Genomic DNA, 57,671 nt, shown 5'->3' on the forward strand with positions numbered 1-57,671 from the left:
TTGGACTTTCAATGCCTTTGAATATTTGGTCATAAAAAACACCCCATAAAAGTTGGATTTTTCATGTCCAACTTTTATGGGGCAGTTCATCGGAATTCAGTCTTTTTTTGTATTTGAATTGAAAGCGGAAGAGTCTTTCTGAAGAGCCTCCGCAATGATTTTATCCCAATCTGCAGCATCACATGCCGTTGTACATGTAGGCTCAATCTCACATGTTGCACATTTTCCACCCTTTGCTTTCTGCGTGTAGCGGTAAAGGGAGAAGGCGGCATATCCAAAGACAACAGATCCGATAAGTAAGTCAAAGAATGGCATGGTGTTCCTCCTTACGCAAATCCGAACAGACGACCGACTTGATAAATGACAAGCGATACCACATAGGCAACCCCTAAGCCATATAAACTGGTGAACCATGTGAGTTTGGCACTCCCGACTTCACGACGTATGACAGCGACCGTCGCTAAACAAGGTACGTATAGCAAGACGAAGACCATGAAACTATACGCGCTGAGTGGCGTGAAGACTGGCAATAACGACTCAGATAAATCAGATTCGCTAACGGCATAGATAATCGCCATAGTGGAAACGACTACTTCCTTTGCTAAGAAGCCGGTAATGAGCGACGCGCCGGCTTGCCAAGTACCGAATCCGAGAGGAATGAGCAGAGTGGCGATTGCCCCACCAATCATAGCTAGAAAACTATCGTTCATGGGCACATCAAAACCGCCCGGGCCTGAATACGCAAGGAGCCAGATAAATACAGAGCCTCCAAAAATAAAAGTACCGGCTTTGCGAACGAATCCTTTGGCTTTTTGCCAAGTGCTGCGCCATAGAGTGAGTCCTTGGGGGACGCGGTATGGGGGTTGCTCTACGATGAATAAGCTCGTCTGATCTTCGGCAGCTAATGCTTTCGTAAATAGTTTTGCAGCAATCAAGGCGAGGAAAATGCCTAGCATATAAAGCGATAACACAACGAGAGCTTGATGAGCTGAGAAGAAACTAGCTGCAAACACAGCGTAAATCGGAAGCCGAGCCGAACATGACATGAATGGTGAGATGAAGATTGTGACGAGGCGTTCTCTCTCCTCTTCGACCGTCCGAGCTGCCATGATTCCAGGAACGTTGCAGCCAAATCCGATAATCATCGGGATAAAACTTTTTCCGTTCAGTCCGACGAGTTGCATGAAACGGTCCATCACGATGGCGACCCGCGCCATATATCCCGAGTCCTCTAAAAATGAGATGAAGAAAAAGAGGACAAAGATTTGTGGGACAAAGACTAATACCCCTCCGACACCTGCGATGACACCGTCTACGAGAAGTGCTTGAATGAATGACGAGGCACCTAAAGCATCCAATATCCAAAAGGTTCCTGATGTGATGGGGCCAGACAACAATCCGTCTAATAAATCGGAAAGGGGTGCGCCAATCCAATTAAACGTCACATGGAATAGCGTATAGAGTACCCCGAAAAAGATGGGCAGACCTAAGATAGGATGTGTCACAACCGCATCGATACGATCCGTCATCGTCACTTCTTGCATACGTTGATTTTCAATGACTTGATGTCGGATTTGTTTCGCCCAATCGCGACGACGTTCGGTGATATGGGCATGTGCAAAACGTCCGAGTGTCGCTTCGAGATCTTTACGGATGGCGACAATGTCTGGAGATGATGCTTCCAAATGGTCAACGACAATCCGGTTACCTGCTAAATATTGAATTGCAATCCATCGATCCGTTCTCGATAGACCTACCTCTCGAAGGATGCGTGCAATCGCTTCTTCGGTCTCTGGCCCATAGTTTAGTTCGAACGGTTGACGTTTTTCCATTTGAATCGATGAGAGTAAGACGTCACAACCATCACCTGTTCGTGCCGTAATCGGAAACACATCTACTTGAAGAAGTGTTTTTAATTTATCGAGATGGACATGCATCCCACGGCTTTCTGCGACGTCGACCATGTTTAAACCGATTTGAAGCGGACGTCCCATCTCTAGAAGTTGCAAAGTAAGTTGTAAGTTGCGTTCTAATTGTGAGGCATCGACAATATTGATCATCCCGTCAAACGGTTCATGCAATAAAAAACGGGAAACAATCGCTTCATCTGCCGAGAGCGGATCTAAATCATAAACCCCAGGCAAATCGATTAATTGTCCGACCTTCCCATGTAACTGACCGATTTTTTGTTCGATTGTAACCCCGGCCCAGTTGCCGACATGTGCGAATGAACCTGTTAATCGATTAAACAATGAAGTTTTACCTGTATTTGGATTGCCAATCAATGCGATACGTTGACTCATGGTACAATCACTCCGATTTTTTCGGCATCTGATCTTCGGATGGCGATAATTTGTTGATGATCTACTTGTTCAATGGTTAGCGGTCCTGAAAAAATAGCTCTGCGCTTCACACGTACCGAGCATCCCTCATAAAAACCAAGAGAAATCATTCGCCGGCACAAGCGATCATCAATTTTAGTCAAATCAGATAGAATGACGGTTTGATTCAACGCGACATGTCGTAATAGACTCATAAGTAACCTTCCCTATCTTTTGATAACGATTCTCATTCGTTATCTTATCATGTTCAAGGTGAAAGTGAAATATTGTTCATATAAAAAGTTATCTTTTATAAATAATAAGATCGAATGAACATAAAAAAGCGTAAACGAGTATCGTTTACGCTTCTTCAATCGTTTCATGATTTTCTTTGGCGCTCTCACGCAAAGCTGACGACATGACGTCGGCAAGGTCACGTTTGCGAAGTACACCGACACCTCGATCGGTCGGTCCGCCTGGGGCAGCCACGTCGGCAATCAATTCATTTGTCTCACGTGTTTCGTGTGACAGTAACTCTGCAGAACCTTTCATCGCCTGAGCGACAATTTGTCGCGCCGTCTGTTTATCGTATCCGACATCCGTCAAGACAGGGGTCATCGCACCGACGATTTCATAGAAGAAGGCTGGACTACAACCTGCAGCGGCCATAAAGGCGGACATCGTCTTCGCATCGGTGACGGCCGTTCGACCGACACGTTCAAAGAGAGAAGTCGCTTTATCGCGGTCGGTATCATCCGTTTCTGGACCAAACCATAGTCCCGTCATCCCGCTACGATACGCGACAGGTGTGTTTGGCATCGCGCATACGGCAGGAAGCCCTGAAGCTTCTTCTAATTGGCTCGGTTCGATGTGTGCCGCGACCGAGACGAGTAGTGGGGTCTTCCATTCTTTCGATTCTACGTACGGAATGACGCCATCTGGTTGCATCGCTAATACAACGATGTCATAGTCGTTGACGTTTTCGTCCTCGACGATTTGAACACCGAGTTCATCTTGTAGGAAGTGCAAACGTTCCCGGTCACTTCGGTTTGTCATTGTGATGTGTGTCGGTTCGACTCCCGATTCGATCCACCCGCGAACGAGCGCCTCACTCATCGATCCTGCACCGACCATTAATAATTGATTCATGATTCGTCACCTCTTCTTTTCGATTCGGTCAATAGTTATGTTGACTATCATAACAAACTTGCTCTCGAATATCGCCTATCTCGCTCATTTGTAAGGAGATGGAAAACAATCTGACACATGAAGCGATGAGCATGACAAACGATTCAAATCGCGCTATGATGGCACTAATTCAAAAGAGTGAGGCGAAATCACGTGAAACGTGTACTAGTTAAAGGAATTCAAGGATACCAGCGTTTTATCTCACCGTTGAAGCCACCGACATGTCGATTTTATCCGAGCTGTTCGCATTACGGAATTGAAGCGATTGAAAAACATGGGGCTGTCAAAGGGAGCTACTTAACAGCACGCCGACTCATCCGATGTCAACCGTTTCATCCGGGTGGGCTTGATTATGTACCGGATACATTTGATTGGAAAGCACCTTTGCAACGAGAGAAACCAGAATCACAGCGAGACGATTAAGTTCGTCTCGCTGTTATATATACAGGGATGTTGTTTATCCGTTGTTTTATCACAATATTTTTGCATTGTTATAAGTATTCTGAAAAAATAGAAGTGTACACTATTTTTTCGGGGAAGGGGATACAGTATGATGGAGCAATCATTTAGTGATTGGGTGAGTACAGCATCCAATTTCGTATGGGGACCACCGCTCTTGATCTTGCTTGTGGGGACAGGCATATACTTGACGGTGCGTTTAGGTGGGATTCAAATCACTAAGTTACCGTATGCATTGAAACTGGCGTTTTCGAAAAATCAAGATCAATCTTCTAAAGGGGATATCAGTCACTTCCAAGCACTCATGACCGCTCTTGCGGCGACCGTCGGTACGGGGAATATCGTTGGTGTCTCGACAGCAGTCGTGTTAGGAGGACCGGGCGCCATTGTTTGGATGTGGGTATCTGGATTCTTTGGAATGGCGACAAAGTACGCAGAAGCAGTACTTGCCGTCAAATACAGGGTGACCGATGAACGCGGTCAGATGGCCGGTGGGCCGATGTATTATCTTGAACGAGGATTGAATCAACGTTGGTTAGCGGTGGCGTTTGCAGCATTCGCTTCGATTGCGGCGTTCGGGATTGGAAACGGGGTCCAGACGAACTCGGTTGCGTTGGCACTAAAAACAACATTCGATGTACCACTCTACATATCAGGAATTCTCATTATGATTTTTACAGGTGCGGTCATTCTCGGGGGCGTACGTTCAATCGGGAAAGTTGTGAGTTATTTTGTTCCTGTCATGATTGTATTTTACTTAGGCAGCGGATTATTGATCATGTTCATGAACTACTCGCTTATTCCGGATGCGCTCGCACTCATTTTTAGCAGTACGTTCAGTGCGGAAGCAATCGGTGGGGGAGCTATCGGGGCGGCCATTCGATATGGTGTCGCGCGTGGTGTCTTCTCGAACGAAGCGGGTCTCGGTTCTGCTCCGATCGCAGCGGCTGCGGCGAAGACGGATATGCCGGGTCGTCAGGCGCTCGTCTCAATGACGCAAGTCTTCTTAGACACGCTTGTTGTCTGTTCGGTGACCGGTTTGACGCTCGTCATGGGTGGGCAAATCGGGACAGGACTTGAAGGGGTCGAATTGACTTCCGCTACATTTGAATTGTTCCTCGGTCCGGCGGGTGGCTACATTGTCACGATCGGACTCGTCTTATTCGCCTATTCGACCGTGCTCGGTTGGTCGTATTACGGAGAACGTTCCATCCACTACTTGTTTGGGCAAAAGTCGATTCTTCCATATCGGATTGCTTTCGTCCTCGTCGCCGGACTCGGTGCGATGACGACCAACTTGAACTTGGTTGGTATGGGCGTTATCCGACGTCTTTAACGGCTTGATGGCCATCCCGAACTTAATTGGCCTCTTGTTCTTGTCGGGCGTCGTCATCGCCGAGACGAAGCGATTTAATCAACAGCTTGAGATTGAAAATCGAAAAGTGTCCTAGACATATAGACGCCATCCTCACGGATCAGAGGGTGGCGTCTTTTGTTTTGCTTCTATTTCATCGATTCTCGCTTTTTGTAGGTGATCGAATACTCTTGTGATGAATCCGACCATAATACCAACGCCGGTGATCACATAACCAATCGTGAATATTTTTCCAATATCGGTCTGCAGGGCAAAATCACCGTATCCGATGGTTGTCAAGGTGATGACACTGAAGTAAAGTGCATCCAACCAACGCATCGCCTCGAAGCGGGTGTAAAAAAGTGTACCAGATAGGACTGTGAGGAAGGCGAGACTGAACAGGACCTGAAACTCAGGATCGCGAAGCCCGCGCCAAATTCCGCGAACAATTCGGCGTAGTGTCAGTAAGAATGGTAACATGTCACTCGCTCCTTTCGATATTAGGTTTGTTCGCTAACAACACGGGAACATCCTTTATAGTTCAAAAAAAGAGAAAGGGTGAGTTGAATGGGGAAAGTCATACCGAAACAGGAAGGGATTGACCACAGTGTCGATTTTTTACGAGAGGGATATTTGTTCGTCGCCAATCGACGCAAAAGTTTTCAATCAGACATCTTTGAGACTCGTTTACTCGGGGAACGTGTGATTTGTGTTGGGGGTAAAGAGGCTGCAGAGGTGTTTTATGATGCCGACAAATTTATGCGTCAAGACGCGGCGCCAAAACGTCTCCTTAAAACGTTATTTGGGGAAGATGGTGTCCAAACATTAGATGGAGCGGCGCATACGCATCGAAAACACATGTTCATGTCACTGATGACGAAAGAGAATATTGATCGATTGCTCCGATTGACGCATCGCGAGTGGAAACAAATCGAACAAAACGAAGAGGAAGTCGTCTTATATGATGTGTCTCAACAGGTGTTGATGAAGGCAGTATGTGAGTGGGCTGGGGTTCCGCTTGCGCCAGAAGAAGTAGTAAGACGAACAGACGAGATGAGATTATTATTCGAATCCGGCACGTCCCTTGGGCCAACGTATTTGCAAGGGCGCAAAGCGAGGGCTTCGGCTGAATCTTGGATTCGTCAAATGGTAAAAGAAGTACGGACGAACCGATTACTGCCGAACGAACAGACGGCGCTTTATGAGTTTTCGTGGCATCGAGACGAGTCAGGCGAATTGTTACCTGAAGAAGTCGTGGCTGTTGAAGTGTTAAATATTCTACGCCCGACTGTCGCAATCTCTGTCTATATTCTCTTTACTGTCCTGGCATTACATCAGTTCCCGAACGAGACGGAACAAGTGAGGCAAGGTATGCTTACAAAAACCGAGTTCGTCCAAGAAGTGAGACGGTTCTATCCATTCTTCCCTGTAGCGGCAGCTCGTGTCAAATCGGACTTTGAATGGAACGGATATACGTTTTCCGAAGGCACGCTCACGCTATTAGACTTGTATGGAACGAACCATGACTCATCCATTTGGACGGAGCCTGATCGGTTTGATCCCTATCGCTTTAAGGACTGGAAAGAGAGTCCGTTCAACTTTATCCCACAAGGAGGGGGAAATGTGGACTTTGGACATCGTTGTGCTGGAGAACATGTAACGATTGCAGTACTAGAACAAGTCATCGAACTGTTTACAGAGGAGTTTTCCTACACGGTTCCTCCTCAAGACTTGAGTTATAGCTTTGTGGATATGCCGAGTCTTCCGAAAAGTAAACTGCGATTGGCCGATGTGAAACGAATCTAATTAAGAACCCGTCTACTCTTGATCATCGAGCAGGCGGGTTTTGTCGTATAGGATTCATTTGGTTTGCAGATTCAAGCGTTTTGAAATCGGACGAATGGATACAGATGAATCAATCATCCGATTGTCTCGTTTCGGTTCATCTGTACTTTCGATTTGCCAATCCGCATCGTGAAGTTCTTTTAACCCTACCGCAATGTCGTACAAGGAATAGTTTGCGTTGCCGTTTAATTGATAGATTCCAGGACTACGTTTTGTCAAAATTTCGAATAAAGCGTCTGCTGTATCCGGTAAAAATGAGCAAGACGGATACCAATGCTCACTCGCTTGAATGACACCTCGTTGTTTCATCTCGTTTGTAAAGTAGTCCATCATATTATTCGATCCGGCCTCTTCTCCGATTTGCCATCCGAGACGGACGATTTGTGCACCTGGATTGACGCGAACAATCGCACGTTCACAATCACGCTTATACCGCCCATAGTCATCTTCCGCATCTGGTGAGGTGTCCGGTGTAATTGGTCCGGTTACATCGTCTGAAAAAATGGAGACGGTACTCGTGAACAGAAACGGAATATTTTTCTCTGCACATAATCGAGCGAGTGTCTCGGCCCATTCCACTGCACCCATACCGATATGTAAAAAATAATCAGGACGGATACTATCGATAAATCGTCGCATCTCCTCTTCATTCGTCGTTGACACACGTTCACGGTCCCACGCAACTCCTTCAATTCCATGGCGCTGTAACGTATCGGCGACGACTGGTGCTACAGTACCGTTCATTCCAGTAATGATTGCTTTCATTTTGATTCGCTCCTTTCACTCTATATGATGCCACAAAACGAGTGTGGACAAACAATCGATGTGTGCGGCTATGCTAGACTAGAGGGTGGAGGGATCAATCATGAATATTCGACAAGCAACGAAACAAGACAGTAAACAGATTGCGCCACTCATGTATCAAGCAATTCATGAGATTGCGTACACGTTAACAGCGTCAAAAAATACAAGTGAAGTCTTGGAAGGTCTTGCGGGTTGGGTGGAGCATCCGAAAAATCGCTTGAGTCACAAAAATATTTGGGTGGCCGATGTGGAAGGTGAAGTGGCCGGGATAATCATTTCGTACCGTGGAGACGAAGCAGAGGAGCTAGATCGTCCGATTCGAGAATGGTTGAAGGCACGTGGAAGTGAGGAAGAGTTGGACGTTGAAACGGAAGGGCACGTTCAGTACATCGACTCACTCGCTGTCGCAGAGGCGTTTGGAGGACAAGGAATTGGGACGAAGTTAATCGAACATATTTGTACAGTCGCGGAAGAGCATCGTGTTCCGGCGGTCACATTAAATGTGGACCAAGAAAATGTTGCGGCGCATCGCTTATATACACGTCTCGGATTCCAAAAAGAAAAAGAAATCAATATTTCCGGGGCGAAATTTGACTATATGAAAAAAGAAATCAACTCGCCTCCTTTCTCAGTCTAAAAGCGGATGCGTAAACCGTTCTTCTCGACTATACTAAGTGCTTGAGGAAAGATATACGCAAAGGAGATACGTTATGGAGTGGAAAAATATTTGGCGAGGGATGGCCATGGGAACAAGTGATTTGATTCCAGGTGTCAGTGGCGGCACCATCGCAGTCATTTTAGGTATCTACGATCAACTCATCGAAGCAATCAGCGGCGTGTTTAGCCGATATTGGAAGAAATATATCGGGTTCTTAATTCCATTGGCAGTTGGAATGGGGACAGCCATTATCGTCCTAAGTCGAATCATCGAATACTTATTACTTGAGTATTATGCACCGACACAGTTTTTCTTTATCGGACTGATTTTAGGGATTATTCCATTGTTATTCATGGAATTCAAATCGCGCGCATCGATTCGCCCGATTCATGTCATCGCAATGACGTTGGCAATGTTACTCGTGGCTAGTATGGCATTTCTTAATCCGGTTGATTCATCAATCATTACCGACATGACGTTCGGGACAGTGCTTCTATTATTCTTATCTGGATGGTTAGGCAGTATGGCTATGCTGCTTCCCGGTATTAGTGGTTCATTCGTCTTGTTGCTGATTGGGGTGTATCCAACGGTTATCAGCGCCATTTCAAACTTTAACCTGTTGATTATCGGGATTGTTGGTGCAGGAGTGGCAGTCGGCTTTATTGTGAGTAGTAAAGTCATCCGCTACTTGCTAGCGAATTTCCCTGGAATGACGTTTTCAGTCATTATCGGATTAGTGATTGGTTCGCTCGCCGTCGTGTTTCCAGGAGTTCCGGCTTCCGGTCTTATATGGGTACTTAGTATCGTCGCGTTTATCGCAGGTGTTATTGTCGTCCGATTACTCAGTAGATATTCTGCTTAAATAGTCAAGGAGTCCGGTTCATTTTCCGGACTCCTTTTTTAATAGATAAAGGGGAATAAACGTTTGCGTGACTTCGACCAAGTACGGTAGGCTTGCCCAAAGTGACGAATCAGCATTCCTTCTTCGATGTGAATCCGGTATAGTAACGCCAGTGATGTTATACCCGCACCGATTAATGCGATGACCCAATGGAGAAAATATAGAGAAAATCCGAACGTGATCAGTAACAAGCCTGTATACAACGGATGACGCAAATAGCGATACGGTCCTGAGCTGACGAGCTCATCTTCAGGTCGAACGACGACGTGTCGAGTAAATTGGTGACGGAGGTGTAAAATTCCCCAATATCGTAAGGACACACCGGCTATGTAAAATGTAAGTCCAATCATTTGTTGAGTGATTGATGGAGGCGTTTCAAAAACAACAGAAGATATGATGGATAACGAAAAGACAGCAATCATCGTTGCTGCTACGAAATAAAAGCTTTTCCGCTCGACCGATCCATCTGTTGCCTCTTTCCGATTACGAAATCGCCATACTTCCACAATCCAAAAACAGGACACGATGATCAATATGATATCCATCCATTCCATAGTACACACCCTTCCCTCTAATTCATCTTTCATTACCCGACCTTCGCATAAGAAAAACCAAATGAGCATCACCGACTTACGAAAATGATTTGTCAAAGGGAGGAAAACGAGTTATCATCTAATGAGAATGATTATCATTTTTACATATAGAGAGAGGAAGGGTGCGACGATGAACGAGGAAGTATTCGACGTGACGATTATCGGTGGGGGACCTGCCGGATTATATGCCGCTTTTTACAGCGGTTTACGAGGCATGAAGACGAAAATCATCGAATTTCAACCTTTTTTAGGCGGAAAAGTGCACGTGTATCCGGAAAAGATGGTCTGGGATGTAGGTGGACTCCTTCCGACAACAGGTGCGAATCTGATTGATCAGCTAGTCGAGCAAGGCCTCACATTTTCTCCAACGGTTCATCTTGGCGAGAAAGTAGAGTCGATTTCGAAACACCAAGACGGATTGTTTAGAATCGATACGACGAATGGGCATCACGTATCGAAAACCGTCATCGTCGCAACCGGAAGCGGGATTCTCAAGCCTCATAAAATCGAAGTGAGCGGAGCGGAACGATTCGAATTGTCAAATCTTCATTATACGGTCAAATCGCTTGAACGCTTCAAAGGGAAGCGCGTCTTAATTTCCGGTGGAGGCAATAGTGCTGTTGATTGGGCCGATGCCCTTGAGCCGATTGCAGAACAGGTCGTACTGACGTATCGAAAAGAAGAACTCGGTGGACATGAGGCACAAGTCGAGAAGATTAAACAGAGTCGGGTTGATTGTTGCCCACAATCTAAAGTGACGGATTTGATTTCTCACGATGGGAGATCGATTCAGCAAGTATGTTTGACACATGTAGAAACAGGTAAGTCGCGTGTGATCGATGTGGATGAAGTAGTGATTAATCACGGGTACGAGCAAGATACGGAGTTGCTTCGTCACAGTGATTTACAGGTAGAAATGAAGGATGGATTTTATGTAAAAGGCAATTCAGGTAGCGAGTCATCCGTATCGGGATTATACGCTGCCGGTGACATCCTCACACATGAAGGGAAAGTACATCTTATCGCGGGAGCGTTTCAAGATGCTGCGAATGCGGTAAACCGGGCCAAAACATACATTGACCCGAATGCGACCGCAACGGCAATGGTGTCCTCTCATAACGAACGATTAAAAGAAAAGAACTGTCAACTGATAGAAGAAACCATGATGAAGCGGTAAGAGGGACACTCTTACTGCTTTTCTGTAGGATAATCACAAAGTTCGGTGATCACGCCACCTGAATGACGCGGATCCATATAGATTAATCGTCGACCTTTAGCGGTCGTACGAAGCGTATCCTCTAAAAACGTGATTCCGTTTTGCATGTGTTTGGTAATGGCTTGATCTAAATCGTCCACGCGGTAAGCGATGTGATGGACCCCTTTCCCTCGAGCTTTCATAAACCGGGCAATCGGACTCGTATTACTTGTCGGACGTAGTAATTCGATAACATCTTCCCCGATGTGGATAACGGCTAACTCGGTTTCGACCCCGGTAGCCGTATTTGTATAGCGATCCATGAGTTCTCCGCCTAACACGGTCGTATAAAAGGTGATCGCCTCGTCTAAATCTCGAACGGCGATTCCTGTATGGTCGATTTGCATAAACATTCCTCCTCACTCTTCAGTTTGCCTAAAGTTGAACAAAATGTCACTTCACAACGTTTCAAGCATATCCGATATAATAGGAGAGGGAGGGACAGCGAAATGAACGGAAAAATCACTACGGGTTTGCTGGGCACTTTCGCCTTGGTATCATTTGTGTTTGGACTCTCACTTGCGACATTTGTCGACTATCGCATCAATGAAGAACAGGTTGTCCTTGAACGGTTAACTACCCATAAACAGATTGGTCCGACGGAGTTGCTGTCTACCGAAGTCGACTTTCATTTGAATGGATCAAATTATGCGATTCGTTTCAAAGATGAGCCAAACATCACGTATTGGTTCAATGTTGTCGACCGCAAAATCAAATTCGATCGGATTGAATCGCTCGATTTGAGAGACACGGGACTTCGGACAGAACTGTTTGAAGAGATGCCACCTTTAGCGATGGAGTCGACAACCGCTGCAGAATGAAAGACGTTGAACGAACAACTTTTTCCTGTGAGAAAGAGTTGATTTGCTCGACGTCTTTTAGCGTTTTATGAATAGAGCGGGGTCGGCGGCACCTGTTGCGTGTAAGTTAATCCGCTGACAGAAGATGCTTGAGCACCGTGTTTTTGGAGCGCAAAGGTCAAGTCGGTTTGCAAATTGGTCGTGGAAATGTGAGCCTCTTCGATATATCGAAGATTATAGAAAAACTTTTGTTGCAGAAACGAAATGGCTTCCCGTACAAACGGTTCGTCACATTCTAAGTGGATTTCTTGTACGAACACATGGTACATTCGTAATCTTACTTTCATAATCCCAATTGGGCGGTGACACCAACGTAACATATAGAACAATGTATGCTGGCGCATTTCATTCGTAAACTGTTGGTCTGTCATAGGGACCGCTTCCGGAAGAACATAATAAGATGTATTTCGAAATTCGATCCATTCGTTTCTTCTGGAATAATCAATCAAATCTAGCGTCCAATATGTATGTGATCCTTTCTCGCATGGGAGTAATGGCAAATGATACGTAGTCGTTTGATGATACTTTTGGAATCCGGATGCCTCATATATTCGAAGTTTATCTTGATTGTGATAGTCGTTTTCGTGTAAATAGTAAGTTATCATGTGCTTTGTTTCCCGACTTCTCTCATATAAAATTCGATCGAGTAATCCGCGGAAAACATGACGATCATCGTATGCCGATTTTGAAAGTTGAATGATTTGAAATTCTTCAAGATGTTCGTCGTTTGCGACGACGGAGGCTAGTGGGGTATGTTCGTTTAATGCGACATAGACGTGGTGATGAGAAGGCGGGGAGAGAAGTAAAGGTGCCTGGCTAAATGGATATAATGACTGAATGGAAGTGCGTTCATGCAACGGTAATTGTCTACATTCCACAAAACGTAGCGCTCGTTTCACAAAGAATCCTTCTTTCTATATTGGATGGTACGTACACCTAAATTGTAAGCGCTTCCTTATATTATCGTGTGTGGCATTGTGATGACATCTAACTTAAGAAAAAATCAAACCTTCTAGAAAAAGGTTTGAGTAAAATAGAAGATATACGTTTAATACAGTAAAATATGATTCACCTGAGCGCTGATGTGTGAGTTTCATCAAAAGTCATCCGTAACGAACCGATGAAACATGCTATACTTAATCACAATGAAACCATATATTAGGAGTATAAAATGAAATACGTTTATTACATGATACTGGCTTTTGTACTTTTGATGACAGGCACACCATCTCCAGCGCTAGCTGAAAAAGAACCAGTGGTCATTCATGAAAATATCATTATCGAAGAAGACGTAGAAATTCATGAGGGATTTCAATCACCAAATGAAATGATTTATTTGTTCGTACTCATCGTATTATTATCAGTCATCGGACTTGGGATAATGAATACGATTGAATAACGTGAAAACGTTCACAAAAATGCAATAAGTAGTTTGGTAACGTTTACAATCATTCGCTTATACTTGTACGTGTAGGAAGGAAGTTCTGCACCAACTTTCTGTCCTCCTTTCAAATGAACACCCCTCGTTCATATCATGTATTGGAGTCAATCGATCTCATCGATTGACTCCCTTTTTCTATAAACGAATTCGCTTTTCTTTTGCTAACCGCTTTAACCGTTTTGTCTCGTCTGTATGTCCGTGACTTTCTAGAAAGTCGACATATACTTGAAATGGTTCGGAGCGATGAGAAAAGAACGGAATATATTCTGAAAACAGTTTTTGTTCCGCTTCTTTTAATTTCCCTTCAGAGACAAGAAGGCGAAGCTCTAACATTTTGAGTGCCTGGTAGTTTTCCAGTTCGGTATCTTCTATCTGAGACTTCTCTAAAGTACGGTCACAAAGTTTTAGGAGACGGGAGTGGAGGATTTTTCTTGAGTTGGTGTGACTATGTTCGATGGACAACGTTGAAAGTAAATCAATTCTTGTGGAATCGACATCTTTTGGGACATGAAGAGCAGTGTATAAGGCGCGGTCAATCCAGACGGTATCAATCGGAGCATCTAGTTGATAGTAATGAATGAGTTTTTGAAGCATGGTGACTTGTGAAATTTTTAAAAGGCGGAATGGGTCGCTCGTTGAAAAGAGCGGTTCTTCTCCGGCCGACGTAGACAGAAGGTAAAACATTTCTTCATACATCATACGCGCTTCTGTATACTCTTCTGCGTAGTGGGATAAATCACGAATGATTTTTTTGGCGTGGATGTACCAATTTTTTTGGTCACGCTCTGACATCACCTGATTCGGGCGAATATATAAATATTCATATGCGGAGTCAACAAAGCGTTCAGCCAGCGTAATCGTTTGCGAGAGCGAATGCCGTTCTTCCGAATGCTTTTTTTCTTTATAGCGTGTGAACTGGCTAATCATGAAATCAAAATCTTGATCATCAATCACATCTTTAGGAGTATGACGATACATTTCGACGAGTAAATCGCGTAACGTCGTCTCACCGTATTGCTCCAATAACATGCGTAATTTTCCGACACGCATCAGCTCTCCTCCTTTCGGTCATTTCTTATTACACCGTTTCTTGATTTGGGCAAACACCAATTATTATTCCTTTCCCGGTTTTCATCTGAAACAATCATTTGGTCTCATGCTTAAGACGGATTTTCATAAGAAACGTTGTCAGATGAAGGCAGGTTCGGGATAATAGAGAAAAATTGATAAAGTTGAGGATTATAATGATGAAAGATGAACAACATTTATCGCGTGTCGAACGTAGAAAACGCGAATTAGAACAACAAGAAATCGAATCGTCTCATGTGGACCGTGGTCAACCGGACGAACTATCTATACATGAACAACGGCGTGAACAGGCGACACGTCAATCCGAACATCCATTTTTAAATGAACATATGAAAGATTCTTCAAAACCGAAAAATGGAACGGTGAAGCCACGTCGGAAACGATCGCCCCGTATCTCATTATTTTCGAAACGGAAATCATCTCGTTCGAAATCACAGCATGCGACGAGACAATCAGAATCATCTACTCCCACAAAACGAGAAATGTCTCATTCTTCTAAACAGCCAACGAAACGGAAGCGTAAATGGAAGGGGAAAGTTGCCCTTTTCCTACTTGTGATTCTACTAGTCGTTGGATATATGGCGACATCTCCCTTCACATTCCTCATCATGGGAAGCGACGCACGGGTTGGTGAGTCACTCTCGGGATCTCGTACGGACTCCTTGCAGTTGATGGAATTCGTACCACGCTCTGGTACTGTTCAGAATGTATCGATTCCACGGGATACGTATACGGCCATCCCATGTGAACCTGAACGGGAAGGTGACAAAATTACGCATGCGTTCGCATTCGGTGGTGTAGAGTGTACGGTTGGTGCCGTGGAAGGACTGACTGATGCCTCGGTCGATGGACAAGTCGTCATCACGTTCGAATCGTTTATGGAATTGATTGATTTGATCGGTGGGGTGAACGTCACGGCAACGCATTCGTTTAGTGAGAAAGGGTTCAACCAAACGTATGAATATACGGAAGGCGTTTCCTATGCGATGGATGGAGACATGGCATTGGCGTATGCGAGACACCGTAAATCTGATACAGATGGGGCTCGTTCGAATCGTCAAACGGAGGTCATGACGGCTGTCGCAGAAAAACTGGCAAGTCCTTCAGGATGGACGAAAATTCCGGCGACATACCGCTTTATGAAAGAAGAGATGGGGCTTAAGATGAACGTCATGCAAATGGCTTCTGTCGGATTGACGATGATTTCGAATCCGGAGGTAAATAAAATGCAAGTCGAAGGTCAGGATGCCTATATCAACAACGTCTATTACTATGAACCGTTAGAAAAGAGTGTCCAGACGATTCGAGATGCTCTTGATTTATCTATTTGGGGTACTGTCAGATAATTTTAAGAAAAGGGTTTGATTCTGACTTGAAAGAGGAATTTTAAACAAATGAACTACTCTTTTGAGGAGGGAAATTTGAATGAAAGTTTTAGTCATTGGAGCAACAGGAAAGATCGGGAAACGTGTATTGAAAAGCCTGGCGAAAACCCATCAAGTGACCGCTTTAATTCGTTATCCTGAACTACAAGCAGAGTATGAAAAAATGGGTGCGCATGTATTGACGGTTGACGTTGAGAAAGAACTCGAGAAAAAAGTGCATGAGGCAACGAGCGGACAAGATGCCGTTATTATTGCGGCAACTGCTGGTGCAGATGGTTCGAGCACTGAAATTGAACTGCTTGACCGAAACGTCGCAATGAACGCAATTGATGCCGCAAAAAAAGAAAGAGTACGTCATGTCGTCTTGCTCAGTGCTTATGGCGCCGATCAACCGAATGCTGCACCGAAAGAACTCTTTAACTTTCTGTCAGCTAATAATGCCGCCGACGAGTATATCGAACATAGCGGTTTGAACTATACGATTATTTGCCCAGTGACCATTGTCGATGAACCGAGTAAAGGTTCCATCGAAGCATCTGAAGATCTGAATGACGCGGATGGTGCGACGATTTCTGAAACTGATGTCGCGACTATCATCGCAGCATCCCTCGATAACCGTAGTTTGTACGGTCGCCGGATTGAAATTAAGTCTGGCAGTACACCAATCAACGAAGCACTTGATTTTGAAGGACGTGGAGAAGTGGCGAATGGAGGAAGAACGACGTTGCGTCGACCACAACGCTCATAATGAGTTGAGGAGAAGATAACATGGAACGGAAGTTATACAAAGACCCAAGTAATCAAATGATTGCCGGAGTATGTTCAGGACTAGGAAACTATTTAGGTGTGGATGTCACGATCATGCGCGTTCTTTTCGTGGCGATGGCTCTTCTCGGAGGACCAGGACTTCTTATTTACATCGTCCTGGCAATTATTATGAAGAAGCCGCCATCAGAGTATGAAGTAGAACAAGAAGATCGCTTTTAATAAAAAATCAATCCGACGTCTCGTCGGATTGATTTTTTATTTCTCTACATATAAAGTGTAACTCGCTTCGAATGTCTCATTTGGTGATAGGAGTTGAATCCCTTCTTTGTTCAGGAAGTTTCTTCGATGCCCTTTATAATCCGCATGTCCAAACCAAGGTTCCAAACAGACGAACGGAGCTTCTTTGTGCGGTGGAGACCAAATACCGAAATGCGTGAAGGACGGACTTTCCATCACGATGGCGGTGTCTGTCGGTTGATGCCGGAGTGCTGCGTAGTCAACGTTCTCAAAGATCAGCGCATCGTCATCGAATAGCGATCTAGTGAGCGGGATATACTGTCGTTCACCGAGTGGTTGATACGCACCTGTCAAATAAGGACCGTCTAAGAGATAGCGATCGCGTGTGCGAACTTCACCAAAGTCAATCGTATAGTCCTCAAACGTCCCACCCATGAATGGAACATTGAATGCGGGGTGGCCTCCGATACTGAATGGTAACACGGTTTCACCGGAGTTATAGACACGATACGACACGATGACTTCTTCGCCAACAATTTGATATGAAACGTTTAGCGTAAACGGGAAAGGATAGTGTTGGCGCGATTCAGGTGTATCGCTCAGTGTGAAACAGACGGACGTGGCAGACGATGAATCGATATCAAAAATAGCATCACGGGCAAAGCCGTGTTGGCTCATCGTATACGTGTGTCCTTCATACAAATATTGATCATCGAGCAACCGACCGACAATCGGAAAAAGAATCGGTGCCTGTCTCCCCCAATACGTGGGGTCCCCTTGCCAAAGAAATTCTTGTCCTTCTACTTTCCAACTAGTCATCTCCGCCCCTTGCGCTTTTAAGCTAATCTGTATTTTTTCATTTTGAAGTTGCACAATACACACGCTCCTTTACAGTTTATGATAAGTTAAGTGTAGAAATCTTAAGGAAAACAAACAAGGGGTAAATGATGCGCTTACAAAAAATCGTAATCGGAACGCTAATCCTTCTATTGATTGTTGGGCTTGCTTATAAAGGTTATGAAGAATATATGTCGACGTTAGAGGGAGATAAAGCGGTTCCGATTGTACAAGATGAATCGGTTTTGGGAGGGTTAGAAGTCGGACAGCAAGCTCCAAACTTCACTTTGAGCACGCTAGAAGGGGAACGTCTTTCCCTTACTCAATATCAAGGAAAGCCGGTCGTGATTAACTTTTGGGCTTCGTGGTGTCCACCATGCCGGGATGAGTTCCCTGAACTCGTGTCTTTTGAAAAAGCGACGAATATTCCGGTTGTTGGAGTAAATGTCACGAAGAATGAACGACGTGGAAAAGAAGACGTGGAAGCATTCTTAGATGAGTATCCCGTCGATTTTCCGATTCTGTTAGATGAAGAGGCAGCTGTCGAGCAACGATATCGTGTTGTCGCATTACCGACAACGTACGTTCTAGATGCAAAAGGAATCATCGTGGCGAAACAGACGGGTCCAGTTGACGAAGCGTGGCTTCAAGGACAGGTTAGTCAATTATCAGAATGACACGTCATTCAAAAGCTGAACGATCTGCCCGGTTTGATTGGGCAGATCGTTCAGCTTTTGTAGTGTTGCTTAACCAACGCATCAAAGTTAGGGGTCATATCTTCTTCAAGATAATAGTGATGATTGTCTCGAATGATTGTATCACCAACACGTGCTTCGGATGGTAGGAATCGTCTAGGGATGAAACTTGAGCCATTATTCCATCTCAATACGGCATATTTTCCCTCGATCCGTACCAATGTACCGTACTTAATCATACCTCTTCCTCCTCGACGAGCAGCTTCTGTCTCTTTTTATCCTTACATCATATATTCCCAAATTACATAAAAGCTACACCTCTTTACACGTGTCCGTCCATAGAAAGGCTGGGCGTTATGTTCGAGACCCGTGGATGTTATTAACAAGAAATGTGAAAAAAGTTTGAAGAAAACGCTTTCTTTTTTGGAGGCGGTCTTCTATAATAAAACCACGGGGTGATTATGACGAAACTGTGAACAATGGGGGGATGGTCATGTTTTCTTCTGCTATGATTGGATTGCTCGCTCTGACGGGAGTAACAATCTATGGGGTTGACCGTATGTTCACGGTCCGCTCAGAACGCATCACAAAGAAATAGGTCTACATAGGGGGATCGCAACGTCTTGGGGAGACGTTGCGATTTTTTTAATAGTCTTGTCGACGAGACCGACGATCGGTCTCTTTTTGTTCCACCATCTTCTGATTTCGTTCATGAACCCGATCGAAAAATGCGTGATCTGGCCAAGATGGAGACCAATGACGTTCTTCAGGAAGAGCTAGAATGTATTCTTCCGCAACGCTCAACCGCTTAATAATTTGACTTCGATTATCACATAAATCACCATGCCCCGGTACGAACCATTGGATTTCATGTTCATAAATGATTGATTGCAACATTTGTAACGTATCGAGATAGGCAGTCGGGTCGTGTTCGATAAATGGGGGCTCGATATTTGATCCGTAATCCCCACAAACGAGTAGATTCATCGATTCGATTAAAATCGACATGTGTGTCGCGTCATGGCCAGGTGTGGAGATGAATGTGACCGGTACTGAACCGAGCAAAAGCGTTTGATCGGGCTTGATCACGAGATCGATGTCGGGTTTTTGGATAGGACGATTGATGTAATGTTGCTCATAAAACTCACGAATCTCATTTAGCTGCTCAGATGAATCTGTCTCTACAAACGCTTGTGAGGCAATGGTTGTAGCATCGGTAAAGCCATAGGCTCCAATGATATGGTCAAAATGATGATGCGTAAAGATGACGTAAAGTGGACGGTCGTTGCGACGCAGCTCGATATCTCGGCGAATCGTGGCGATTTCTTCCGGGAGCCACGTCGGATCAATCAAAATAATAGCATCGGGTGTATCAATGAGAGTCGATGTCGTTCGCATCAACGCACTTTCATATACAGTAAATGATTGCAGTTTCGCTTGAATCAATGGAGTTCCTCCTCATTCGACTAGACTCATTTACTCTTTCCCCAAATTGCTTGAGAGAACAACAAAAAAGCAGAAAGTCGTGTGACTTTCTGCTTTTGCAAGGTCTCAACCGTGCAGTGTATGTGTGCGAGATGTTCTCGCGTATATGTCGATATTGGAGCGGGTGAAGAGAATCGAACTCTCGTCATCAGCTTGGAAGGCTGAGGTTTTACCATTAAACTACACCCGCATGAGTGAAAAAAATATGGAGCGGGTGAAGAGAATCGAACTCTCGTCATCAGCTTGGAAGGCTGAGGTTTTACCATTAAACTACACCCGCAAAACGTTTTAACGTTACTTTGATATAATAGCATATACGATTCTATTTGCAAACCCTTTTTTAAAAAACTTTTTAGGTTGCAGAACCCTATCGACAACGAAGATAATAGAAAAAAGGGGAGAAATCAAATATGAGTGAACGGAAATCATATTTACAACTGATGGGTGAAGGATTTCGAATGTTGAAGCAGTCAAAACAAACGGATACCACGGTGTCTCTCCGGAATTGGACGTTTACGATTCATCACGATCATGAATGGTACATTGTACTACGTACGAGTCGGATCAAGTGGATCGGGTTGCCGACCACAACGTTTCTTATACGTCCTGACACGATTCAAATAGGAGATTTAAAAATCACCCGTCACGAGGAATCGAATGAAGTACGTTTGACAATCGATGAAGAATGGGGATTGGAAAATAAGGTTGTTTGTGACAATCTAGAATGGGAAACATTCGTCGATGCGCTCAAACGAGTGAAGGGGGAGTAAGCGTGAGTGGAGAGAGGTTATATCGGATGGAAGCCGAGGCTCGTGGGAGTGCTTGGCGTGCCCGGGTGCTAACAGGGATTCAACGATTTCGATTTTACAAAGGAGAATTGCTCGCACCGACAAACCGCCCTTATGTCGTGCTGAGTATCTCGCAAGATGAAGGGGCCCTCCCTGACTTAATTGAAACCGATATGGGTGTCCTCTTGATACATGAACGGGTAGGTCCCGTTTTTATGAATGTATGTCCGTATGATGTTCAACTCGTTCGGGTCGAACTTCATACGAGTACGGGAAAAACCGACCGTTATTGCGCACTCAATGTCCTTCGCCGCTTTGAAATCGAATACCTTGAGCATTCGAACGAATATCGTCCATTAAGTGCGGAACGACTCTATTTCCTATCGAATCAAACGGTCCGAATGAATTTATTTGGACATATGATTGCCCAAGACGTAAACAGTCAACGTCTTTACGTGACAGAACGTTTGAAGTATGCGCTTCAAGCCAAGATGGTCACAGGGCTGGCATTTAAGCAAGTAAAGGAGAAAACAGCATGAAAGACTATGAAATTGATGGGTGGTTCCGCCTGACGTATCCGGAACATTATGAATACAGCGAAGAAGAAGACTACGTGAGTTTCTATTCGACAGAAGAGGATGCGCAAGGGACGCTTCAAATCTCGATTTATGAATCAGAAGATTCACAAGAGCCGCAACAATCTGCTTTGGGCGAGTTGAACACGTTCTTAGGAGAGTTTCCGATCGACGTGAAAGTCGCACCGAGTGTGACCGATGAGACGAGTGACATGACGACGGCCTATGCGAGTGGGATTGAAGACGGCATGCATTTAGATGTATGGTCCTTGACCGACGGAACACGGCTCTTATTTTTAACATACGTAGCCGATCAGGTGACCGATGAAAAGATGGAGATTGAGTCCATCATCGATTCAATCGAATGGACATGAAATGAGACACGACGCCAGTTAGGGGCGCGTGTCTCATTTTTTTACTGATATTTTGGTACATCGAAGTTGAGCGTGTAAGCATCAAGAGATTGATAGATGTTATAGATACTAGTCGTCTGTTTCGCAGCCCATCCGATATCGGTTGCATATTGGTGAGTTCCGGGTGAAGACGGGTTGAATCGCATCTTATACAGCGTATTTTGTTTATATGTCGGGTGATTGATATAGCTAGCCCCAATCCAGTAAGCTCCCCCAATGATTGCTTCTTTCGGTGAGAACCATTTTTGTTGGAAGGCGTATTTGGCGCCGTTCCCAAGAGGGTTGCTATCGGTCGCTTGTATTCCGTACATATTATAGACGGTTGCGGCAACAGGACGTTCTGGATAAATCCGATTCCCACTCGAGTTGATCAATGCATTCCCATCTTTATCGACAGGAACCCCTTTTGCGAGAAGCGACGTACCGTGTCCCGTTTCAAGGAGGGCATGCGAGAGAAGATAGACTTCGTTTACGCCGTACATGCTAGCCGCATCTACGAATGCTTGACCTTGTCCACTAAGTGTCCCTTTAGATGTGAGAACTTTGTTGAGCGTGGTCGCTGTTGTCCCAGCGCTCTTTGATAAATCTAAGAATTGATAGAATGAACGAGAGTTCGAATCAATCTGACTTGGATCGACATACGAGATAAGGTCATCTACTGACGCGCGACGCCATGTGTTGTCGAATACTCGAATGTTGTGTCCAGCCGGGCGTTTATACGAAATTGTATAGTATGTCCCCGTCTGACCAGTTATGGTTACAGTCTCACCTGTGTTGATTTGTCCATAGGCGTGAGATGTCAAAATCGGTCGACTTAAAATGTTTGCTGTCCCAACGACTGAACTCGGTGTCACATATCCAGTCATTGTGCCGTATTTCACTTTGTACCAAACTGTTGAACCGGAAGTGTAGCGGTCAACATATTGTATCGACGCCCCGTATGGAATTGTAACGAGTGAAGAAGAACTTGAGGAAGCAGTCATCTTCAGAGCTGTTCCTAAGCCTGAGATGACAGTCATCTCAGGCTTAACAATCGTTCCAGTCGAACCGTTGACGCTAACCCAAGCGCGAGGTAAATATGCTTCATCATATCGATGTGCGTCGGTTTGAGCGAATTGAGCCATTTGACGTTCTGCCATCTGGCGAACCGTCATTGGATAACTTGTATATGAAACTTTTTTCGTGATTCCTGTCGCAGGTGGAGTCGTTGTGACAGGTACGACGTAATCGGTATGAATATAGTTACCACTATACGTTCCGTTCGTGAGAAGAGCCCAGTCTGAGCCGACAATCGGTTTGATGTTGACAATCGTTCCTGTACTTAACGTTCCGACTTTATTTGCTGTCGTTACTTCAGGCGTAGACCGAACGTTGAGCGGTTCGTTCCCATCTACATAGATGCGAACTTGACGTTCTTCTTCGTATTGTTCGTCTGACGGTGCTGTTTTCGAGAAGTAATCTGCCGTCGCATAACCTGTGATTGGGCCGTATTCAATTTTAAAGAATCGTTCCGTGAGGCCAGGTTCAGATACTTGTTGAACTTTCGTACCGAACGGAATGACCGCAATTTTAACCTTTTCAGCATCAGAACGGTTATATAAGACGACATCGCGAGTTGTATAGTAATCTGTTTTCACAATAACCTCTGGATTTTTCAATGAAAAGTGACTAGAGCCTGCATATCCTGTTTTGCCATCATAGCGAATCTTGAACCATGAACTAGATAGACTACTTTGCGAGACTTGTTCCACTTTTGCACCGAATGGAATTGTCGCAATCTTTGTCGCTCCGGCTGCAGAAGAACTATACATCGCCACATTTCGAATCGCAAAGTATGGTGTGATTGTCACTTCTTCAGGTGCCTTCGTTGAAAAATGGCGAGCGGCAGCGAAGCCTGTGACTCCATCATATTCAATTTTGAACCAGGAGTCGGATAGGTTGGCGTCAGAAACCTGTACCACTTTCGTTCCTTCTTTGATCGTGCGAAGACGAGCCGCTCCGGAAGCGGAAGACTCATACAGTACTAGGTCTCGAACCGCATAATATGTTGTTTTGACGACTGATTCAGGTTTTGAGGTCGAGAAGTTACGTGCAGCTGCATAACCGACAGTGTCCCCGTATTGAACTTTATACCAAGATGAACTCAATCCGTTCACGTACACACGCTTCACTTCTGCTCCGAGTGGAATCGTTGCGATTTTTGATGCACCCGTTCCTGAACCGTTGTAGAGTGCAACATTTTTCACTGCGTAATATGTCGTGACCGCTTCTGGAGCAAGGGGAGTCGCTGTGAAATTACGTGCCGGTGCATAACCGACGAGTGAACCGTATTCGATTTTGTACCAAGATCCCGTCGCACCCAATGAATCGAGGTAAGTGACGTGCGCGCCTTCTGGAATCGTTGCGATTTTTGACGCGCCAGTACTGGTCTTGTCATATAGAACGGCTGTCTTAGAAGCGTAAAACGAAGGATTCGTTTCGCTAAAGTATCGTGCGGCCACATATCCAGTATATGTACCGAATTGTACCTTATACCAAGACCCTGTCGCACCGTGAGTAGAAAGATGCGTCACGAGTGATCCTTTCGGGATGACCGTTTCGATTGAAGCAGATGTTGACATCGACGACCGAAGATTGACGTTCATTTCAGCCATATATAATGAAGTGGACGTTGTAGATGCTTTTGTAATGGATGAACCCATCGTCAAATACGTAGAAGAAACGTAACGTTTCTGTCCCTCGAAGCTGATTTGTGCCCATTCATCATTTAAGGCATACACATCTACCGACGTTCCTTCCGTTAACTTGCCGACGATTGAAGACGATGTCGATGAATCAGACCGTACATTTAAAATGGGTGTGTTGACTGTTCCTTCAGATGTTGCTGCGTATGATTGGAGAGGCGCAACGGTGCTCAGAATCGTTCCTGAGACGATGGCGGCTACTCCTAATCGTGAGAGTGTCGATTTCAATATGTTACCCCTTTCGGATGAAAAAACATGATAAAAATGATTGCGGTCTAAGTATAACGTACTTAAAAATTGGAAAGAAGAAGTAAAATTTTAAAAAAGGTAAATGGTTAAAATATCTTTTCCGAAATCAGGTAAATGAAAAACCCCCTTATAAAAGGAGGTTGAGTAAATTAATGGTTTTTGATTTGCTTCATCCAAGCAAGGATATCCAACCAAACTTGTTCACGGTGAGCTTCGCGAAGGATTTCATGTCGGGCACTGTCGTATGTGACGACAGTGAGTTCGATATCCGCTTTACGATATTTTTGAATGATTCCGTTCAACCCCTCGCCGTCATGAGTGACGGGATCGTCCACTCCAGCAACGAATAAAACTGGAAGTGACTTCGGATGTTCGTGAATACGTGCGGATGTCGTGACATCTAATGAGGCGCGGGTCACCTCATGTAAGAAGCCAAGGGATGGTAGTCCACCGCAATTTGGATCTTTAATATAGGAGTCAACCTCATCGGGCACGCTCGAGAGCCAATCACTATTTGTTCGAGCTGGTAAAAATTTTAGGTTGTAGCGTCCGAACAAGAGACGTTCAAAAAATTTAGATTGGTGTGTCGCGCCTTTTCGATTCATCGCAGTAGCAATTAAGCGATGACCGATCTCCCCTGCGACTCCAGGGTGTGGAGGCGGGGCGACGACAATCACACCAGATAAAGCGTGTCCCATGACTTGTCCGAGTCGTCGTGCGAGAAGTGAGCCGAAGCTATGACCTAACAGATACGTCGGACGCTCATCCTCATGCTGGTTAATGAGATACTGGGCATCATCGACGAGTTGCTGAAATCCAGTCTCTGGCGCAAGATGGCCGTAAGTGTTTTGGTCATGGGCGCTAGTGCCCGCACCGCGCAAGTCACATACAAACACATCGTATCCATTATTTGCCATAAAATGCGCGAACTCAATATATCTTTCATGATGTTCGAGCATCCCGTGAAACATGAATATTTTCCCAATTGATTGATCTGCCCGCACGTGCATCACTTCCGTTTGATACCCGTCAGGATACGTCAACTCCGATACGATCATCTGTCATCCCCCTATTAGAAAAGTCCGATTGCTTTTCCGGATTCATCAATTCCCATATTGAGAGCTGCCGGATGTTTTGGCAAGCCTGGCATCGTCAGCACGTTTCCTGTCAAGGCGACGAGGAATCCTGCTCCCACTGATGGTTTCAATTCGCGAACGGTGATCGTGAATCCTTGTTGATAACCGAATTTTGAAGGGTCGTCAGAGAGGGAGAACGGTGTCTTCGCCATACATATTGGGAGGTCGGCCCACCCATTTGTTTCGATGGCTTGAATCTGTTTTTGTGCTTTTGGTGTGAACGTGACATCCGCGGCACCATATACTTCCCGGGCAATCGTCTTGATTTTGTGTTCAATCGAGTCAGTTAATTCATAAAGTGGAGATAGCTTGCTTTCTTTTGATTCCACCGCATCAATGACGGCTTCGGCCAACTGGTGACCACCAAGTCCACCATCCGCCCATACCTCACTCAATGAAGCGCGGATATCATGTGCAGTACACCAATCAAGAACGGCAGCGAGCTCATCTTCTGTATCTGAATTGAAACGATTTAAAGCGACAACAGTCGGAAGTCCGAGCTTTTTCATCGTGTTGATATGTTTGGCGAGTAACTTCATTCCTTGACCGACTGCACCGACATTTTCGATATGAAGCTGATCCTTAGATACACCTCCATGCATTTTTAGAGCACGTACGGTCGCAACGAGAACGACCGCATCGGGATTTAATTCTCCAACTCGAGATTTGATGTGACAGAATTTTTCAGCTCCGAGGTCTGCACCGAAACCGGCTTCCGTCACTACATATTCACCAAGCTTCAAAGCTGTCTTTGTTGCGATTAATGAGTTACATCCGTGCGCAATGTTCGCAAACGGTCCACCGTGGACGAGAGCCGGGGTTTGTTCAAGTGTTTGGACAAGGTTTGGTTTAAATGCCTCTTTTAAAAGTAATGTTGCCGCGCCTGCCGCACCAATTTGTTCGGCGGTGATTGGTTCTTGTTGATGGTCATAAGCGACGACGATTCGCTTGATTCGTTCTTCAAGGTCATTCAAAGAATCGGCGAGACAAAGGATGGCCATAATTTCAGAAGCGACAGTAATATCAAATCCGTCCTCACGCGGTACTCCATGAGCGGTACCCCCAAGTCCGACGGTGACATGACGTAGCGCACGGTCGTTCAAGTCGAGAACGCGTTTCCATACGATTCGGCGAACGTCGATCCCGAGATCATTTCCCTGATGAAGATGATTGTCGATCATGGCACTAATTGTGTTGTGTGCCGACGTAATCGCATGCATGTCTCCTGTGAAATGGAGGTTGATGTCCTCCATCGGGAGAACTTGACTGAAGCCACCACCGGCTGCGCCGCCCTTTAAGCCCATTGTTGGTCCGAGTGAAGGTTCGCGAAGACAAACGATTGCTTGTTTGTCCAACTGATTCAAGGCTTGACCGAGACCGACCGTGACCGTTGATTTTCCTTCTCCGGCTGGCGTTGGATTGATTGCAGTAACGAGTACAAGTTTTCCGTCTTTTCGTGTCTTCACACGTTCGAGGACATCATAAGAAAGTTTGGCTTTATATTTTCCATAAAGATCAAGGTCGTCTTCTTGTAGTCCGATTTTTGCTGCAACTTCTTTGATCGGCAATGTTTTAGCTTGTTGGGCGATGGTTAAGTCGGATAATGGTTTCGTTGTTGTCATGTGAAAGTACCTCCGTTTATCGAACGATGTGTTTTAATATATTGAATAATATTCGTGATTAACGTCATAAAAAACAGAACAGATAGTTTGGAGTACAATCCGTTCGTATTGTCATTGATTTTATCATAACTCATCATTCCTTGAATTTCATTCATTCCGTTCAATATTTTCCACCCTTTCTGTCAAATGTATCCGTTTTCATAAAGAGCTCTTCACGATACATTGATAGTGGAGGCGATACACATGACTGAGACTGCAAAACGGACGAAACGAAGACGAAATTGGAAGAAACCTGCGAGTTTTATAGCATTTGTCGGACCCGCTTTTTTGGCTTTTGTCGCCATTGTACTGATCCCGTTCTTCAATGGAATCTACTATAGTTTCACGGATTGGAACGGTGTGACAGGCGAGTTGAATTTTATCGGATTCGATAACTATCAACGATTATTTTTGGAAGATGAGCAATTCCGAGCTTCTTTTTGGATAACAACAAAATATACGATTGTATCTGTCTTATTGACGAATATCGTCGGATTTTCTTTAGCACTATTGTTGACGATGAATATTAAAACACGAAATTTCTTACGTACAATTTTCTTCATGCCGAACTTGATTGGTGGATTGATTCTCGGATTCATTTGGCAGTTCATTTACGTGAAAGGATTTGCCTCGATTGGGGCGTTGACGGGATGGAGTCTATTTGAACTACCGTGGCTCGGAGATGCGCAAACGGCATTTTGGGGAATCGTGATCGTCGCAATCTGGCAAGGTGGCGGCTACGTCATGGTCATCTATATCGCAGCATTACAGAATGTACCGACCGATTTGATGGAGGCGGCTCGAATTGATGGAGCGAACCGTTTCAAGATGCTTCGTCACATTACCTTGCCGATGATTATGCCATCCATCACGATTTGTTTATTCTTAACGATTTCATGGTCGTTCAAAGTGTTTGATACGAACTTGTCGCTGACAAATGGAGGACCGTTCAAATCGACCGAGATGTTGGCTTTAAACATTTACACAGAATCCTTCGTCAATAACAATTATGGTCTTGGCTCAGCTAAAGCGGTCATCTTCTTCTTGGTCGTGGCTGCGATTACGGTGACGCAAGTGTACGTGACGAAAAAACGGGAGGTGGAAGCATGACGACGGAAAAATTGGAACGAATCGAGAAAAAATTGGATGAAACACCAAAGCTCGTCCCGAAGCGGCCTCTCCGCCCGGGAGCGTATTCTTGGAATCTCGGAGTCATTGAACTCGTCGCTATTCTGCTCGGACTTCTTTATTTGGTGCCATTCTATTACGTTGTCGCCAACTCGTTCAAATCGATGGCCGAAATCTTTACGAATACTTCCGCCTTACCGAACGAATGGTTGACGTTGAACTATACGGAAGCATGGGAAGCGATGAATTATGGACGCGTGTTTCTAAACTCACTTCTCATCACGTTTGGTGCAAATGCAATCATCGTCATCTTTACGTCGATGGCAGCATGGAAACTCGTTCGTACGAAACATTGGGTCTCCACGATGATTTTTTTCTTATTCGTGGCAGCTATGGTCATTCCGTTTCAATCTATTATGATTCCGCTTGTAAAGGTATCGAGCGTCCTTGGGTTGTTGAACAGTCATTGGGGACTGATGGTCATGTATCTTGGGTTCGGTTCTGGAATCTCCGTGTTTCTCTACCATGGGTTCATGAAGTCCATTCCTGAAGAAATTGAAGAAGCGGCCATCATTGACGGATGTTCGACATGGGGTGTATTTTGGCGAATAGTTTTTCCGCTACTAAAGCCAATCACGGTGACAATCGTCATCTTGAACAGTCTCTGGATTTGGAACGACTTCCTATTGCCGTCTCTCGTTCTTCGTGATGTGGAATTACGGACCATCCCGCTCGCGACGTTCTATTTCTTTGGACAATATACAAAACAGTGGGATCTTGCGTTAGCTGGTTTAGTGTTAGGAATCGTTCCCCTTTTGGTCTTCTTCTTCGGTATGCAAAAGCATATCATCAAAGGAATCACGAGTGGTTCGATTAAATAACCCTCCTAAGGGAATCCTCCGTTCGCTACACGGAGGATTATTTTTTTTTGAAAAACCGTTGACATTATTCAGAATATTTATAATAATGAATTCAATTCAATTGTGAACGACGTCGAAAGGACGAGTACATGAAGGTAGTGAGTCAAGCGATCCGGGGGAGGTGAGAGCCCGGTCTTAACCCTTCGTCGAAAAACTTCCTGGAGTCGCTACCCGAACGCTTTGCCAGTAGACGTAGCCGGACCGCTCCCCGTTATCGGAGCTACGAGATGTTTGTCTCGAAAAAGTGAGTAGATTCGTCTACTAATTTGGGTGGCACCGCGGAACCGAAGTCTTCCGTCCCATGTTCGATGGGATTGGAGGGCTTTTTTTCATGGCTTCACTCCCAAATATTCCACAATTGGAGGAAACGGAAAATGACAACAGCAACAAGCACGATGAAGGAAAGACAGCAGACAATCGGAGCAGTCAAGGCACTCTTCGAGGAGAAAGTCTCGCGTGAACTCGGACTCACACAAGTACAGGCGCCGTTATTCGTCGAATCAGCAAGTGGTGTCAACGATCATCTGAACGGTGTGGAGCGCATCATTCAGTTTGATACGATGTATCCAGGCCATGAACTTGAAATCGTTCAATCGCTTGCGAAATGGAAACGAGAGGCACTCGGACGTTATGGATTTGGTGTCGGAGAAGGATTGTATACTCAAATGCGAGCAATTCGTCGTGATGAAGAGCTCGATGCGACGCATTCTCTCTTTGTCGATCAGTGGGACTGGGAGCGAGTCATTGCTCGAGAAGAACGGACGATGGAGTATTTAAAAGCAACGGTCGAGTCGATTTATGTGGCACTCCGTGAAACAGAGTCGGAAGTGGAAAGAGCGTATGGTATTGAAGCGATTCTTCCAGATGCCATTCATTTCATCACGAGCCAAGAGCTAGAGGATGCGTATCCGACGATGACTCCGAAAGAGCGTGAGAGTGCAATTTGTAAAGAGTACGGCGCGGTCTTCATCTCGCGAATTGGAGACAAACTCGCTTCAGGTATGAAACATGATGGACGTGCGGCGGACTATGATGACTGGTCGCTCAACGGTGACATTCTCGTTTGGCACCCTGAACTTGAGTCGGCATTTGAATTATCGTCGATGGGGATTCGTGTAGACGAGGTGACTCTTGAAGCACAACTTCAAAAAGCCGGGGCCGAAGAAAAACGTGCTTATCCATTCCATCAAGGTGTGCTCGAAGGAACACTTCCGCTCACGATTGGTGGAGGCATCGGTCAATCCCGTGTAGCGATGTATCTCTTACGTGCACGTCATATCGGTGAAGTCCAAACATCGGTCTGGCCAATAGAAGTGATTCAGTCGTGCAAAGATGCTGGTATCAGCTTGTTGTAATATAAAAATAATTAGAAACAGGGAACAGGACTCGTTAAAACGGGTCTTGTTTTTCTGTGCAACATTTTCCACCCTATCCGTCAATTTTGACACCTACATATTGGAAGCGTTTTCACTTAAAGTTGGTTTTGTAAAGAATGGATGAGATTAAGGGAGGAAATGAGATGAAGCGGAAGTGGAAATTATCGACAGCGGTTATGACAGCCGGAATGGTTTTATCACTCGCGGCATGTGGTGGAGGATCACTGACGGACGAAGGGTCTTCTGAAGGAAATGCGGACAGCGGAGATATAAAAGAAGTCACGTTGAACGTCTTCCAATTCAAAGCAGAAATCGCCAAAGATCTTGAAGCGATGGCAAAAGAGTATGAAGAAGAAACGGGTGTCAAAGTGACCATTCAAACGGTCGGTGGCGGTGCGGACTATGGTGCGGCCTTAAAATCACAATTTGCTTCAGGAAACGAACCAGACATTTTCAACAACGGTGGATTCACGGAAGCACAAACATGGAAAGACAAACTCGAGGACTTATCGAGTGAGAAATGGGTAGGAGACTTGACCGAAGTCGCCAAAGAACCGATGACGATGGACGGTAAACTGTATGGTATGCCGATGAATCTTGAAGGGTACGGTTTTATTTATAATAAAGAACTGTTTGAAAAAGCAGGCATCGATGAGTTGCCAAAAACGCTTTCTGAATTGACTACTGCAGCTGAAAAATTAGATAAGGCTGGCGTTACACCATTCTCTATCGGTTATGCAGAGTTTTGGATTTTAGGAATTCACTTATTAAATATCCCGATGGCTCAGCAAGATGATCCAGATGCGTTCATTCAAGCGCTTAACGAAAATAAAGCGAAGTTTGAAGACAACGAACAGTTCCAGGAATTCTTGAAGCTGTTTGATTTGACGATTAAATACGGGAATAAAAATCCACTGACGACAGACTATAACACTCAAGTCACACAGTTCGCTCAAGGAGAGACAGCGATGCTCCAACAAGGAAACTGGGCACAACAGATGATCTTTGATGTCAATCCGGATATAGAGATGGGCTTCGTTCCAATCCCGATCAACGACGATGCTGAGAAGATGGACCGACTCCCGGTCGGTGTCCCGAACAACTGGGTCGTCAACAAAAACTCGAAGTATAAAGAAGAAGCAAAAGATTTCTTAGAGTGGATGGCGACGTCTGATACAGGTAAAGACTACATGGTCAACAAGTTCAAATTTATCCCGGCCTTCAAGTCGGTTGAAGCGAATGATCTCGGACCACTTGCAGATGATATCTTAGCCTATTCAAATGAAGGGAAGACAATCTCTTGGAACTGGTTCAAGTATCCGGATGGTGCCGTGAATGAATATGGTGCACTCATGCAGGCGTATGTTGGTGAACAAAAAACAGGTGAAGAAATGCTTCAAGACTTCACTAAAGTTTGGCAAGACAAAGTGAAATAAAGAATACACAGACGGTGAAACGACCCCTTCACCGTTTGTGTTTTTTTTATGAAGAAACTGTCACAGGAACCTCATACAAACCACACACATACCTATGGGGGTTTCAGTAGAATGGATGTTGTAAGCGCTTATGAGAAGGAGGGGGCATGAAACGGTTACTGATATTCATCCTATTTATGTGTTGGATGCCGCATGCGAATGCGGAAGGAGCATCGATTCCGGTGACTGAACCGATTGTTATCGAATCGAATAACAGTTTTGATGGGGCTGGAAAAACGTATACGAGTTGTGGTCATCCCGCTTTTATTATAAAAGGAACGGGTGCAGTGCTTGAACGTGTGTCGATTCAGCAGTGCGAGGGTGATGAGGCACCGGCGATTCACGTATCTGGTCTTGGACATCAGCTACTCGATGTGTCGATTGAGTCTTCAGGTACCGGTCTGTTGATTGAAGATAGTTACGGTGTTCGTGTCATACGAACTGCTGTATATGGGAACGGCCAGGCGGATGGAGTCGCACTTCTAAATAGCGAAGCGGCAGAATTAAAAGGAGTCGTTGTCAAAGGTGTGCGAGATGGGATTTATATAGAAAACGGGTCCCAGCACACGATTGTTCGACCGGTTATTTCCCATTCTCGATATGGCATTCATTTGATGTTTCCGACCGACCTTGTGATTTCGGTACCGGAACTACATCATAACTTGACAGGTGCGATGATTATGGGAACGAATCGGGTCGTTTTCAAAAATGGGAATGTGCACGACCAATTCGGCGGAACGGCGACGGGATTGATGTTATATGAGGCCGTCGACACAACAATTGAGATGACGAATATTTACGGAAATCATATCGGTTTATATGCGGAGCAGTCAGAAGGAACGATTCTTGAACGGAATGCGATCAATGGAAACGATATTGGATTTCAATTGAAACAAGCAACAGGGATGATGATTCTTCAAAATAATCTACTAGGGAATCGTGAATCGGTGACAATGGTCGAGTCATATGAAAATATTGTGCAAGGTAATGTTTGGGGTGGTACGACACTTGACCTAGACCGTGACGGTTATAGTGAGATTCCATTTCGTACCGATCCGTATTTATTTTTATTAACGGATTCATATGAGGCATTTGAATTATTGTACGGGTCACCGGGTCTTCTTCTACTAGAAAACATACTGAGAAGCCCGGAAGACTTATCTTTGACAGATATTACGCCACAAACCTATTCCGCGACGTGGCAATGGAACGGCTCGATTTGGAGCTTAGGGAGTATCATTTTATGCATCATGATTTGGATAATTGGGAGGAAAAGACATGAAATCGTATAAACAAGTAGCAGGATTATTATCAGTAGCTGGGCTATCTTTAGCACTCGGTGCATGTTCAAGTGCATCGGCAGAACCGTTTGATATCAAATGGGGCGAAACCGAATGTGAAGTATGTAAAATGAAAATTATGGATGAGCAGTTTGCAGCGGAAGCAATCATGGAAAATGAAAAAGGATATGCATTTGATGACATCGGTTGTCTCATGCGAGATTGGTATCCTGAACAAAAAGAAGAAGACATCGCTGCAATGTATGTGAAGGACTTCAATACGAAAGATTGGGTCGAATTAGATGAAGCGATGTTTGTTTACGACAAAGAGTCAAAAACACCGATGGCTTATAATATTCTCTCGTTCGCGAAAGAGGCAGACGCTGAAGCCTATATGGAAGAGAATGGCGGCGAAATGATGGACTTTGATCAATTAAAAGATCATACGTGGGAACGCGGCGAGATGAAGATGATGATGGACGGCGAAGGTTCGATGGACCATAATCATGAGGGGGATACGGAAATGGACATGGAAATGGAAGAAGAAGGGCAGTAAACGATGTCGTTATGGAGAATGGAATGGGCACGCACCCTACGGCAACGAGAAAATTACGTTTTCTTATTCACATGGGTTCTCACGCTCGTTCTACTAGGGGGGCTTGGACAAGCATTACCGGTTGCTGCGAACTATACGAATATAAGCGCAACGCTCATCACGGTGCTCGGTTTGTTGCTCCCTCTTTTTATTTTATTGACGACGGCACTCCATTGGGGGCAAGAGCGGGAGTCGAAGCGACTGAACTTGCTGTCAACGTTCACCTATCCGAAGTGGAAGCTGATTTTCGTTCGGTTCAGCACTTTTTTGGTCACGCAAGTACTCATTCTATTATTGGCATTCCTCATTGCCTCGCTAGTGGTCGGGCAATCGATTCAGACATGGATGATTCTGCTTTCCTATGCGATTGGATTGACGATCTATGCTACAGCGCTCGGTACGTTACTTGGGTTAGTGGGACGTACGCGGATTCGGGCGATATTGCTTGCTTTTTTAACGTGGGTCCTCCTCATATTACTTTGGCCGACAATTCTCGTGACAATCATTTCCTGGCTCCCTTACGGCATGCAAGTGAACGGGATGATCGTTATGTTGTTTATGAATGGATTTGATTTGATGCGAATTTGGGCCAGTACAGTGGCGTCATCATCAGACGTTTTTGGAGATGTCTATCTTGATCTATTGAGTTGGATGAATCGACCGATTGGGTATGCAGTGGTTTGGGCGACCTTACTTACGATGAGTGGCTTCTTACTATGGCTTGCTTCGATATTGGTTTGGAGGAAAACGTCATGATTAACTGTGTAGACGTAGGCAAAAAGTATGGTAATACATGGTCGCTCCATCCTATTCGTGAAGAAATTAATCCGGGGCGAATTGTTGCATTATGCGGGAGCAACGGAGCTGGGAAATCGACGCTTTTGAATCTAATGAACGGTACGATTGAACCGAGCACCGGGGTCATTCAATTGAACGGCTATACAATCAAACAACGGACGAAATATAATCAAAACTTTGGATACATGCCGGACGATTTCTCATTTGACGGCGCATGGACAGTTGAAGAGACGTTTGCTTATTATTCTTTTTTGCAAGGGGCACGCCCGATTCCTAAAATTCTTGAGCGGGTCGGATTGTATGAACATAAGCAAAAGCGCGTCGCCGAACTCTCGAAAGGGATGCGCCAACGGCTCCTGCTGTCTCAAGCACTTGTGAGCGAACCGGATATTCTTTTACTAGATGAGCCGACGAATGGCCTAGACCCCATTTGGATGCATACACTCGGAGACATATTACGACAGGAAGCCGAGCGAGGGGCGACCATCGTGTTTTCAACGCATCAGTTGGACGTTGCTGCTATGTTGTCAGACGAAGTCTGGATGATGCGAGCAGGTTCTGTTTGTGGGAAGGTATATGTTCAAGAAGAACAGGCCGCATACGAACGACTGAGAGAATTCTTTTTCGAATCGAAAGATGACACTTGTCAAATAGACGTGGCTCGCACAAAATAATAGACAGTTGAAGTGGTGCTCGGAACCTTCCGACGCCACTATTTTTTTGGGGAGATGGAATGGATGAGAAAAAATGTGACGGTTGCTCTTTTGTTGGCAACCTTTTTAGCGGCAATTGAAGGAACGGTCGTATCAGTTGCGACACCGGTTATCGCTAGCGAATTGAACGGAGCGACGCTCGTCAGTTGGGTGTTTGCCGCCTTTTTACTATTTACAGCGGTATCGACACCGATTTATGGGAAAGTAGCAGATTTGTTCGGGCGTAAACGTGTCTTGTTGTTTGGAATCGGATTATTTACACTATCCTCATTATTGTGTGGACTGGCGACATCGATGGAACAATTGATCGTCTTTCGAGCACTGCAAGGTTTGGGGGCTGGTGCGGTACTCCCGATTTCGATGACGATTATCGGTGATTTATATAAATATGAAGAGCGTGGAAAGATTCAAGGGATTTTAAGCGCGGTTTGGGGGGTATCGGGTGTACTCGGTCCCGTTATCGGCGGATTTTTAGTTGAAACGTTATCGTGGCGTTACGTATTCTTATTGAACGTGCCGTTTGCCTTACTCTCATTCATCATGATTATCATCTTTTATAAAGAGAACGTCACCGAGACGAGTGAACGAATCGATTTGAAAGGGGCCCTTTTGTTTGCTAGTGGAACAACCGCATTTTTATATGCCCTCATCACGTTCAGTGAAACGAATGAATGGACGACGACGATCGTCGGAAGTGGAATGTTAAGTATCGTTTTGTTAGGTAGTTTCTTTTTATCGGAACGAAAAGCAAAATCTCCCTTGTTGCCGCTTGACTTGTTAAAGCAGCCAACGATTGCCGCAATCAACGGTTCGGTCTTCTTTGCAGCCTGGGTACTCGTCTCCATGTCAGCCTATATTCCAATCTGGGCACAAGCTGTTTTGGGCAAGACGGCGACAGAGGCCGGATTTATGCTGATGCCATTATCTGTTGCGTGGACATTCACGTCGATTATCGGTGGACGGACACTCGGTGTGGCTTCTCCGAGACGGCGTGCCATGATTGGAATGGGGTTACTCGTCATCGGGACACTCACGTTAACGCTATTGTCACAGTCTAGTTCGGACGTGTGGGTATATAGTGCAGTGGCGTTGATTGGTGTCGGATTTGGATTGTCCCAGCCGATGTTTATCGTCGTCCTGCAAACCGTCGTCTCGTATCAACAACGCGGAACGGCGACTGCGACCAATTCATTTTTAAGTACAGTCGGTCAAACGCTCGGTGTCGCTGTGTTTGGGGCGGTTTTCAATTTTGTCGTTCTTAACGACTTTAAAGAAAGCAGCTCGTTATCCAAAGTGTCTTTGGAAGATTTCTTTAATCAACGTGTGACGGAGACGCTAAGCGCATCTGTCCGTCTGCAAGGTGAACAAATCATCGCGACCGGATTGAACAGTATATTTATCGGGGCGATGGTCGCCGCAATCATCGCGTTTATCATTGCGTCCCGATTACCAACGCACCGACCTGAACCTTCACAACATTCTTAAAACAAGGGTATGATGAAGGAAAGGGAGGCGAACCGACATGAAACGTCAAATCGGGGTTGTGACACTATTATTTCTTATAGGATGTACGCCAGAATCGACAAATGAGGGCTCGGAACAACCGCCTACAGAAGAATCGGTAGAGACTACGGATGAATCGAGCATCGCTGAAGAGTCGGACCTTAACATTGGAGAAGTGACACCAATCGTTGAAAACTTGGACATCCCTTGGTCAATCGCTCGTACACCGGACGGATGGTTCGTATCGGAACGTGGCGGAACGATCACCGTGATCGATGATTCGGGTCGCGCGACGCAATCTGCAGTGAACTTGAAGGAAGACGTATTTGAGATTGGTGAAGGGGGACTCCTTGGCATCGCGTTAAGTGACGATTTTGAATCGAGCGGAATCCTTTACGCGTATCACACATACGGCTCGTCAGGAAGAGACGTGCAGAATCGTGTAGTGGAATTGACGTGGGACGGGGAACGTTTCGAAGAGACAGACGTCGTGCTTGACGAGAGTCCAGGGGCACGCTTCCACAATGGAGGGCGTCTGCTAATCGATGGTGAGTATCTTTGGGTGACGACGGGCGATGCTCTCGTGCCAGAACTTGCTCAAGACGAGTCATCTTTGGCAGGGAAGATTTTACGAATTCCATTATCGGGTGAAGGCGAACCGACCGACTGGATCTATTCGCTTGGTCATCGTAATCCACAAGGGCTGAGTCGGATTGACGACGTTCTCTATGCGAGCGAGCATGGAGCGAGTGGACATGACGAGGTCAACGTGATTGAAAAAGGGAACAATTATGGCTGGTCCATCATTGAAGGAAACGAGCAACAAGAAGGTCTTGTCACGCCATGGTTTGAAGTCGGTGAGACGTCTTGGGCGCCGTCTGGTATTGCGACAGATGAACGATATGTATATATGGCGACACTTCGGAACGAGCGTCTCGTCGCCATCGATCGAGAGACGAAACAAGTGACGACGATTGTCGAAGGGGTAGGGCGGATTCGCGATGTATGGTTAGACGACGATACGTTGTATTTTATTTCGAACAATACGGACGGACGCGGCAATCCACAATCGCAAGACGACAAACTTTATCAAGTGACCATTCGATAGAAACTGACGAATCCGTTAGTTTCTATTTTTTCATTGTCTCTTCTGGAATGAAAGGTATAATTAAACATGTATTTTGGGAAAAGAAGGAGAAATTAGATGAAACATTCAAACTTGGTACATAAACGAGAAAACTTATACTTCTCATTATTAGTCGCAGCAAGCGTACTCGTCTTGATTTTAGGAATCGTACTGACGATTGCATCATTCGGTCTTTTCTTGTGGATCATCGGGACAATCGTAGTACTTTCGCTCTTTACGCACTGGGTTCAGATCGGGTATATTCGGACGAACGGTGTCAAAGTGACGGCACGGCAGTTCACAGAACTTCATGAACTGGTTCAACGCGTCGGGGCTGAGATGGGTATTCGTTTGTTGCCAGATGTGTATATCTTACAGGCCGGTGGCGTGTTAAATGCTTTCGCCACACGATTCTTCCAAAAGAATATGGTCATTTTATATTCTGACGTCGTGGAATTGACACGTACTGGACAGACGAAAGAAGTCGAATTCGTCATCGCGCACGAGTTGGCACACATTCGCCGAAACCATGTCCAAAAACAATGGGTGGTCTTACTCGGTAGTATCATTCCGTTCTTAGGTTCGGCATACTCACGCGCATGTGAATACACGTGTGACCGGATGGCAGCTCATTATCTTCAAGATTTTGGAGCGGCGAAACGAGCGTTGACAGTACTCGCAATCGGGGGACCGCTCGCTAAAGAAGTGAATGAGTTTGACTATCTATACGAAGCAAGTCGAGAAAATGGGTTCATTGCGAAGTATAGTGAATTGTTGTCGACACATCCAACGTTACCGAAACGCATCGCAGCGATTGCGACACATGCCGGTGAAGAAAACGTACCGATGTTCAAGACGGCGGGATATGTGAAGGCGTCTATCATTACAGCGATTCTCTTAACTGTCATTGGAAATGGGGCAATCATTGCGTTCCTCGTCATGAATGATGATTTATCTGACATTGTCGCATCGGCTATGAGTGAGGATATTGAAAATGACTGGGCGACGGAACAGGAAGAACCAATTCAAGAATTGACGTATGCCAATGCCAGTTATGAGGATATTGAAGCTGAACTCGCGAACGGGGGTGACGTGAACATCCAAGACGAATATGGAGACACGCCGCTCCATAACCTGTTCTACAACGATGACGTTGATCCAGAAACGGTCCGACTTTTGCTTGAAAATGGTGCAGATGTCACGATTGAAAACGAAGACGGCATGAAACCGATTGACGTGGCAAAAGACCGGGGACATGGTCCTCGAATCATTGAATTGATGGAATCGCATCAATAAAGAATTGATCCTTGTTTCGAAAGAGACAAGGGTCTTTTTTATGATTATTGCAAACGTTTGCATAGCGCGTGATATACTGATGAGGTAGGAGGGATATCGGTGAGTAGTATTCGTACAAAGTTAACGGGAATGATTGCGTTGACCATCATCGTACCGGTCATCGTGGCGACCATCATTTCATTTTGGTATGTAGAGGACCGAGAGCGTGAACGTGGTCTCGAGATGACTGAATGGTCGCTTGAGCGGGGGACGCGTCAGATGGAACGATACATCTCTGAATTGAGTAGGCTGCCGACAAGTTTATATGCAGATCGTGATGTATTAGACATATTAGAATATGGACCAGGTCTATCACTCAGGCAAACAGAGATTGAAGTGAGGCGGGCACTTCTTGCGATGTATCTTTCGCGGGAAGATGTGGCCCAAATTCAGTTGTTAATGCTTGAAGACATGGACTCATTTGCAGCCTATAAAATGAAGGTATCGCCACGTTCGAAAAAAGAACCGAGCGCTGTCCAACAACAACTATTGGACAATTCGAAAAGTCGTGTATTGCTAGAAGCTTCACATCCGCTGATTCCCTATCATGACTTTGGACCGATCATGACACAAGAAGACGTCGTCACCCTCCATTTCAGACTCGATAAAATTGAGACGGATGAGCCACTCGCCATTCTGTCGCTTGATATCCCAGAAGACTCGTTTATCGGACAGTTGGCTTCTCTTCAAAACAGTCCGGATGAAAGTTTATGGTTCGTCGGTGAGGACAGTCGCGTGTTTGCCCATCTTGGAGATGGAGAGATTCCATCTTCGTTTCAACCGACATCGGTGTCGAACGATGGGAAACATCACCAAATCACAAAAACGTTTGAGTTCGACCATCAGCAATTCTACGTAGGCAAATCGATTCCGGATCAGCTGTTGACGGAACCAGCTTCACGAACGTCATTCATTATCTTACTTGTCGGAATCATCTCGCTCATCTTGGCTTTGATTGGAGCGACATATGCCTCGATGAAACTGACGACTCCAATCAAGACGTTGACCTCGAACATTTGGCGAATTGAGCAGGGGGATATGACCGTATCGTTCGATTCCCTCGGAAATGATGAATTCGGTGTCCTCGGTAGACAGTTCAAACGGATGATTGAACGAATCGATGATTTGATTCAACGGGAGTATAAGCTTGCCCTAGAGAATCGAACGAATGAACTACGTGCCTTACAGGCGCAAACCAATCCGCATTTCTTATTCAATGCGTTACAGTCCATCGGAACGTTAGCTTTAAAAGGGGATGGCAAGACCGTCTATCGATTGATCACACAACTCTCTTCGATGATGCGATATACGATGCATTCAGAGGAATCGATGGTTTCTCTAAAGAGAGAAATCGAGCATTTGAACTCATACATTCGACTGCAAGACGTACGCTTTCCGAATCAGTTTCAAGTGACAGTCGACGTCTCAGAAGAACTACATGAACTCATTGTCCCCAAAATGATTTTACAGCCATTGGCGGAGAACTTCTTCAAACATGGGTTCGAGCGGGACGGGTCTGCTTTAGCGAATCGATTTGACGTGATGATTTGGATGGAAGGCGCGACACTCGTGATTCGCTGTGAGAACAGTGGACGTTCGTTGACGACCGAGGAATGGGAACGGGTCATGTCACGAATCGAACAAGATGATTCGACATTTTATGACACAGAAGGAACAGGATTACGAAACATTCGCGATCGACTCATGTTAAACTATAATCGGGAGGCAGAATTTATGTTGGCTACACCTGAAACAGGCGGTTTTCGAATTATGATGCGTTTCCCCGCTTCTTCTGAGGGGGTGGCGTTATGACGAAAGTGTTGATTGTAGATGATGAATCTCCGGTAAGGGAAGCGGTGAAATTACTCGGTGAATGGGAACGATTTGGTGTGACGAAAGTACTCGAGGCAACGGACGGGCGTGAAGCACAGACGCTCATCGAGCAAGAGCGTCCTGCCCTTATTTTATCGGATATTCAAATGCCTCATTGTGACGGCATCGAGTTGATGGAGTGGGTACACGACCACGCTTCATTTTCTAAGCTTGTCATGTTGACAGGATACGATGAATATTCATACATGCGACGGGCCATCCAATATGGTAGCTTTGACTATTTGTTGAAACCGATTGATCCTGAAGTATTGAATGATACATTGGCACGCGCGTTAGCGGACGTGGTGACTGAATCGAGTGAAGACCCGATTGCCCAAATCGGAACGTTCATTGAACAGCATTTTTCGGAAGAAGTGAGTTTACAAGGTATGAGTGAACGATTTTACTTAAGTCGAGAGTATATCTCGAGACGTTTTAAACAGCAATATGGCGTGAACTTGTCTGAATATGTGTTGACGATTCGGATGAATGAAGCGAAGCGCCTGTTAGAATCGAGTAGACAACGTATTTATGAAGTCGCCCAAGCAGTCGGTTTTTCGGATGATAAGTATTTCCGGAAGGTCTTTAAAAAACAAGTCGGTGTTACTCCGAACGAATTTCGGGAACAGGTTCAACGACAAGCTTAAAGGAGGAATTCAAACATGAGTGTACACATTGGAGCTCAAGAAGGACAAATTGCAGAAACGGTACTACTTCCAGGGGATCCGCTTCGCGCCAAGTATATTGCGGAAACGTTTTTAGAAGACGTCGAATTATATAACGAAGTTCGTGGCATGTACGGTTTTACGGGAACTTACAAAGGGAAGCGTATCTCGGTTCAAGGTACAGGGATGGGTGTGCCTTCGATGTCGATTTACGTGAACGAACTCATCATGTCGTACGGTGCTAAAAACTTGATTCGTGTCGGAACAGCGGGCGGAATTCAAGAAGACGTTAAAGTGCGTGATGTTGTCATTGCGATGAGCGCATCAAGTGAGATGGGTCAAAACCGTGTCCGCTTCAACGGAATGGACTATGCGCCGACAGCGACGTTCGACCTCCTACACCGCGCATATATGAATGCAGAGAAGGCGGGCATCCCGGTCAAAGTCGGACAAATCTTCACAGCTGACCAATTCTACCAAGACGATTTCCATCACTTCAAGAAATGGGCAGACTTCGGTTGCCTCGCCATCGAAATGGAGGCAGCGGGTCTTTACACACTTGCAGCGAAACACAAAGTGAACGCGTTGACGATCCTCACGATCTCTGACCACTTGTTGACGGGTGAAGAGACGACATCAGAAGAGCGTCAGTCGACGTTCGATGAAATGATTCGTGTTGCTCTCGACACAGCCGTCGAAGTGACAAACTAAGCGACTTTCCCTATAGCCAATGGCTGTAGGGATTTTTTGTGTCCAAACCCACTCATCCCTATGAAACGTACGGAGCTCCAGCTAGACTAAGGGTAAGATCACGAGAAAGAGGAATTGTCTGATGAAAACTCCATCGCGTTTTATATTATATGCAATTGTATTTTTTGCTTTTTTTGATTTGTTCGCCCAACTTCCGATTATGAGTACATTTGCGGTATCCGTTGGGGCATCTTCGTTTATCGCTGGTTTTTCTATTGCTATTTATTCGTTGACGAACACGTTTGGAAATATATTATCTGGTATATGGACTGACAGGAATGGTCCATATCGCGTTTTAGTTCTCGGTTTATTTTTGACGAGCTTCAGTTTATTGACTTATCAGTTCGTCGACTCAGCATCCATGTTGCTGTTTGTAAGGTTTGTTCACGGCTTTATGGCCGGGCTCATCGTCCCGGCAGCGTTTACGCTGTCTGCGAACGTCACCGCGACGAATCGTCAAGGGAAGAAAGTCGCAATCACCGGTAGTTTTGTTGGTCTAGCGGCCATCGTCGGTCCAGCCTTTAGTGGGATTGTTGCAAGTATGACGTCACCCCCGACCGTTTTTCTATTCGTCTCTTTATTCGGTTGGATAATTCTGTTCTTGACGGTCATCACGATGCGTCGCGGTCAAATGATAGATGTGAAGACAAAAACAGATGACGAACCGGTGAAAGCTGATTCTAGAGTGATTCGGGCCTATTGGGGGGCTTTCTTCCTCATGTTTTCACAAGGGGCGCTCGCTTTTTTATTGCCGCTCCATGTGCAAGCGCTCGGATACGATTCGCGATTGAGTGGGACGTTACTCAGTATGTTCGGTGTGGTCGCCGTCCTATTCTTTTTATTACCAACGAACCGACTGTTCGATTGCTTTTCCCCGACTAAATTGAGCGCACTCGGGGTGGCCATCATCGGGACGAGTCAGCTGCTCATTGGACAAGCAAGTGTACAATCTGGCCTTTACGGGGTACTTGCCTTATATGGAGTCGGATTTGCGATCTTATTTCCGGCAATCAACACATTGTTGATTCAATCAACATCCCCACAAAATCGGGGAAAAGCGTACGGGGCATTTTATGCATTTTTCTCTCTCGGAACGGTGGCGGGATCGTCGTTTTTAAGTGCGCTTTCTCTTTCGGTCATCCAGCAGTTTACGCTGACCGGAGTAATTTTATGGGGAGCGAGTCTTCTCTTTATGATGAGTTCTCTAAAAAGAGGGCGAATATTTTGACACGATGACTTTAATTCATTAATCTATACATATGATTAAATGTTTAAACCTTTAAACGTTTGTAGGAGATTGAAAGATGCTCGATGGATGAAAGCGATCTCTTAGATTCACTCTTCATTGGATGATAAGATGAAATAAATGTGATAAATCGTAAGGAGGAAAGTTTATGCTGGCACCGATTGAACAGTTGACGATTGATGAGCTTGTCCAGAAACAACGCCGCTTCTTTAAAACTCAGGCGACGAAATCAATGGCATTCCGTTTGAGCATGCTGACGTTTTTAAAGGAATCGATCAAGCACTATGAACCGGACTTGTTAGAAGCTCTGCGCGAAGACTTGAACAAATCAGAGATGGATGCGTATACGACAGAAATCGGATTTATTTACGATGAGATTTCACGAACGAAACGAGAATTAAAACGGTGGATGCGTCCGAAACGTGTCCGTGGAACAGCCATCCATCTTGGGATGAAGAGCGAGATACGTTATGAGCCGTACGGTACGGTATTAATTATCGCTCCTTGGAATTATCCCTTCCAATTGGCCGTTGCTCCACTCATCGGCGCAATCGCCGCAGGGAACACCGCCGTTGTCAAACCTTCAGAGTTGACGCCTAACGTCGCTCGTGTCTTGACACAGGTGTTAGAGCGCGCTTTTACCGATCGCTATGTAGCAAGTGTCGAAGGTGATAAGGACACGGCTCAAGAATTATTGGATCAAAAATGGGATTACATTTTCTTCACAGGTTCTACGCAAGTTGGTCGGATCGTCAATAAATCAGCAGCGGAACATCTGACACCGGTCACACTAGAACTCGGTGGGAAATCACCTGTTATCGTTCATGGAGATGCGAACGTCTCGATTGCAGCGAAACGTGTCGCATGGGGGAAATGGATGAATGCCGGTCAAACATGTGTCGCACCAGACTATGTGCTCGTGCATGACTCACAACAGGAAGCTTTCTTAGAAGCCGTTAAACAAGAAGCGTTTGCGATGTTCGGGAATGGTGTCGGGACAAAACGATACACGCGCATCGTCAATGAATCACACTTCGACCGTTTGGCTCACTATTTGACAGAAGGTGACCTTGTGTTCGGTGGAGAGATGAACCGGGATGAGCTTAAAATTGCGCCGACCGTCATGACGAATCTTCATGAAGATGCTGATGTGATGAAAGATGAGATTTTCGGTCCGATTTTACCAGTCATTCCATATCGTCAATTAGATGAAGTGATCGAGTTCATTTCTAACCGACCGCATCCTCTTGCTCTCTATCTCTTTACGGAATCGAAAGACGTGGAAAAAACAGTTATGAAACATCTTTCCTTTGGCGGAGGGTGCGTGAACGATGTCATCATGCACTTGACGAATCCGAACCTTCCGTTTGGCGGAGTCGGCGAGAGCGGGATGGGGGCTTATCACGGTCGAACGAGTTTTGAAACGTTCAGTCACGCCAAATCGATTTTAAAGAATACGACAAAATTCGATTTACCGGTCCGGTATCCGAACTTCAAACCGGCAGAAAAATTGATTCGGTTGATTCAGCGTTGAACAAGCAGAGAGATTCGGGAGAATAGCCGAATCTCTTTTTTAAAGATTGTTTGAAATGTCACATACTTTTACGATTCTTCCTGTCACACTCTTGTATAATAAAGTCATAAATGGAACGGACGAATGAAATGTGGAGGGAGCAACGACTTATGTCAATGCAATGTGGAACGACTCAGCCGAACAGTTTTGTATTTTCAGATGAAACGAAACAACTGTTACTTGAAATGATGACGATTCAGCATCATCCAAAAGCAAGTATCGTGTGTTGGGAAGGTGAGAAGTGTGATAAGTTCTTTTACTTAAAGAGTGGTTCTGTTAAATTTACGAAAATCACGAAAAAAGGAAATCCACTCGTCATGTTCATGTATGGACCAGATGATTTCTTCGGTGAGTTCGATATCGTGGAAACTTTCCCGAGTTCATACAGTATCGAGACGACAGAAGAAAGTACAATTGGAACGATTTCGAAACGTGAGCTAGAATCACTGATGCAACGCGATATTCGGTTTGCTGGAGAAATTTTACGCTGGACATCGATGATGCGGAAGCACTCGGAAATGAAAGTCCGCGACTTATTATTGTACGGAAAGCCAGGGGCGCTGGGCTCGACATTACTGCGGATGGCGGCCATGCATGGTGTAGAGGAAGAAGATACCATTGTGATTCCTCGTCATCCGTCCGATGGAGAACTGGGGCAATTGATTGGAGCTCCGCGCGAGACGGTGAACCGTTTGATCAGCCAGTGGCGAAAAGACGGAGTCATCAGTACAACAGCAAAATCGATCGTTATTCACGATGTTGATTTTTTGAAAGAGCTTTGTCACTGCGAGGGTTGTCCTGCTGGAATATGTCGTTTGTAAACCACCTCATGTGTAGGTGGTTTTTTTGTGGACTCCTTTTTAAAAATGTGAATTTTGTGTGTTGAAACTACGCAAAATTGATGTGATTGTCACTTTTGAAGTGATAAATGTCACATATTATCACCTGAGCGATTGCGTACAATAAAGGTGGAAAAACAAGCGAAAGGGGTTTTACACGTGGAACATAAAGATGGGCAAGAACCAAATCTTAAAGGAACGTTTACATCGGTCATGATTGTCGCAGGTGTCATCATCGCCATGTGGTCTTCGGTCTTTTACTTATTTGTTACTCGATAAACATACAGGGAGAAGGGTCTCGTCATGCATATTCATAAATTAGAAAAATATTGGCTTACGTTTGGTATTATCTTACTTGCAGTTTTCTTGACTGTTCTAGGGGTATCTGCCTTCGCAGCGGGAAATCAACCTGCATCGGATGCGGATTTGATCGACCCGGCAAAAGTGAATCAGACGGCTCCGTTTGATCAACCGGGACTTCATCAAATTGGCGAGAATGAATACGAGCTCGTCATGATTGCACAAGCATTTACCTTTACACCAGGGAATGTCGAAATTCCAAAAGGTGCAAAAGTGACGTTCCTCGTGACGTCACCGGACGTCGTTCACGGATTTCAGTTGACAGGTACACCGGTCAATATGATGGTCGTCCCTGGACATATCAACTCATTGACGTACACGTTTGAGGAAGCTGGAGAATTTTTGATTCTTTGTAACGAATATTGTGGAACAGGACATCACATGATGTCGACTAAAATCAAGGTGGTGGAGTAAATGAACGATGTATCATCTAAACTGAAGCAATGGGAGATGGAGCGTGGAGTTCCGGTTCCGAGTATTGGAGCGAAAGAAGCGCGTCTTGCTTACGGTCACGTTCTTGTATCGATTCTCGCTGTCTTGATTGGTGCGTTGGCTGGTTTGATGCAGACGTTAATTCGGACCGGTGTCATTCCTGAAATTTTTGGATATTATCAGTTACTAACAGCTCACGGAATCATGCTCGGTATCGTCTTCACAACGATGTTCATCATCGGTCTATTATATGCGCTACTTGCGAAGTCATTCGGTCGCTTTGAATCGTTCCCGACCCGTGTCGCTTGGCTCGGTTTTTGGACGATGATTATCGGTGCTGTCATGATCACTGTGATGATTCTTGCTAATAAAGGGACTGTACTTTATACATTTTATGCACCGCTCATGGCAGATCCGCTCTTCTATGTCGGACTCGTCCTGTTCGTAGTCGGAACGTGGTTCTCCTCGTTCGCGATGTTCCGGATGTATGCAGATTACAAACGTGATAACCCAGGGGTTCATCCACCACTCCCGGCTTACATGAGTATTATGACGATGCTACTTTGGGTCATCGCGACACTCGGTGTCGCAGCGACGATTTTATTCCAACTCCTCCCGCTTTCACTCGGGTGGAAAGATACAGTCGGTATTGAATTATCCCGTACATTATTCTGGTACTTCGGGCACCCGCTCGTGTATTTCTGGCTCATGCCGGCATATATTGTGTGGTATACGGTCGTACCGAAAGTAATCGGCGGAAAAATCTTCTCTGATGCGTTGGCGCGAATGGCATTCTTGTTATTCTTACTCTTCTCATTCCCGGTCGGATTCCACCATCAATTGACAGAGCCAGGGATTGAGCCGTTCTGGAAGTTCGTTCAAGTTATCTTGACGTTCTTAGTTGTCATTCCTTCGTTTATGACGGCATTCTCGCTCTTTGCGACGTTCGAACTTCGTGGACGTGCGCTTGGTGCAAAAGGGTTGTTCGGCTGGGTGAAGAAAATGCCATATGGCGATGTTCGTTTCCTTGCACCATTCGTCGGGATGTTGTTCTTCATTCCTGCCGGCGCAGGTGGGATCATCAACGCTTCGCACCAATTGAACGCGATGGTCCACAATACACTTTGGGTCACAGGACACTTCCACATCACCGTCGGAACGGCTGTTGCCTTGACGTTCTTCGGGACGGCCTATTGGCTCGTACCAGTCCTTCGTGGTCGCACGTTGACGAAGGCGATGAACAAACTTGGTTTGATTCAAGCAGGAACGTGGGCGTTCGGTATGTCTATCATGTCGTATGCGATGCATATTTCAGGATTAAACGGGAACCCACGTCGTACGGGTCCGGCAACTTATTTCTCGGATGCGTTGACACGTGAATGGATCCCATATCACGTCATGATGGCAATCGGGGGAACAATTTTGTTCATCTCTGTTCTCATCTTCGTCTACTCGATGTTCAACTTGTCATTCCTCGCACCGAAAGGCGAAGAAGAATTCCCGCTCGCTGAGACAGAGGAAGCAGCGATGGATACACCACGTTATTTCGAGAATTGGAAACTATGGATCACCGTGACATTCGTCTTGATCGCATTTGCATACACCGTTCCAATCTGGCACTTGATTGAGAGTGCGCCTCCTGGAGCGCGTGGTTGGGTACTCTGGTAAACTAAAGTCAGCTCATACGTGAGCTGACTTTTTTGTGTGGGGAGGAACGGTATGAACACATTAGAAGTCATCCATGCAGCACGTTCGATGCACTTAGGGAATCGACCGTTTGTCGTAGCGATTGATGGACTGAGCGGAGCGGGCAAAACGACGCGCGTTTCACATTTGAGCAATGATCCGAGTGTTTATGTTCTTCACATCGATGACTATATCGTCGAACGTGCAAAGCGCTATGAGACCGGACAGTCTGAACCGACCGAGTATTATGCTCTACAATGGGACGTATCGCGTCTTGAGTGTGAACTGTTTCGTCCATTAAGGAATGGGATTACCGAACTAAAATTACCTCGTTACGTGTATGAACGAGATGTCATCGCAGAAGAGAAGATTGATGTGTCATCTGCTCATACAGTCGTCATAGAGGGGATTTTTTTGCAGCGACCGGAATGGCGTCCTTATTTCGATTATGTGATTTATCTCGACTGCCCACGCGAGGTTCGTTATGAGCGAGTATTGAACCGTGATACATACCTCGGCGATCCGGCGAAAAGACTTGCGAAATATAAGCGCCGGTACTGGCCCGGGGAAGATCTGTATCTTCAACAAATCGATCCGAAAAGAGGGGCGGATATCGTGTTCTGACTGAACATTTCAACATCTGACGCACGTGTCAGATGTTTTTTATTTGGAGAAAAATTGAAAAAAAGATTGACGCAGAAGTGTATTACACTAATAATACAGTTAGAAAGTGTATTAACCATGTCATACACTTAGAAAGGTGATGAACATGCAATTCAATACGAGGGCACCGGTTTATCTACAGGTCGTCGACTACTTCAAGAAGAAGATGGCACTCGGTGAACTAAAGGCCGGGAATGAGATGCCATCCCGGCGAGAACTAGCGAACGATTTAAAAATTAATCCGAACACGGTTCAAAAAGCGTTTAAGGAAATGGAGGACCAACAATTGATTACGACCGAACGAAATCGACCGAGTCGCGTGACGACAGATGACGCCATCTTGAAACACATTCGTTCTGAGATTGTAGATGACGCGGTCGCTGTATTTGTGGAATCGATTCAAGAGCTTGACGTCTCGGTAGACGAACTTGTCGAGAAAATCAAACGACAGTACAAGGAGGGAATATACGATGATCGAAGTGTTGGGAGTTAAGAAGCGCTATCGCAAAAAACAAGTCATTGAAGACGTTTCGTTCACAGCGAATAAAGGGGAAATCACATGTCTCATCGGACTGAACGGAACAGGGAAATCGACGTTATTGAAAGGCATCATGGGATTGACACCTTTTGATAAAGGTTCGGTATTGATTGATGGAAAACCGATCGATTTGAACCGTGTCGCTTTCGTCGCCGACCATGCGATGTTCCCGATTCACTTTACAATCGAGCAATGTGAGGCGTTTATGAAAGACTTTTATCCGACATTTGATTCGGCATTATTTGCTCGTCTCGTCGAAGACTTTAAATTGTTCCCGGAGGATAAGTTAAGCGAGTTATCGAAAGGGACGCTCGCCAAAGCGAACCTTGCACTCGGCATTGCCCAAGACCCGGATTATTTATTACTCGATGAACCGTTCTCAGGAATCGATGTCTTTTCGAAAGAACAGATTGTTGAACTGTTTTCGAGTGAGGTCATGGAGAACCGGGGCGTGCTCATTACGACACACGAGATTGAAGATATCGAGTACTTGATCGACAAGGCGGTCATGTTGAATAACGGACGCATCGTCCGTGAGTTTGATGTCGAAGATGTCCGTTTCATTCATGGTAAGTCCATCGTCGATGTGATGAGAGAGGAGTACGGGGCATGAATCTATTGAAACTATTGAGTTGGGAAGTCGAGCGTGTCACGAAACCGTTCTTGATGTTAGTCACCGGTCTCCTCGTCGTCCAGTTTGGATATCTCGGCTACTTTTTATGGGGCGAGACACAATTGTACGAGCAGTTACGTCGTGCAGGGAATGCAGACTATCAATTGATGTTTGTCAGTTACTTGAACGGAACTCCATATCTTTTATCCCTCGGGATTGCCGTTGCTGCCGTGTTACTGTACAGCGTATGGATTTGGTATCGCGATTTTCAAGGACGAGGGACGTTCATGATGCGACTCCTCACGATGCCACAAAAACGAATGACCATTTTTTTCGCCAAACTCGCTACCATATTAATGATGACGTTCGGGTTGTTCGCTGTCGAATGGATTGCCCTTAAGTTGCAATACATAGCGTTTACAAGTTGGTTCGAAGATAAGATGATTCCGATGCAAGGGTCATTTGAACAAGCACTATCGTACCAGGCAATACTGTCTATGATGTATCCTTCTTCACTCGTTAATTTTGTCATTCATCAATTGATGATCACGATCGCTGTGCTCTTCATCTTCGCATTTGTGTTGATTGAACGAAGTTTCTGGCAACGGACGTTGTGGTCACCGGTACTTAGCTTATCGATTCTAGTTGTCATCTTAACTATTCCGATTTTAGGCTACGCGTTTTTGGATAATTACCTGATTTATGATGAGACGATTGTATATGTCGGTGTGGTGTTGATAGCATGGGCAGGTGTGACGATTTGGTTAGGCGGACGATCTTTACAGACGAAACTGAATGTTTGAGGTGAGAAAATGAAACGAATGTGGAATGTGGCCGCTCTTGGTGCGGTCATCGTGATTGGACTTGGGACGTTTGCTGTTGATGCGACGGAAACGAAAGCAGAATGGGCGTTAGACATCAATTCGAATCCATCTGTTTGGACAGACGCAGTGGTTGAGATCAGTTATAGCATAGAGGACAGTGTAGAAGAGCGGTTTGAAGTGACGACTGATGAGAGTCGCATCACGTCAAATTTGAATTATATTGCTGAGGCGCTACGATATCATGAACGTTTAAATGAGGGAGAACGCCCGGTTCATCGACAAATGAACGGAATGACATATGCCCAATCGATTCAAACAGAAGAGGGATATATCGGGGTCGGTCAGGATGGAATGAAAGAGCTCATCGTATTTGAACAAGTAGAAGGAAAAGAGCTATCGACTTATACGTTCGATGCCGAGGAACGTCAAATTTATGAGATCATGACAGGGTGGTGGGCAGGTATCTTTATTAAGGACGGCCAGTTAAATTTGATCTATCGGGACGGATATGGCGAGGTAACAAAAACGATGCTCGCCACGTTCAACCAGACGATGAATGATGTGACCGTCAAAGAATTGAGTATGGACAAAGGATTTATCACCGGTGTCATGCATACGAATCGATTTTATGCTACTGATGTAGATACTCGGCTGACAGAAACACGATACGTTCCAGTCAGTGTTAGTTCTCACGAAGTCATCCGAGAAGGGGAAGAGGACATCCATGTTGAGGACGCGATGCCAGGACTATTCGCTTACGATACAAAAATGGGGAAAGTTGTTCAATTGGTTGAAGGCCAAGGCTTTTGGGATCATACAGTGTCAGGCCACAACCTGATCGCATTAAATGAAGGCGGCGAGGAAGTCGTCATCGACTTGAACACCGGGAAACAAACGACTCGGATAGTTCTCGACTCGGTGGATCATGCCTCTTACGTAAATGGTCGCCTGTACCAAACGCGCCAAGCGAAGGACGGTGTCGTTATCGATGTATACGAGGATGGGAGACAAATCTCAAGCGCGGCAATCACGCCTGAAAATGAAGAAGCGCGTGACATGCTCAAACAGATTGACGTATATGTCAGATAAAAATATGCAAAGATGGGGTCCATCCGAAGCGTGAGTCAGCGTCATTACTAGTGATGACCGCTACGATAACGTTTCTTCACTGCTATAACGGGGAGGATGCCTCATCAACATTCTAGCGGACAAGTTTGTCCGCTTTTTTATTTTTTACATTTCTAAATATAGACATATGTCTTACTCCTTAGAACATCTTTTCCGGGCTTACATTCCAAATTTTAGTATGTTAATTTTGCGAGTGAATGGGAGGTCATATATATGAAAAATTCGACTAAAGAGTGGATTTACATCCTACTCCTCGCAGCCATTACCGTTATACACTTTTTTGTGGATGGATTGTCTGAGAATAGTAAAGCGGTTATAACCATTGCGATTTTTCTGATCGCTGCAGTGCTTAAATTTGGAGTGAAAACGAAGGAGGAGAGATAAATTGTCCATAAAATCAAAAATTGTATCAGTTATGATGGCAATGGTACTTGTTTTGTCTGCCTCACTCATACCAGTAGGTTCAGCTAACGCTGCTGATGGTTTGAATGAGCAGGATTTACAGTTAATTGAGATCCTAACTGCAATCGAGAATATGCCGGATGAAGTGATTATGCAAGGCGAGGAAGCCATTAAAACATACCTTGAGAATGAAGTGAGTTTCCCGCTCGGTTTAGAAGAGGGACAAGGTTTATCGGATGTTCGAATGGCTAGTATAGGTTCAATTGCAGGTTGTGTAGGGGCCGTCGGAACTGCAATCGTCGTCAATTTTACTCCAGCTAAAATCCTCAAAATTAAGTCTGCCTTGAAATCTGTCGGTGGCGCCACTAAGTTTGTTAAAGCAATCAAACCATACTATAAGATGTCACGAGAGGATAAATTAAGTAAGACAGCGTCACTTAAACAAGCTGTCCGACTCGCCGCTAAAGATGCAGGACCAGATGCGCGCGAAGCCTTGCTAGATTTCTTCGGTGTTTCATCTGTGATTGGATCATGTTCAGCAGCCTTTGGGAAATAAAACAGACCCCGATTGATTTCGGAGTCTCATAAAATCTGAGCGGGTCTTGGCATACCCGCTCTTTGTATTAGTGTTGGAATACTGAACTTGCACCCATAAGTATAGTGAGGCGATGATTGCATACAAATCTGGCCCCTTTATTTAGTCGGTTTCGGGATGATGACGCCTTCTTCTAAATCAAGTAACAAGTCGATCAGTTCCGCACAGAACTCTGGGAACTGCTCCAAAAAGGCACCGGGACCGACTTCATCCGTAAAGTCGATATATAGATCGACAACATTACCAGACATTTTCGCGGGTAAGGCGAGGAACGCCGAACCGAAGCGCCAGCTGCCTCGGATATCGAGTAACTTCCCGAGGACGAGGTCGCCGGTCTCACGTTCTTCCGGTAACTGAACAGCATATGTCTCTTTTGACTCCCAGTCTTTTAACTGACCGTCTTCGGTCACTTCAAAAATGCTGCAACGCGGGACAGCAAGTCCACGGAGTGCGTGATAGAGGGCAGGTGACATGTCGCCCTTATGGTCAGTCAAATAGCGACCGTGGGGCGTCATACCGTCCTCGTCCGTCTCAAAGAAGACGGCCCAGTCGATGAAGAGGTCACGGAAGAGCTCAGCGTCTTTTAAATGCCAAGTCCCTTCCGACGCGATCTCTTGAATATAGTTCGTCCACTGTGTGCTTCGCGCAAGAGCCGCTTGCTCATATAACTTTTTCAGTTCGGCAAGCAATTCGGACTCTTCGACGAGCAAAGGGAAGGGAATTACTTTCCGGTCTTTTTTCATCGGCGCGGTCCTCGCTTGTTCTCAGGACGTTTGACGACAGGAGGCTTCTCCTCAATCCGTTTCTCAATCACGTCGCCACGATAAATCTCAAGTTCTTTTAACTCGACACCGAGCTGACGTGCGAATGATTTCAAGTGTGGGAGATCGTCTGTCGTCACAAGGGAAAGGACGGTTCCGGCTGCGCTACCGCGAGCGGTACGGCCTGAACGGTGAATGAAGTCGTCGATTGATTCCGGTAAGTCGAAATGGACGACATGTGTCACATCCTCAATATCGAGGCCGCGTGCCGCGAGGCCGGTCGTGATGAGGAGCGGGTATTCCCCTTTACGGAATTCACGGAGCGTCTCGACGCGTTCACGTTTTCCTTTCAAGCTGTCGAGCATCCGATAGTTCACTTTCAACTTCTCTAATTCTCCTCGAAGAGGTGGCAAGAACGAACGGTTGTTGATGAAGGCGAGTGCCTTCACGCCATCGACGTGTGAAAGACGACGAAGGAGTTCCGGTTTGTAGCGACGCGTCGTCAACAGATAGCCGTATGTCACTTGATCGCTGACAGCACGTTCGATTTTGATATGAGCCGGCTCGTTCATGAATGGTGATGACCACTCTTTGAGTGAATCGGTGAGTGTTGCCGAGACGAGTGCAAGCTGACGCTCATGCGCAGTATGCTTGATGATTCGTTCTGCGGCCTCTGTCAAACCGCTGTCGATGATTTGGTCGGCTTCATCTAAAATAACGGTATGTGTCTCGTGAAGCTTCAGTTTTTTCTTGTCAATCAACTCGACGAGACGACCCGGTGTCCCGACAATCAAATGCGGCTTTTTCTTGATCCGGTCGATTTGGCGTTTCAATTCGACACCGCCGATGAATGAACCGATGCGGACGTCGCCTTTTTCAGTGAAGCGCTGTGCGACTTGTTGAATCTGCATGACAAGTTCACGAGTCGGGGCGACGATGACGACTTGGATACGATCGTTCGACGGATCAATCTTTTCAATCGCGGGAAGTAAATAGGCGAGCGTCTTACCCGTTCCCGTCGGTGCTTCGATTGTCACGTCTTTTCCATCTAATAGTAGGGGAAACGCTTCTTTTTGGACCGGCATCGGCTCGTTAAAGCCCATCCGTTCCCACGTTTCGTTAATAAAAGGTTTTGTAAAATTCATAATCGGTCTCCTTATCTTTAGGCAAAAACAAAGGAAGCGAAAGCGCTCCCTCGTCAAATATAGCGAACATGCTCCTGATCATCTTCCATTGTAGAACGTAACGTCTGTGTAAACGTTTGACCGTCCTCAATGAGTTGGATGTGGGCATCCGCACCTTTTTCTGTCAATTTAACTTGTTCAATCGTGAATCCTTGATAGACACGATACTGTAACTCGGTCGTCATTTGCTCGAACGGCTTCAGTTCCGGGTGTGTCGTGATGACATTCATTGGACGCGACTCAAGTGCAGCGAGTAGTTGGTCGCGATAATCGATAAAATCTTCATTTTCGATGTCATCGTCAAAGCGAATCCAGAACCCTCCATCTTCAAATTCTGTGATAAATCCGTCACGCTTTTCACCTGCCTCGTCGACCTTCAATGAGATACGATCGCCGACTTGAAAGGTATTGTTTGTTGTTAATGGTTCGTACGTCATAAGTAGAACCCCTTCCTCTTATACAATGTTCTGCCTTCATTGTGTCTGATACGACACGAAAATTCAAGTTCTAACCGAGTGATGTGAGTTAAATCACTCTAAAAACTGTATAGTTAGTCACAGAACAATCAAAATAGTACAGATGAAATTGAAACCCTATCTAACAGGGATTCATCTGTTTCAAACTTTATGAAGTAAGGAATATAACAGTTTGTAAAACGCTTTCAAAAACGGCTGTTTTATCACGTTCATAAGATTGTTACAAGTTTCACAATAATGTAAAACATATTGTTCACGTTTTCACGTACACTTCAAGTATAGATAGCAGGCAGTTACTTTCGAGAATGAGGAGTGAATCAACATGGCAACCGAAATCAAATCCGCATGGTCAGGTTTTGTACCTGGTCAATGGACGAATGAAGTAAACGTCAGTGAGTTTATCCGTTTGAACCGTCATGAATACACAGGGAACGATACGTTCTTAGCAGGTCCGACAGAAGCGACGAACGTTCTGTGGAATCGTGTGATGGAACTTACAAAAGAAGAACGTGAACGTGGAGGCGTCTGGGACGTCGATCAACACACACCATCGACGATTGTGTCGCATGGACCAGGCTACTTAAACAAAGAGTTAGAAAAAGTTGTCGGCGTTCAAACGGATGAACCGTTCAAACGTTCGATTCACCCGAATGGCGGTATTCGTATGGTTGATGCCGCACTCGAATCATATGGTTTCGAACCAGATGAAGAAATCACAAAAATTTACTCAGAAATCCGTAAAACACATAACCAAGGTGTCTTCGATGCCTATACGCCTGAGATGCGGGCCGCTCGTAAGTCGGGAATCATCACAGGTCTTCCGGATGCTTACGGTCGTGGACGCATCATCGGGGACTATCGTCGCGTCGCTCTCTATGGGATTGACTTCTTGATGGCAGAACGTAAAAAAGATTTGGCAAAACGCGGCGGATTCTTATCTGAATCGGACATCCGCGAGCGGGAAGAGCTGAATGAACAACTTCGTGCCCTCCAAGAGCTCAAGCAACTCGGATCGGCTTATGGGTTTGACCTTGGTCGTCCTGCGGAAAACACGCAAGAAGCGTATCAATGGGT

60 protein-coding genes, 2 tRNA genes, 1 pseudogene and 1 other annotated feature (1 of these 64 running past the window's edge) are annotated in these 57,671 nt (G+C 45.4%); of the genes and pseudogenes, 42 read left to right on the top strand and 21 right to left on the bottom strand.

The genetic code is table 11. The features are described 5' to 3' along the window. Positions 1-96: 96 nt before the first annotated feature. From KNO76_RS09415 to KNO76_RS09430, 4 genes are all read right to left on the bottom strand, one after another. Positions 97-315 carry a FeoB-associated Cys-rich membrane protein gene (locus KNO76_RS09415; protein ID WP_214885038.1) on the bottom strand — a complete coding sequence of 73 codons (219 nt, stop codon included), beginning with the start codon at positions 313-315 and terminating at the stop codon, positions 97-99. A gap of 11 nt (positions 316-326) precedes the next feature. After that, a complete protein-coding gene (gene feoB, locus KNO76_RS09420; RefSeq protein WP_214885039.1) occupies positions 327-2,303 on the bottom strand; it encodes a ferrous iron transport protein B in 1,977 nt (658 codons plus the stop codon). Then, entirely contained in the window at positions 2,300-2,536 is a 237-nt protein-coding gene (locus tag KNO76_RS09425) for a FeoA family protein (protein WP_214885041.1), read from the bottom strand. Before KNO76_RS09425 ends, feoB begins: the two co-directional genes overlap by 4 nt. 145 nt (positions 2,537-2,681) lie before the next feature. Beyond that, on the bottom strand, positions 2,682-3,470 hold the full coding sequence (locus KNO76_RS09430) for a pyrroline-5-carboxylate reductase family protein (RefSeq protein WP_214885043.1): 789 nt from the start codon (positions 3,468-3,470) through the stop codon (positions 2,682-2,684). A 192-nt stretch (positions 3,471-3,662) separates the two neighbouring features. Here KNO76_RS09430 and yidD point away from each other — a divergent pair, with 192 nt between their 5' ends. Beyond that, positions 3,663-3,932, top strand: a complete 270-nt coding sequence (yidD, locus tag KNO76_RS09435; protein ID WP_015880777.1) for a membrane protein insertion efficiency factor YidD — start codon at positions 3,663-3,665, stop codon at positions 3,930-3,932. Positions 3,933-4,062: 130 nt separating this feature from the next. Further along, positions 4,063-5,419, top strand: a pseudogene (locus KNO76_RS09440) (alanine/glycine:cation symporter family protein). Positions 5,420-5,436: 17 nt separating this feature from the next. On the opposite strand, the gene KNO76_RS09445 reads toward KNO76_RS09440, so the two are convergent. Beyond that, positions 5,437-5,802, bottom strand: a complete 366-nt coding sequence (locus KNO76_RS09445) for a potassium channel family protein (RefSeq protein WP_214885044.1) — start codon at positions 5,800-5,802, stop codon at positions 5,437-5,439. A gap of 87 nt (positions 5,803-5,889) precedes the next feature. On the opposite strand from KNO76_RS09445, the gene KNO76_RS09450 reads away from it, so the two are divergent. Then, entirely contained in the window at positions 5,890-7,128 is a 1,239-nt protein-coding gene (locus tag KNO76_RS09450; protein WP_214885046.1) for a cytochrome P450, read from the top strand. Positions 7,129-7,182: 54 nt separating this feature from the next. Here KNO76_RS09450 and KNO76_RS09455 read toward each other — a convergent pair whose 3' ends face one another. Then, positions 7,183-7,932, bottom strand: coding sequence for a sugar nucleotide-binding protein (locus tag KNO76_RS09455; RefSeq protein WP_214703848.1), 750 nt, complete (start codon positions 7,930-7,932; stop codon positions 7,183-7,185). Positions 7,933-8,032: 100 nt separating this feature from the next. Here KNO76_RS09455 and KNO76_RS09460 point away from each other — a divergent pair, with 100 nt between their 5' ends. Together KNO76_RS09460 and KNO76_RS09465 are read left to right on the top strand one after the other, a co-directional pair. Then, positions 8,033-8,608, top strand: a complete 576-nt coding sequence (locus tag KNO76_RS09460; RefSeq protein ID WP_214703851.1) for a GNAT family N-acetyltransferase — start codon at positions 8,033-8,035, stop codon at positions 8,606-8,608. A 73-nt stretch (positions 8,609-8,681) separates the two neighbouring features. After that, positions 8,682-9,491 (top strand): DUF368 domain-containing protein, encoded by an 810-nt coding sequence (locus tag KNO76_RS09465; RefSeq protein ID WP_214885048.1) that lies wholly within the window; start codon positions 8,682-8,684, stop codon positions 9,489-9,491. A gap of 38 nt (positions 9,492-9,529) precedes the next feature. On the opposite strand, the gene KNO76_RS09470 is transcribed toward KNO76_RS09465, so the two are convergent. Next, positions 9,530-10,084: a methyltransferase family protein gene (locus KNO76_RS09470; RefSeq protein ID WP_214885049.1), complete on the bottom strand. Its 555-nt coding sequence runs from the start codon at positions 10,082-10,084 to the stop codon at positions 9,530-9,532. A 169-nt stretch (positions 10,085-10,253) separates the two neighbouring features. On the opposite strand from KNO76_RS09470, the gene KNO76_RS09475 reads away from it, so the two are divergent. After that, entirely contained in the window at positions 10,254-11,300 is a 1,047-nt protein-coding gene (locus KNO76_RS09475) for an NAD(P)/FAD-dependent oxidoreductase (protein WP_214885051.1), read from the top strand. An 11-nt stretch (positions 11,301-11,311) separates the two neighbouring features. On the opposite strand, the gene KNO76_RS09480 is transcribed toward KNO76_RS09475, so the two are convergent. Beyond that, on the bottom strand, positions 11,312-11,725 hold the full coding sequence (locus KNO76_RS09480; protein WP_407636720.1) for a VOC family protein: 414 nt from the start codon (positions 11,723-11,725) through the stop codon (positions 11,312-11,314). A 102-nt stretch (positions 11,726-11,827) separates the two neighbouring features. On the opposite strand from KNO76_RS09480, the gene KNO76_RS09485 reads away from it, so the two are divergent. Beyond that, complete coding sequence (locus tag KNO76_RS09485) at positions 11,828-12,199, top strand: hypothetical protein (protein ID WP_214885053.1); 372 nt, start codon at positions 11,828-11,830, stop codon at positions 12,197-12,199. A gap of 65 nt (positions 12,200-12,264) precedes the next feature. On the opposite strand, the gene KNO76_RS09490 is transcribed toward KNO76_RS09485, so the two are convergent. Further along, positions 12,265-13,137: a hypothetical protein gene (locus tag KNO76_RS09490; protein ID WP_214885056.1), complete on the bottom strand. Its 873-nt coding sequence runs from the start codon at positions 13,135-13,137 to the stop codon at positions 12,265-12,267. A 272-nt stretch (positions 13,138-13,409) separates the two neighbouring features. Here KNO76_RS09490 and KNO76_RS09495 point away from each other — a divergent pair, with 272 nt between their 5' ends. After that, positions 13,410-13,637, top strand: coding sequence for a hypothetical protein (locus KNO76_RS09495; protein ID WP_214885058.1), 228 nt, complete (start codon positions 13,410-13,412; stop codon positions 13,635-13,637). Between the two features lie 177 nt (positions 13,638-13,814). On the opposite strand, the gene KNO76_RS09500 is transcribed toward KNO76_RS09495, so the two are convergent. Beyond that, on the bottom strand, positions 13,815-14,729 hold the full coding sequence (locus KNO76_RS09500; protein ID WP_214885060.1) for a hypothetical protein: 915 nt from the start codon (positions 14,727-14,729) through the stop codon (positions 13,815-13,817). A gap of 197 nt (positions 14,730-14,926) precedes the next feature. On the opposite strand from KNO76_RS09500, the gene KNO76_RS09505 reads away from it, so the two are divergent. The 3 genes from KNO76_RS09505 to KNO76_RS09515 all read left to right on the top strand — a co-directional run bounded on the left by KNO76_RS09505 (position 14,927) and on the right by KNO76_RS09515 (position 17,140). Beyond that, on the top strand, positions 14,927-16,114 hold the full coding sequence (locus KNO76_RS09505) for an LCP family protein (RefSeq protein WP_251127968.1): 1,188 nt from the start codon (positions 14,927-14,929) through the stop codon (positions 16,112-16,114). A gap of 79 nt (positions 16,115-16,193) precedes the next feature. Further along, complete coding sequence (locus KNO76_RS09510; protein WP_214885067.1) at positions 16,194-16,901, top strand: SDR family oxidoreductase; 708 nt, start codon at positions 16,194-16,196, stop codon at positions 16,899-16,901. 20 nt (positions 16,902-16,921) lie between these two features. Beyond that, the gene (locus KNO76_RS09515; RefSeq protein ID WP_214701085.1) at positions 16,922-17,140 is read left to right on the top strand and encodes a PspC domain-containing protein; all 219 of its coding nucleotides are present in this window, start codon (positions 16,922-16,924) and stop codon (positions 17,138-17,140) included. 36 nt (positions 17,141-17,176) lie between these two features. Here the strand turns inward: KNO76_RS09515 and KNO76_RS09520 are convergent, their stop codons facing one another. Next, complete coding sequence (locus KNO76_RS09520; RefSeq protein WP_214885068.1) at positions 17,177-18,031, bottom strand: aldose 1-epimerase family protein; 855 nt, start codon at positions 18,029-18,031, stop codon at positions 17,177-17,179. A gap of 74 nt (positions 18,032-18,105) precedes the next feature. Between KNO76_RS09520 and KNO76_RS09525 the strand changes: the two genes are divergently transcribed. Further along, on the top strand, positions 18,106-18,672 hold the full coding sequence (locus KNO76_RS09525; protein WP_251127967.1) for a TlpA family protein disulfide reductase: 567 nt from the start codon (positions 18,106-18,108) through the stop codon (positions 18,670-18,672). 50 nt (positions 18,673-18,722) lie between these two features. Here the strand turns inward: KNO76_RS09525 and KNO76_RS09530 are convergent, their stop codons facing one another. From KNO76_RS09530 to KNO76_RS09545, 4 genes are all read right to left on the bottom strand, one after another. Next, on the bottom strand, positions 18,723-18,929 hold the full coding sequence (locus tag KNO76_RS09530; protein WP_214885071.1) for a DUF3006 domain-containing protein: 207 nt from the start codon (positions 18,927-18,929) through the stop codon (positions 18,723-18,725). A 406-nt stretch (positions 18,930-19,335) separates the two neighbouring features. Then, positions 19,336-20,136, bottom strand: coding sequence for an MBL fold metallo-hydrolase (locus KNO76_RS09535; protein WP_214885072.1), 801 nt, complete (start codon positions 20,134-20,136; stop codon positions 19,336-19,338). A gap of 155 nt (positions 20,137-20,291) precedes the next feature. After that, positions 20,292-20,365: transfer RNA gene (locus KNO76_RS09540), tRNA-Gly, on the bottom strand. A 16-nt stretch (positions 20,366-20,381) separates the two neighbouring features. Continuing rightward, positions 20,382-20,455 (bottom strand) — tRNA-Gly (locus KNO76_RS09545). Between the two features lie 130 nt (positions 20,456-20,585). Between KNO76_RS09545 and KNO76_RS09550 the strand changes: the two genes are divergently transcribed. From KNO76_RS09550 to KNO76_RS09560, 3 genes are read left to right on the top strand one after another with little or no spacing between them, the layout of a single operon-like run. Then, positions 20,586-20,945, top strand: coding sequence for a hypothetical protein (locus tag KNO76_RS09550; RefSeq protein WP_214703869.1), 360 nt, complete (start codon positions 20,586-20,588; stop codon positions 20,943-20,945). A 2-nt stretch (positions 20,946-20,947) separates the two neighbouring features. Next, positions 20,948-21,502, top strand: coding sequence for a hypothetical protein (locus KNO76_RS09555; protein ID WP_353047763.1), 555 nt, complete (start codon positions 20,948-20,950; stop codon positions 21,500-21,502). Continuing rightward, positions 21,499-21,912 carry a DUF3805 domain-containing protein gene (locus KNO76_RS09560; protein ID WP_214701091.1) on the top strand — a complete coding sequence of 138 codons (414 nt, stop codon included), beginning with the start codon at positions 21,499-21,501 and terminating at the stop codon, positions 21,910-21,912. Before KNO76_RS09555 ends, KNO76_RS09560 begins: the two co-directional genes overlap by 4 nt. Before the next feature lie 41 nt (positions 21,913-21,953). Here the strand turns inward: KNO76_RS09560 and KNO76_RS09565 are convergent, their stop codons facing one another. The 3 genes from KNO76_RS09565 to KNO76_RS09575 form a co-directional block, all read right to left on the bottom strand. Further along, positions 21,954-24,923: an SH3 domain-containing protein gene (locus KNO76_RS09565; protein ID WP_214885074.1), complete on the bottom strand. Its 2,970-nt coding sequence runs from the start codon at positions 24,921-24,923 to the stop codon at positions 21,954-21,956. Positions 24,924-25,093: 170 nt separating this feature from the next. After that, a complete protein-coding gene (locus tag KNO76_RS09570; RefSeq protein WP_214885076.1) occupies positions 25,094-26,002 on the bottom strand; it encodes an alpha/beta fold hydrolase in 909 nt (302 codons plus the stop codon). Between the two features lie 14 nt (positions 26,003-26,016). Next, positions 26,017-27,702: a formate--tetrahydrofolate ligase gene (locus KNO76_RS09575; protein ID WP_214885077.1), complete on the bottom strand. Its 1,686-nt coding sequence runs from the start codon at positions 27,700-27,702 to the stop codon at positions 26,017-26,019. A 243-nt stretch (positions 27,703-27,945) separates the two neighbouring features. On the opposite strand from KNO76_RS09575, the gene KNO76_RS09580 reads away from it, so the two are divergent. The 26 genes from KNO76_RS09580 to KNO76_RS09705 all read left to right on the top strand — a co-directional run bounded on the left by KNO76_RS09580 (position 27,946) and on the right by KNO76_RS09705 (position 54,137). After that, on the top strand, positions 27,946-28,851 hold the full coding sequence (locus KNO76_RS09580; RefSeq protein WP_026826795.1) for a carbohydrate ABC transporter permease: 906 nt from the start codon (positions 27,946-27,948) through the stop codon (positions 28,849-28,851). After that, a complete protein-coding gene (locus KNO76_RS09585) occupies positions 28,848-29,750 on the top strand; it encodes a carbohydrate ABC transporter permease (protein ID WP_214885079.1) in 903 nt (300 codons plus the stop codon). Before KNO76_RS09580 ends, KNO76_RS09585 begins: the two co-directional genes overlap by 4 nt. Before the next feature lie 103 nt (positions 29,751-29,853). Further along, positions 29,854-30,094: a binding site (T-box leader), on the top strand. A 69-nt stretch (positions 30,095-30,163) separates the two neighbouring features. Next, the gene (asnA, locus tag KNO76_RS09590) at positions 30,164-31,144 is read left to right on the top strand and encodes an aspartate--ammonia ligase (protein WP_214885081.1); all 981 of its coding nucleotides are present in this window, start codon (positions 30,164-30,166) and stop codon (positions 31,142-31,144) included. 164 nt (positions 31,145-31,308) lie between these two features. Beyond that, positions 31,309-32,601 (top strand): ABC transporter substrate-binding protein, encoded by a 1,293-nt coding sequence (locus KNO76_RS09595; protein ID WP_214885083.1) that lies wholly within the window; start codon positions 31,309-31,311, stop codon positions 32,599-32,601. 146 nt (positions 32,602-32,747) lie between these two features. Next, a complete protein-coding gene (locus KNO76_RS09600) occupies positions 32,748-33,932 on the top strand; it encodes a NosD domain-containing protein (RefSeq protein ID WP_214885085.1) in 1,185 nt (394 codons plus the stop codon). Next, positions 33,919-34,476 carry a nitrous oxide reductase accessory protein NosL gene (locus KNO76_RS09605; protein WP_214885091.1) on the top strand — a complete coding sequence of 186 codons (558 nt, stop codon included), beginning with the start codon at positions 33,919-33,921 and terminating at the stop codon, positions 34,474-34,476. Before KNO76_RS09600 ends, KNO76_RS09605 begins: the two co-directional genes overlap by 14 nt. Before the next feature lie 3 nt (positions 34,477-34,479). Further along, entirely contained in the window at positions 34,480-35,271 is a 792-nt protein-coding gene (locus tag KNO76_RS09610) for an ABC transporter permease subunit (protein ID WP_214885092.1), read from the top strand. Next, the gene (locus KNO76_RS09615; RefSeq protein ID WP_214885094.1) at positions 35,268-35,987 is read left to right on the top strand and encodes an ABC transporter ATP-binding protein; all 720 of its coding nucleotides are present in this window, start codon (positions 35,268-35,270) and stop codon (positions 35,985-35,987) included. The genes KNO76_RS09610 and KNO76_RS09615 overlap by 4 nt, the downstream gene beginning before the upstream one ends. Before the next feature lie 63 nt (positions 35,988-36,050). Then, positions 36,051-37,511: an MDR family MFS transporter gene (locus KNO76_RS09620; protein WP_026826787.1), complete on the top strand. Its 1,461-nt coding sequence runs from the start codon at positions 36,051-36,053 to the stop codon at positions 37,509-37,511. A gap of 37 nt (positions 37,512-37,548) precedes the next feature. Continuing rightward, positions 37,549-38,637, top strand: coding sequence for a PQQ-dependent sugar dehydrogenase (locus KNO76_RS09625; RefSeq protein ID WP_214885096.1), 1,089 nt, complete (start codon positions 37,549-37,551; stop codon positions 38,635-38,637). A gap of 96 nt (positions 38,638-38,733) precedes the next feature. Next, positions 38,734-39,951 (top strand): M48 family metallopeptidase, encoded by a 1,218-nt coding sequence (locus KNO76_RS09630; protein ID WP_214885099.1) that lies wholly within the window; start codon positions 38,734-38,736, stop codon positions 39,949-39,951. Between the two features lie 99 nt (positions 39,952-40,050). Continuing rightward, on the top strand, positions 40,051-41,802 hold the full coding sequence (locus tag KNO76_RS09635) for a sensor histidine kinase (RefSeq protein ID WP_214885101.1): 1,752 nt from the start codon (positions 40,051-40,053) through the stop codon (positions 41,800-41,802). Continuing rightward, positions 41,799-42,509, top strand: a complete 711-nt coding sequence (locus tag KNO76_RS09640) for a response regulator transcription factor (protein WP_214885103.1) — start codon at positions 41,799-41,801, stop codon at positions 42,507-42,509. Before KNO76_RS09635 ends, KNO76_RS09640 begins: the two co-directional genes overlap by 4 nt. 15 nt (positions 42,510-42,524) lie before the next feature. Beyond that, entirely contained in the window at positions 42,525-43,238 is a 714-nt protein-coding gene (gene deoD / locus KNO76_RS09645; protein ID WP_015880817.1) for a purine-nucleoside phosphorylase, read from the top strand. A gap of 121 nt (positions 43,239-43,359) precedes the next feature. After that, on the top strand, positions 43,360-44,505 hold the full coding sequence (locus tag KNO76_RS09650) for an MFS transporter (protein WP_214885105.1): 1,146 nt from the start codon (positions 43,360-43,362) through the stop codon (positions 44,503-44,505). A 166-nt stretch (positions 44,506-44,671) separates the two neighbouring features. Continuing rightward, on the top strand, positions 44,672-46,057 hold the full coding sequence (locus KNO76_RS09655; protein ID WP_214885113.1) for an aldehyde dehydrogenase: 1,386 nt from the start codon (positions 44,672-44,674) through the stop codon (positions 46,055-46,057). 149 nt (positions 46,058-46,206) lie between these two features. Next, the gene (locus KNO76_RS09660; protein ID WP_026826781.1) at positions 46,207-46,917 is read left to right on the top strand and encodes a Crp/Fnr family transcriptional regulator; all 711 of its coding nucleotides are present in this window, start codon (positions 46,207-46,209) and stop codon (positions 46,915-46,917) included. Positions 46,918-47,094: 177 nt separating this feature from the next. Next, positions 47,095-47,214, top strand: a complete 120-nt coding sequence (locus tag KNO76_RS09665; protein ID WP_224863290.1) for a cytochrome c oxidase subunit 2A — start codon at positions 47,095-47,097, stop codon at positions 47,212-47,214. A 24-nt stretch (positions 47,215-47,238) separates the two neighbouring features. Continuing rightward, positions 47,239-47,709, top strand: coding sequence for a cytochrome c oxidase subunit II (locus tag KNO76_RS09670; RefSeq protein WP_026826780.1), 471 nt, complete (start codon positions 47,239-47,241; stop codon positions 47,707-47,709). Continuing rightward, entirely contained in the window at positions 47,710-49,395 is a 1,686-nt protein-coding gene (locus tag KNO76_RS09675) for a b(o/a)3-type cytochrome-c oxidase subunit 1 (protein ID WP_251125182.1), read from the top strand. It begins immediately after the preceding gene. Positions 49,396-49,446: 51 nt separating this feature from the next. Then, a complete protein-coding gene (locus KNO76_RS09680; RefSeq protein ID WP_214885116.1) occupies positions 49,447-50,037 on the top strand; it encodes a kinase in 591 nt (196 codons plus the stop codon). Positions 50,038-50,176: 139 nt separating this feature from the next. Next, entirely contained in the window at positions 50,177-50,569 is a 393-nt protein-coding gene (locus KNO76_RS09685; RefSeq protein WP_214703921.1) for a GntR family transcriptional regulator, read from the top strand. Further along, positions 50,547-51,227 carry an ABC transporter ATP-binding protein gene (locus tag KNO76_RS09690; RefSeq protein WP_214701112.1) on the top strand — a complete coding sequence of 227 codons (681 nt, stop codon included), beginning with the start codon at positions 50,547-50,549 and terminating at the stop codon, positions 51,225-51,227. The genes KNO76_RS09685 and KNO76_RS09690 overlap by 23 nt, the downstream gene beginning before the upstream one ends. Further along, positions 51,224-52,030 carry a hypothetical protein gene (locus KNO76_RS09695; protein WP_214885118.1) on the top strand — a complete coding sequence of 269 codons (807 nt, stop codon included), beginning with the start codon at positions 51,224-51,226 and terminating at the stop codon, positions 52,028-52,030. The genes KNO76_RS09690 and KNO76_RS09695 overlap by 4 nt, the downstream gene beginning before the upstream one ends. Positions 52,031-52,039: 9 nt before the next feature. Then, a complete protein-coding gene (locus KNO76_RS09700) occupies positions 52,040-53,140 on the top strand; it encodes a hypothetical protein (protein ID WP_214885122.1) in 1,101 nt (366 codons plus the stop codon). Positions 53,141-53,564: 424 nt separating this feature from the next. Further along, positions 53,565-54,137, top strand: coding sequence for a hypothetical protein (locus KNO76_RS09705; RefSeq protein WP_214885124.1), 573 nt, complete (start codon positions 53,565-53,567; stop codon positions 54,135-54,137). Between the two features lie 137 nt (positions 54,138-54,274). Here KNO76_RS09705 and KNO76_RS09710 read toward each other — a convergent pair whose 3' ends face one another. Genes KNO76_RS09710 through KNO76_RS09720 form a run of 3 tightly spaced genes read right to left on the bottom strand, consistent with a single transcriptional unit; the run spans position 54,275 to position 56,558 of the window. Next, positions 54,275-54,919, bottom strand: coding sequence for a hypothetical protein (locus tag KNO76_RS09710; RefSeq protein WP_026826772.1), 645 nt, complete (start codon positions 54,917-54,919; stop codon positions 54,275-54,277). Further along, complete coding sequence (locus KNO76_RS09715) at positions 54,916-56,082, bottom strand: DEAD/DEAH box helicase (RefSeq protein ID WP_034771232.1); 1,167 nt, start codon at positions 56,080-56,082, stop codon at positions 54,916-54,918. Before KNO76_RS09715 ends, KNO76_RS09710 begins: the two co-directional genes overlap by 4 nt. Before the next feature lie 53 nt (positions 56,083-56,135). Next, positions 56,136-56,558 carry a hypothetical protein gene (locus KNO76_RS09720; protein ID WP_214885126.1) on the bottom strand — a complete coding sequence of 141 codons (423 nt, stop codon included), beginning with the start codon at positions 56,556-56,558 and terminating at the stop codon, positions 56,136-56,138. Between the two features lie 373 nt (positions 56,559-56,931). Here KNO76_RS09720 and pflB point away from each other — a divergent pair, with 373 nt between their 5' ends. Beyond that, positions 56,932-57,671, top strand: the 5' portion of a protein-coding gene (gene pflB / locus KNO76_RS09725) for a formate C-acetyltransferase (RefSeq protein ID WP_483297392.1). It continues 1,495 nt past the right edge of the window; 740 of the gene's 2,235 nt are visible here — the first part of the coding sequence; the start codon lies at positions 56,932-56,934; its stop codon lies off the right edge, out of view.

This window comes from Exiguobacterium sp. s101 (assembly GCF_018617835.1).
GTDB lineage: Bacteria > Bacillota > Bacilli > Exiguobacteriales > Exiguobacteriaceae > Exiguobacterium > Exiguobacterium marinum.

Bases quoted from the DNA above. Each gene is read 5' to 3' on its own strand.
- KNO76_RS09625 (WP_214885096.1), top strand. From the start codon at position 37,549: ATGAAACGTCAAATCGGGGTTGTGACACTATTATTTCTTATAGGATGT.
- KNO76_RS09715 (WP_034771232.1), bottom strand. From the start codon at position 56,082: ATGAATTTTACAAAACCTTTTATTAACGAAACGTGGGAACGGATGGGC.
- KNO76_RS09675 (WP_251125182.1), top strand. From the start codon at position 47,710: ATGAACGATGTATCATCTAAACTGAAGCAATGGGAGATGGAGCGTGGA.
- KNO76_RS09575 (WP_214885077.1), bottom strand. From the start codon at position 27,702: ATGACAACAACGAAACCATTATCCGACTTAACCATCGCCCAACAAGCT.
- KNO76_RS09585 (WP_214885079.1), top strand. From the start codon at position 28,848: ATGACGACGGAAAAATTGGAACGAATCGAGAAAAAATTGGATGAAACA.
- KNO76_RS09650 (WP_214885105.1), top strand. From the start codon at position 43,360: ATGAAAACTCCATCGCGTTTTATATTATATGCAATTGTATTTTTTGCT.
- KNO76_RS09700 (WP_214885122.1), top strand. From the start codon at position 52,040: ATGAAACGAATGTGGAATGTGGCCGCTCTTGGTGCGGTCATCGTGATT.
- asnA (WP_214885081.1), top strand. From the start codon at position 30,164: ATGACAACAGCAACAAGCACGATGAAGGAAAGACAGCAGACAATCGGA.
- KNO76_RS09530 (WP_214885071.1), bottom strand. From the start codon at position 18,929: ATGATTAAGTACGGTACATTGGTACGGATCGAGGGAAAATATGCCGTA.
- KNO76_RS09510 (WP_214885067.1), top strand. From the start codon at position 16,194: ATGAAAGTTTTAGTCATTGGAGCAACAGGAAAGATCGGGAAACGTGTA.
- KNO76_RS09620 (WP_026826787.1), top strand. From the start codon at position 36,051: ATGAGAAAAAATGTGACGGTTGCTCTTTTGTTGGCAACCTTTTTAGCG.
- KNO76_RS09430 (WP_214885043.1), bottom strand. From the start codon at position 3,470: ATGAATCAATTATTAATGGTCGGTGCAGGATCGATGAGTGAGGCGCTC.
- KNO76_RS09690 (WP_214701112.1), top strand. From the start codon at position 50,547: ATGATCGAAGTGTTGGGAGTTAAGAAGCGCTATCGCAAAAAACAAGTC.
- KNO76_RS09695 (WP_214885118.1), top strand. From the start codon at position 51,224: ATGAATCTATTGAAACTATTGAGTTGGGAAGTCGAGCGTGTCACGAAA.
- KNO76_RS09710 (WP_026826772.1), bottom strand. From the start codon at position 54,919: ATGAAAAAAGACCGGAAAGTAATTCCCTTCCCTTTGCTCGTCGAAGAG.
- KNO76_RS09640 (WP_214885103.1), top strand. From the start codon at position 41,799: ATGACGAAAGTGTTGATTGTAGATGATGAATCTCCGGTAAGGGAAGCG.
- KNO76_RS09580 (WP_026826795.1), top strand. From the start codon at position 27,946: ATGACTGAGACTGCAAAACGGACGAAACGAAGACGAAATTGGAAGAAA.
- deoD (WP_015880817.1), top strand. From the start codon at position 42,525: ATGAGTGTACACATTGGAGCTCAAGAAGGACAAATTGCAGAAACGGTA.
- KNO76_RS09550 (WP_214703869.1), top strand. From the start codon at position 20,586: ATGAGTGAACGGAAATCATATTTACAACTGATGGGTGAAGGATTTCGA.
- KNO76_RS09605 (WP_214885091.1), top strand. From the start codon at position 33,919: ATGAAATCGTATAAACAAGTAGCAGGATTATTATCAGTAGCTGGGCTA.
- KNO76_RS09460 (WP_214703851.1), top strand. From the start codon at position 8,033: ATGAATATTCGACAAGCAACGAAACAAGACAGTAAACAGATTGCGCCA.
- KNO76_RS09415 (WP_214885038.1), bottom strand. From the start codon at position 315: ATGCCATTCTTTGACTTACTTATCGGATCTGTTGTCTTTGGATATGCC.
- feoB (WP_214885039.1), bottom strand. From the start codon at position 2,303: ATGAGTCAACGTATCGCATTGATTGGCAATCCAAATACAGGTAAAACT.
- KNO76_RS09615 (WP_214885094.1), top strand. From the start codon at position 35,268: ATGATTAACTGTGTAGACGTAGGCAAAAAGTATGGTAATACATGGTCG.
- KNO76_RS09680 (WP_214885116.1), top strand. From the start codon at position 49,447: ATGAACACATTAGAAGTCATCCATGCAGCACGTTCGATGCACTTAGGG.
- KNO76_RS09600 (WP_214885085.1), top strand. From the start codon at position 32,748: ATGAAACGGTTACTGATATTCATCCTATTTATGTGTTGGATGCCGCAT.
- KNO76_RS09485 (WP_214885053.1), top strand. From the start codon at position 11,828: ATGAACGGAAAAATCACTACGGGTTTGCTGGGCACTTTCGCCTTGGTA.
- KNO76_RS09630 (WP_214885099.1), top strand. From the start codon at position 38,734: ATGAAACATTCAAACTTGGTACATAAACGAGAAAACTTATACTTCTCA.
- KNO76_RS09595 (WP_214885083.1), top strand. From the start codon at position 31,309: ATGAAGCGGAAGTGGAAATTATCGACAGCGGTTATGACAGCCGGAATG.
- KNO76_RS09425 (WP_214885041.1), bottom strand. From the start codon at position 2,536: ATGAGTCTATTACGACATGTCGCGTTGAATCAAACCGTCATTCTATCT.
- KNO76_RS09495 (WP_214885058.1), top strand. From the start codon at position 13,410: ATGAAATACGTTTATTACATGATACTGGCTTTTGTACTTTTGATGACA.
- KNO76_RS09610 (WP_214885092.1), top strand. From the start codon at position 34,480: ATGTCGTTATGGAGAATGGAATGGGCACGCACCCTACGGCAACGAGAA.
- KNO76_RS09670 (WP_026826780.1), top strand. From the start codon at position 47,239: ATGCATATTCATAAATTAGAAAAATATTGGCTTACGTTTGGTATTATC.
- KNO76_RS09660 (WP_026826781.1), top strand. From the start codon at position 46,207: ATGTCAATGCAATGTGGAACGACTCAGCCGAACAGTTTTGTATTTTCA.
- KNO76_RS09455 (WP_214703848.1), bottom strand. From the start codon at position 7,932: ATGAAAGCAATCATTACTGGAATGAACGGTACTGTAGCACCAGTCGTC.
- KNO76_RS09685 (WP_214703921.1), top strand. From the start codon at position 50,177: ATGAACATGCAATTCAATACGAGGGCACCGGTTTATCTACAGGTCGTC.
- KNO76_RS09470 (WP_214885049.1), bottom strand. From the start codon at position 10,084: ATGGAATGGATGGATATCATATTGATCATCGTGTCCTGTTTTTGGATT.
- KNO76_RS09570 (WP_214885076.1), bottom strand. From the start codon at position 26,002: ATGATCGTATCGGAGTTGACGTATCCTGACGGGTATCAAACGGAAGTG.
- KNO76_RS09475 (WP_214885051.1), top strand. From the start codon at position 10,254: ATGAACGAGGAAGTATTCGACGTGACGATTATCGGTGGGGGACCTGCC.
- KNO76_RS09560 (WP_214701091.1), top strand. From the start codon at position 21,499: ATGAAAGACTATGAAATTGATGGGTGGTTCCGCCTGACGTATCCGGAA.
- KNO76_RS09720 (WP_214885126.1), bottom strand. From the start codon at position 56,558: ATGACGTACGAACCATTAACAACAAACAATACCTTTCAAGTCGGCGAT.
- KNO76_RS09450 (WP_214885046.1), top strand. From the start codon at position 5,890: ATGGGGAAAGTCATACCGAAACAGGAAGGGATTGACCACAGTGTCGAT.
- KNO76_RS09655 (WP_214885113.1), top strand. From the start codon at position 44,672: ATGCTGGCACCGATTGAACAGTTGACGATTGATGAGCTTGTCCAGAAA.
- KNO76_RS09480 (WP_407636720.1), bottom strand. From the start codon at position 11,725: ATGCAAATCGACCATACAGGAATCGCCGTTCGAGATTTAGACGAGGCG.
- KNO76_RS09465 (WP_214885048.1), top strand. From the start codon at position 8,682: ATGGAGTGGAAAAATATTTGGCGAGGGATGGCCATGGGAACAAGTGAT.
- KNO76_RS09445 (WP_214885044.1), bottom strand. From the start codon at position 5,802: ATGTTACCATTCTTACTGACACTACGCCGAATTGTTCGCGGAATTTGG.
- KNO76_RS09525 (WP_251127967.1), top strand. From the start codon at position 18,106: ATGCGCTTACAAAAAATCGTAATCGGAACGCTAATCCTTCTATTGATT.
- KNO76_RS09505 (WP_251127968.1), top strand. From the start codon at position 14,927: ATGAAAGATGAACAACATTTATCGCGTGTCGAACGTAGAAAACGCGAA.
- KNO76_RS09500 (WP_214885060.1), bottom strand. From the start codon at position 14,729: ATGCGTGTCGGAAAATTACGCATGTTATTGGAGCAATACGGTGAGACG.
- KNO76_RS09515 (WP_214701085.1), top strand. From the start codon at position 16,922: ATGGAACGGAAGTTATACAAAGACCCAAGTAATCAAATGATTGCCGGA.